The following is a 57,671-nucleotide window of genomic DNA, read 5'->3' on the forward strand; positions in this document are numbered from 1 at the left end:
CGAAGGTGACCAGATGGTCAGCCTGCGCATACTGCTCCGCGACGCGAATGGCGTCGTGGAAGACCTGCTGATTATTGATGATATGGTCCGCTGCCAGGACAAGCATCAGCGGGTCATCGCCATTCTGCGTGGCCTGCAGCGCCGCGAGGGCGATGGCCGGTGCCGTGTTGCGGCCCACCGGCTCGAGGATGATATTTTTCGACAGTTTACCGAGCTGTCTCAGCTGTTCAGCCACCAGGAAGCGGTGCTCTTCATTGCAGATAACCATAGGCTCATGGGTATCCAGACCGGAGAGGCGCGAGATGGTTTCCTGCAACATGGAGTTCTGCCCGTACAGTCGGAGAAACTGTTTTGGATAGAGTTCACGGGACATCGGCCACAGGCGGCTACCGGTGCCACCCGCCATAATCACAGGAAGTAACATGATAAAATCCTTAATAAAATGAAATATTAAATATGACGTTATGGAAGTAATGACTTCTTCTTTTGCAAATTTTGATAAAATTGCAAAAGAAGAAAGATTAAAAACATTTCGGATGGAATATAAATCTTATATTTTCTAATAAAAACTGAAATTAGATTCCGTGTTACCCCATTAAAAAACAACCTGGCTCTTGCCAGGCTGTTTTATCACGAATTAATCAAGCCATTCAGTATGGAATACGCCTTCTTTATCAGTACGCTTATATGTATGCGCGCCGAAATAATCACGCTGAGCCTGAATCAGGTTAGCAGGCAGAACAGCGGAACGATAGCTATCGTAGTAAGCAATAGCCGCAGAGAAGGTTGGAACCGGAATACCATTCTGCACTGCGTAAGCAACCACATCGCGCAGCGCTTGCTGATAATCATCGGCGATCTGCTTGAAGTAAGGCGCCAGCAGCAGGTTGGCAATGCCCGCATTCTGCTCATAGGCATCAGTGATCTTTTGCAGGAACTGAGCACGGATGATGCAGCCTGCACGGAAGATTTTAGCAATCTCGCCGTAGTTCAGATCCCAGTGATATTCATCAGACGCAGCACGGAGCTGGGAGAAACCTTGAGCGTAAGAGACGATTTTGCCCAGATAGAGAGCGCGACGAACTTTCTCAATGAACTCTGCTTTATCACCAGCAGTCTTCGCTTGCGGCCCGGTAAGAACTTTAGAAGCAGCAACACGCTGGTCTTTCAGGGAGGAGATATAGCGAGCAAAGACTGACTCAGTGATAAGCGATAGCGGTTCGCCCAGATCCAGAGAACTCTGGCTGGTCCATTTACCGGTACCTTTGTTTGCTGCTTCATCAAGGATCACGTCAACCAGGTATTTACCCTCTTCATCCTTTTTGGTGAAGATGTCTTTGGTGATGTCAATCAGATAGCTGCTCAGCTCACCTTCATTCCATTCAGTGAAAGTTTGCGCAAGCTCTTCATTAGAAAGCGCCAGGCCACCTTTCAGTAAAGCGTAGGCTTCAGCAATCAGCTGCATATCGCCGTATTCAATACCGTTGTGAACCATTTTGACATAATGACCAGCACCATCCGCACCGATATAGGTTACGCACGGCTCACCGTCTTCTGCAACTGCGGCAATCTGCTTGAGAATTGGCGCAACCAGCTCATAAGCTTCTTTCTGACCACCAGGCATGATAGAAGGACCTTTAAGCGCGCCCTCTTCACCGCCGGACACACCGGTGCCAATGAAGTTAAAGCCTTCTGCAGAAAGTTCGCGATTACGACGAATAGTATCCTGGAAGAAGGTGTTACCACCATCAATGATGATGTCACCCTTATCCAGGTAAGGCTTCAGAGAGTCGATGGCACTGTCAGTGCCTGCACCCGCCTTCACCATTAACAGGATACGGCGCGGAGTCTCGAGTGATTCAACAAACTCTTGCACAGTATAATGAGGGACCAGTTTCTTGCCTGGATTCTCGGCAATCACTTCTTCGGTCTTTTCACGGGAGCGGTTGAAAACGGAGACGGTATAACCACGGCTCTCGATGTTGAGCGCAAGGTTACGCCCCATCACTGCCATACCGACAACCCCGATCTGTTGCTTGGACATTACATACTCCTGTCAGGTGTGGTCACTGCGACTGTTCGCAGCTTAAATGTGATGAATATGTTAGCGCAAAATGATTGAAGAGCATAGGTTGAAATTGTGTTACTCATTAATAGGGATAACATAATGAACAATTGTAAGGTTTCAACAATTATATATCGTAACGTTTGACTTTATACAATGAATCCAATTCTTTTTAAGAAGTATTTAGCGACTTTATAAATAAAAACGTTATACTTAGCTATAAATACTAACGAATCAGTGTTTCCTTTAAGAACTTTGGCAAGTGACTCACTAGTGGATTGGCTTAAAGTGATATTAGATTGCTTTAATATTGAAAAAATATGTACAATATTCTGTCTAATTCTTACATTAAGATATTTTTCACATAACCCGGTTGAATTATTTTTTAGTTCCACCAAAGTATTTATACTCTCAAGATAACCTATGATATTTTTCTCTGAACGAGAAGTTTGCATTATAGAGCCTGCTCGCACTCGTCGCTTGAAATACTTCTTATTAGTTATAACTGTTAAGGAAGCCTTAAGAAATAAACGGGGAGTAAATTCCTCATCCTCGTGAATAATTCTTTTAAAGAATAAATTATTATCGCTTTGAAGGCTTTTTTTGAAAATGTAAAGCCAAGCATTAGGAAAAAAAGTTCCATTTTGAGATAGTTTTACAAAAGCATTACAACCAGTATCATATACGCCTTCGATTGTACGTTTATACACAGGCAGTTTATCTTTTTGAATGTTTGCATCTGATGTACTTTCATCAGAAAATGATTCAGCAGAAAATGCAAATACATCGATGCATGGATTTTCTTTATAGATTTTAATGAAATCGCTTATTAGATCCGGCATTAATAAATCATCTGAATCGAAATAATAGATAAACTCGCCGGATGCCAACATTGTGCCTTCATTACGTGCTTGTCCCAACCCCTGATTAATTGTATGAATAATTTTTACAAAAGGGATTTGGCCATAATTAGCGTCAATGATATCGCCAGAACCATCAGTAGAGCCGTCATCAACGATAATAACTTCAAAGGGTTTAACCTTTTGATTTATAACAGAGTCAATTGCTTGTAAAACATAATCCTTTACATTGTATACGGGGATGATGACCGAAACAGTGGGAATATTGATGCTGTTCATACTTTAACTAACTCGCAATTAGGAACGGTATGCGTCCAAGCATCGTAATATGTAGAGTTTTTCCCATAGGAATTATCGAGAAGTTTAGTTGGCATATCAAGAAGGCAACATAAAATATGGCCATGCATCCTTGAAGTAACGACAATCTTATGAGAAAGGAAGTATTCATTGACACGTTTTACAAGCTGATCAGTATAATTCCCCCAGAGCTGGGACGTAGGGATAATGTATCTTCCAGCGATATTATTTATGCGTTCAGCTTTGACAAGAGCTCTCATTATAAAACGATCCTTATTCGAGCAAATATCTTCCCAATCCTCATACATAGAAGATTCAGGAGCATCACTAAGGCCTGATAGATCGGTTTTCTCAATATCTTTGCGTAACATCCATAGCGTATCGCGAGCAACTTGAGTCTTATTTTGCCTAGGGAAAATTTGCCATAATGAGTGAGCCATGTCTGGACACATAATAACATTATCGCAAAACTTCTCTTTAAGCAATTTTTCGCTGTTAAGATCACGACAAAAGATAGTCAAATTTTTATGTTTACGTATTATTTTTGCTGAATCGTTCAAAGCTTGCTGATCTTTAAAATGTACCGTCTGAGGCAGGTAAACGATTTTATTATTTGGAAACGCCTTGACTACTTCTTCACGTAAAATTTGATGTTTTGGATATAAATCCCCAAAATTTCCACCTCCATGCAGAAGTATAATAACATCTTCTGGTAGGCTCCTTAAAGACTGGACGTATTTTAAACTACCTTTATCAGTACGTCTAGCCAATACTTGATATTTCTTTTCCCGAAAAAACTGTTCAGTACCTTTATAAATTAACAAATCTCCGACATTGAGATGTAATGGGATATCTAAATAAATAACACGACTCCCTGATGGAACAACTTTCTCTATAACGTCTAATTTCTTCTTCAAAGCAATCATAGGATGCATATTATTTACGCTCTAATAAATTTTCTAATTTTAGGGTTTTTAACAATATAACACTTCATTTCGGAAACAAATTGATTATTGCTGAAAATCAATGTCATACTAAATGTCACTATACCAACGATAATTTGTATAACTAATGTTATTAGCGGAGAACCGGATAAACTAAATAATCCTGCCAACCATGCAGTTAGCATAGTAGGCAACGTCATTTTTAAGGGAAGAAGTATACTCATGATGTATTCACGATAACTACTTCCTAAAACCGGCTTAATAAGTATAAAATAACTTAAGCAGGTGTTTATCACTTGCACCAATAAAAAACCTAACGCGGCACCAGTTCCCCCTCCAAATTTTGCGCCTAACCAAATCATAGGAATAAAAAGAAAGAATTTAAATACGTTAAATTTAAAACTAACATCAACTCGAGCTTTTGCCATCAGCAAAGCACCAATAGGATTTCCAATAGAGCGTAAAAGCCCAACGACACATAAAACTTGTAAAATGGGTGTAATGAATATCCATTTTTCACCGAATAGAGTAAGGACAAAATTATTGGAAACAACTAACAATCCCAACAATGCCGGAAAGTTAATCAAACCGACAAATGACAAAAGTTTATAAAAATTAGTTTTTAATTTTTCATTATCATTTTGTATTTTTGAAAATGCTGGGAAAAGAACTCTTGTCAGTATTGGATTAAGGCGAGACGGTGGAACTACAGCTACATTGCTAGCAAGATTATATCCCCCTGCAATTATAGCTCCCAGAGAACGCGATAGAACGATAGTAGCAATATTTGAATTAAGTTGATTAATCAACGCATCTGCTGTTAAAAAAGCACCAAATTTTAGATTAGATGATATCCCTTGTAATTTAAAGCTGAAGGATGGCTTGTATATTTTTCTACCAACAATAGAAAACATAAGAGTACGAGATAATGACATACAGAGGTATCCCCATATCGCCGTTATCGCGAATGGGTATACATAAGCTGAAGTTAAAGTCACAGTAAAACCAATGATCAAAGACAAAGTTTCTATGATCCCCACTTTCGTAAAATCAAGCTCCTTTTGCATAAGCGCTCTAAACTGCTGTCCATGCGGAATGATTAAAAATGCAAAAGCAAGTGTTTGAATCAATTCTTTGACATCAGGTTGATTAAATAGCAAAGAGATCTGTCTACTAAATAAGAAAACGACAGCAAATACAAAAATACCTAATGAGACGTTTATCCAATATAAGGTTGTTAACTCTGAATTCGATATTTCTTTTTTCTGTATTATTGAATTAGATATTCCGAAATCAGAAATTGTATCTGCAACCATAATAATCAGCAATGATATAGTGAGTATACCAAATTGGTGTGGCGCAAGAATATGGGCTAACAAAGTTATTTGGAGAAATGATATAGCGATACTTGCAATTGTCGTAATAGCAGACCATTTTGCGCCTCTAACAGTCTTCTCTTTTAAGCTCATAAATATTTAACTCAATGATAGGAATCGTTTTAAGAAGTGAAAGAAATTTACCCCAAGTACTGAAAGAAAAATGAGAAAATATGTAGTCTGAAGTAATATTAAAAAAAATATTTAGCAAGTTTATTATTTTTATAATCTTGAATTCATTCAATTTTAACCCAGCCTACTTGTGGACTTTTATAGATATATTGAGTTATCCCTTCATCAGTGGAAATTTCAGTGGTCATGCCCCGCTGATAAACATCATTTGAAGGCTGCGACCATGAAACCAATTTTTCAATGTAACAATTTCTTGTGGTAAATAAAGGTCTACCTATATAACTAAAACTGCCAATCGAAACGTTTTCAAAATAAACGCGTGAATTACTCTTTAAATTGACCTCTCTAATATTACCACCTCTGATACTTAAAGGAGTGATATCAACACCAGATACCAGACCTTTGAAAGTACAGTCTGAGAAAATGACTGGGTTAGATAGATTTAAATGATCATAGTTTGCAGTAGGCGAATCGCTGATCTCGGCTGATTTGGCAAATGTGCAATTTGCAAAAAAAATATTGGTCATCTTTTCCCCTAATAATACAGAGGAAATATTGCAACCATTCAATAAAATATTTTCAGCATCTTTCGCTAAAGATAAATTTTTAATGTTGCCACCAATAATTCTTATATTTGATTTAGCCAAAAAAGATTTTTTAACTTTAAAATTACTAAAACTAGAATCTCTAACTCCTTTACCAGAGAAAAATTGATATACAGCAAAATTTTCAAATGCTGAATTACGACCGAAATTAGATACAACATGACTGGTGTTAAATTGACCATCTCTCATCGAGGATTGATCAAGATTTATTACTACAGAACTAAAAACCTGACTCGTGGCAACTTTATCGGAAACATTGTCATATATCATCTGATTAATTGTTGAGTTTCCAATTTGAATAGAGACATTTACATACTTTAAACCTGAGATTAAGGGCTTCGTGCCATCATCGTCTGTCTGAATTAAGGTTCTCTCGGCGTGGATAGTATTAATAACTGAACGTATGCACTTAATTTCTAAACATTTATGGTAGGCCCTTTCGCTCTGTATCCTTCCAATAAATAAACAATTCGAAGTATCACCACCCGGCTCTATCCGTAGTTGAAAATTCTTAACATTTCCACAACGTTCAGCCGAAATACTTTGGATTGTTGAGTCCCAAGTCGCAGAAATATGAATTCCAGTACCGTTAAAATTAATTGCTCTAATGCTATCTATAGTCAAAAAGTTACCCTTAATGAATACACCATTAAGGGTAGCATCACGGTTTTCGGAGATAATTAATAATACTCCAACTATAGAAGTATATATCGCTCGGCCATTTTTGACATTACTGCCTGGTACACCAATATATACAACATAACCGTTTTCGTCTTTAAATGAATTAGGATTTACTATTAATCGTCCTGTCCAGTCAACAATAATCTGTTTAATATTTGTAAAATCTAGTGCACGAGTAATCCTCCATGGCCCACCTCTCAAATCAACAGCTTTATTATTTTGTTCCGCAAATTTAATTACCCTCAAAATAATTTCTGTGTGATCTATATCAGCATTATTTGACACTGCGCCAAAATCAATCGGCGATACAGAAACACGGTTAGCTAGATAAGTTTTACTATTTGTTAAATCTTTTTCATTTGAGAGAGTTGCGCCGTTATCTATTTTAGCCCTCGATGTGCCAGGCATCAAAAAAGATAAAGTACCTAGCGGGGCTATAAAGTTAAAAAGTTGTCGTCTTGATATGCCCATTTTCCCCTCTCGATATTAATCGATAAAATCATTTTCTTTACCAGCTTAACTACTCTTCTTAAAAGCATAATACAACCCTAAATACAACCAAGGATAAATCATATAAAGCTGAGCACCGAAAATAAAAGGCACACAAAAAAGCAGAAGGAAATATATTCCTATTTTGTCCAACTTAAAATATTTTTTTATTGCAAAAATAAATATCAATAAACCGATTACACCATTTTCTACTAATAAATTAAAAAAGCCTCCCAATCCAGTTAGATCCCATCCTGTCACGACAGGAAAAGAGCCACGATAATTCACATTATTACGAACTAAGGAATATGCACCTAATCCCACACCTAAAAATGGATTATCCTGTAAAATTCTTGGACCAATATCCGTGGCAGCAATCCTACCCATTACTAATGATGAATCATTTTCTCTGCCCTTAATTTCTTCATCAATGTTCTGTATATCTTGATAATAATTGTTAGCAATCTTATAAGTGGCACCAACCCCAATTAAAACTACTATTAAAATCGTCATAAAAAAACGAAATATATTCTTGGGATTCAAAAAGCCACTTAAAAATCTATTATTTTGGAAAAGTATAAAAAATAAAAAAACAAAGAAAGCAACAAAGCCAGCTTTAGACTGCGTTAATAATAGTGCAATAAGAAAGAAAGTTGTAATTATTTTTCTTTTATAAAATGTTAGTTCGAGAAAAATCAAAGTTGCTATGTAAAGCCCATATGGGCCACCTTCGACGTAAAACCCTCTCAATCTAAAAGTACTACCATACGATACCAGTGAAGTTTTCAAGACAATATCAATGGCATAAAGAAGGAGTATAATGATCGTGAGAAATACATTATAAGTGAGAAACTTTTTAACAATATAATCAAAGTCTAATCTTTTATTTTTTATCAAATTGAACGGTATTAACGCTACTATTAAGCATAATATAAGTTCTACGTAACGCACCAGAGAAATACTATACTTGCTTTTCAAGGTAGAGAAGTACTCATAATGAATTGAACTAATCATACCTTTGAATATTGATAGCAAAAGAAGAATAGTAAATGCAAGTAAAAACCATAGCATTTTTTTCTCAACACGCCTTATAAAGAATGGAAAAAAAATTATTGCCAGAAGCTCCCAAAACTTCACAGGGCCGATCGTAATGTCTGTTAATTGACAAGAAAGTGCGATAATGAATATAAGTAATTTTACGGATGTATAGTTTCTAGTGTTAATGGTTTCGTATTCAATAGCTTTTATTGCCTCATTCATAATACTATCTCTATATAAAGCATAAATTATTTATTTCTGGAATCTTCAAATAACTTGTATTTTTCAGAGATATAAGCTGAGATTTCGTTTTGGAATCTTGGCACAGAAAATTTTTCAGCATTCAATCTACATTCCATATATGAGATTCTATCTTGATTAAGTTCAAATTTGTTTACAGCATCAATAATAGATGAGATTTCTTGTCTCTCAAAAAGTATCCCTGTTACATTACTTTTGACCGTTTCAAGTGCCCCACCTTTACCAAAGGCAATAACTGGAGTTCCACAGGCTTGAGCCTCTACAGGGGTAATGCCAAAATCTTCTTCAGCAGCGAAAACAAAAGCTTTCGCTTGCCTCATATGTTCTTGCATTACTGAATTAGGCTGATATCCTAAAATTTCAATATTTTTTGTAGCTTTAGACTTGATTTTATCCATTTCAGAACCATCACCAATAACAACTAGCTTTTTATCAGGCATATGGCTAAAGGCTTCGACTATAAGATCCATTCGCTTATAGGGAACCATTCTGGAGGCTGTAAAATAATAATCATCTTTGCACTCACATAATGAAAAGCGCTCCACATCAACAGGTGGATATATTACATCAGCTTCCCGTCCATAAACTTTTTTTATTCTTCGCGCAATAAATTTGGAGTTTGCAATAAAATGATCAACTCCATTGGAAGTACGATGATCCCATATCCTAATTTTATGCAATAGCCATTTTGCTAATAATCCTTTAACTCCAGAATCCATTCCAGCCTCTTTCAAATACTGATGTTGTAAATCCCAAGCATATCGTATAGGAGAATGAACATAGCTAATATGGAGTTGATCAGGCCCCGTCAATACTCCTTTGGATACAGCATGACTGCTGGACAAAACTATGTCATGTTTGGAAACATCAAGTTGTTCAATTGCTAATGGCATTAACGGTAGATATTTTTGATATTTTTTCTTAGCAAAAGGCATATTCTGTATAAACGTTGTGGTTGCCCTTTTACCATTAAATAATTGTCGATCGCTTTCTGATAAATAATCAACTACTGAATATAAGCTAGCATTAGGATATAATTCTATAAACTCTTTTATTACTTTCTCTGAGCCCGCATAAGTCACAAGCCAATCCGCGACAATTCCAACATTTAAATCCTTGCTCATGAATAACCTCAATACATTGATAATGAAGGGTCGCTTCATATCATTTTAACCAGAAATATACATCATAAGTATTATAAAACATACATCAATTACGACATGTGAGTCTAATATTGCCATTATATGTTTTACAACTAGTAAAGAATACTATGATTAAGTATATGTTTTTTAAATCATTTAATACGTCGGAGATGATTATCAACTTTTCGTGCAACTTCTTCCCACGTAAACTTTCTTGCCTGCATTAATCCTTTATTTACAAGTTGCTGCCGACAATTATTATCTAAAATAATCTGATTTATAGCATCCGCAATTTCATTTATATTTTCTGGGTCAACCAATAACGCAGCATCACCTGCCACCTCACCCAAAGAAGTTGTCCTTGACGTTACGACTGGGATACCACTTGCCATGGCTTCTATCACTGGTAATCCAAACCCTTCATAAAAAGAAACAAATACTAAAGCTGCTGCTCCTCTGTATAAAAGCGGTAGTTCATCATCCTTTAAATACCCAGTGAAATGGACGGATTCCGTCAAGCCATGATGTTCTATAAAATCTGAAATAGTTTCATTTGGAGATCCAGTAAACACCAGTTTATATTCATTATATAACCCGGACTTCTTGAACGCTAAAATAGTATTATATTCATTTTTATGTGTTTTCCGATTACTCACGCACAGCAAGTATTTAAACCCGAAATTTTTCTTCTCACCTTCCGGTGTAAAGCATTCAGCAACACCGTTACCAACGTTGATTATTTTTGATGGATCTTGCCCTGACCACTGTACTATTCTTGATTTAGAGAATTCTGAAACAGTAAAAATGAATTTCGATTTTGAACAACCGCGCTTAATGATGAAATTATAAAAAGCTTTTTTAAAAAAACTTGAGTTATCTTGGCGATCTAAATGGTTTAAATCATGTATAGTAAATACGTATGGTTCTAATGAAAAAAGAGGTGGTAAAAATCCTGGGAAGAAAACAACACTGTTTTTTTTCTTTATTAACCTAAGCGCTGTTTTTATAGGATCAAAAGGTGAATAAGGCTTGCCAGAAAAACCAGGCGTCTCATAACGATTAATTCTATTGATTTCCTTTGCAAAAGTCCCTATTCCACCAGTCCCTTCCCATCTCATATCCATTAATATTCTACGCATTTATCCTCCATCTTTAAAAATATACTTATTGTTCTTTTAATACCTTACTATAAAGGCTTAAATATTCATCAGTTATTTTGCTTTTATCAAATGGATTTGACACTTCATGAATGGTACCTTTAAATAATAAATTAATACTTTCTGCATTAAAATCTCTGATATCTTTAACCCATGGGAATTTTTCGGATATCTCTTTAATTCCGCCTGTTAAATTGGCGAACACTGGAATCCCACTAACAGCGGCTTCTGCAACAACACGACCGAAAGGTTCGTTCCATTTTGTAGGAAGGAGAAGCACATCCACTTCAGAAAAAAGTTCATCAATAGGTATAAATCCTTTTAACACAATGCCACAATTAATTGCATCCTTCCTCAAAACATCAGAATTACTAGTGGATGCAAAATCGCCTGCTGCAATAAAGTTAAAATTATTTTTATACTTGACTGCATACTCAATAAAGACATCAAATCCTTTTTCGGTTGTTAATCTGCCCAAAAAGCCAATAGTTAGCTTATTGCAAGCTTTTTTTCTAATATTTACTTTTTCTATTGGATTATATATATGTGTATGCGTTGCTTTACCCGCAAAACCATTTTCCTTATGTAAATCACTAATGTATTTACTGATGCCAACCATTGCATCTATTTTTTGGCTCTTCTTCTTTTTATACCATGAGTATGACTTAACGAAGCTATTATTTATGTCCATATTCGCTCCATTTTTAAAAAGTGTAGAGTTAGGATGGAATAAGTAATAATCACGCGTTGTATGGATCAATGGAGATTTAATATCTTCAGCTAAATCCCAGATACCAACTGAAAAGCCAGCAAGGTTATTTGTATGTATAATATCTGGGTTGTCATTTGAGATTTCTTTTTGAACCATTTCAACGATAGGATTTTTTAAATAATCTCTTACATGCCAAATCGCTTTTTTTATCTTAGTATAATTTGTTTTATCAAACGGCCAATAAATGTTACGGAGAGGGAAGGATACCACCTCTACTCCGTTATGATTGAAACGTTCTATTTCCTTTTTATTATTTAAAGTTATTACCTTAACTGTAATGCCTCTGGCGACTAAACCTTCTGCAAGTAACTGCACAGAAACTTCCGCCCCACCAAACTTATAAGGATAATATAACGAGTTGACGATAATTATTTTCATGGTAGCACTCCTTAAAACATTAATATGCGCCATCTTTTTTTATAACCACACCAATTGTTTTAAAGAGAATTGCAATATCGTTCCACATTGACCAATTCTTTACATACCAAGCATCCAGATAGACCCTTGTTTCATAATCAACGTCACTTCTACCACTAACTTGCCACAATCCTGTCATACCCGGTTTGCTTAATAAATAATAATCGACCTCTTCATTATATCTTTCCAATTCAGCTGTAATTATAGGACGAGGCCCAACTAAACTCATTTCTCCTTTGAGAACATTAAATAATTGAGGTAATTCATCTAAACTTGTTTTTCGCAAAAAATGACCTATTTTTGTAATACGAGGATCATTCTTCAATTTAAATGTTTCATCCCATTCTGCTTTTGCATCAGGATTATTAGCCAACAATTCTTCTAAAACCTCCTTAGAGTTTGTGACCATAGAGCGAAACTTCAGACATTTAAATGGCTTACCATCTTTACCAATTCTTTCATGTCCATAAATTGCCGCCCCTCCGTCTTGCTTAACTTTTTTACTAATATACAGCAGAAGTGGTGATATTATTATTATAATTAGCGTTGCACCAATAACATCAAAAAGCCGTTTGATTATTCGTGAAGACCATTTAGCTAAGTTTTGCTGTACTCGGAAAATCATTACTTCGTGGCTAAAAATGAATGACATATCAGTGCTATCTAATGGCATTCCTCGTAAGGTTGGTATTACTGAAACATATCGATACCCTTTAATCATGAAGTTGCGTAACCACGCATTTCTGATATCACTTTGTGCTGATTCAACAGCAACTATAAACTGCGTTTTTTTATCAATTGTACTTAGCCAATTTTGATCATTAATAATAACTGGCACACCATCAATATTACTCTCCAGTGTGTCATGCGCTTCTGTAGAGATAAACCCTACAATTTCAAGCCCAAGATTACCTTCACTATTTATTGCTTTGTACGCTTCTTTTGCATTAGAACCACTACCTATAATCCATGTTGGCCTTCGCCATAATCCAAAGAAATTTAAAATATGCTTAGTAATCATACGTGAAACTGGTACTAGTATGATTATTAACAACCAAGTCAGTATCCACAAATAACGTGATATTGACCAAGTTGTAAATGCTACAACTGCAATTTCAATCACAGCAAATATTACTAAAGTTCTTAATATTTCCTTAAGCTCAAACCAAAATGTTTTTCGATAAAAATAATGTCGTAACCTAATTGAATACCAACCAACGCAACAGATAGCGAGTAGCCAATGTAAAACTGTCCACTCTTCAATTTGTGCAGAGCTATATAAATCAACGCTCTGATTTGTTGTTAAAATAGCTAATGCTATATAAAGCGATATTGTAAAACTTAACAAATCTGAAAAGGCAAGAGCGGCGCTGACGATAAAGTTTCTCGCAAGAAGTGTCATACCTTCCTCTCTGTTCGAAGAATCATACTTTAAACCTATAATGTTTAAGCCAATAAATATTTTATTGGCTTAATTTTCTATGATTTAGTCTTTTTTGTCAGAATATGAATAGCCATAATGGTTATATCCATATCCATAATAACTACTGGCTTTCTTCACAACACCATTCAAAATACATCCTTTGACATGTATTCCACTTTGCTCAAATCGTTTCATACTAACTTCTATTTCTTTTGCTGTATTTAATTCGAAACGAGCGACCAAAAGTGTTGTCCCGACATAACCTCCAATAATTGCAGCATCAGTAACCGCTAAAATTGGTGGTGTATCAACAATGACCAAATCATAATTTTTCGCGGCCCAACTCAGCAACTCCTGAAAACGATGATGCATTAATAATTCTGCGGGGTTTGGCGGCACCATTCCTCTAGATATATAGTCGAATCCAATGGCTGGTATTTTTTTGACTACCTGGGTGATTTGTGACATACCAGATAAATACTCAGACAAACCATTTTCATTATTCGTCGAAAATAATTTATGGGTATAACCTTTCCTCATATCTGCATCAATAAATAATACAGTTTTATCAGCCTGAGAAATAATCTTCGCAAGATTAGAACTTACGAAAGTTTTACCTGCGTTGGGACTTGCACCTGATATCATCAGAATATTATTCTGTGCTTCAAGCATTGCAAAATGCAAACTTGTTCTTAATCCTCTAATAGCCTCAATTGCTAAATCAGCAGGATTTTCAATAGCAAGAAGTCCCTGAATTTTTTCCTGCTTTTTCCCGCGCCAATCTTTTTTCTGGCTTATGTTTTTCGTGAATGTTTCAGAGACAGGTATACTAGCATATACATTTATGCCTAACTCCTCGAGCTGTTCTGGTGATTCAATCCCACGCCGTAAAAACACCCTAAACATCACAATAATCGCAGAAATAAATATCCCTACAATGATACCGATTAGGACCACCAAAGCTTTCTTCGGCTTAATTGGATCTGGTTGGCTTACTGCACTATCTATAATCCGTACATTACCTATTGCGCTCGATTTCGAGATACTTAGTTCTTGCTGTCGGTTGAGTAGTTGCATATATACAGCTCGACCTGAATCTACATCTCTACTTAAACGTAAAACCTCCTGCTGAGTTTCAGGCATTGAGGTAACTCTTTTATTAAGTTTTACCTTTTCATCCTGTAAAACTTTTCGTTTTTCCATCAATGCTTTATAAGTTGGATGCTCTTTAGTATATAACTGCGATACCTCAGATTCCCTGAATGTTAATTCGTTTAACTGGTTATCAACATTTACAATCTGATCAAGTACAGATTTTGCTTCTAAGGATAGATCAACTGAATCATTTTGTCTTCTATAAGCATTTAACTTATCCTCTGCTATGTCTAAATCATTACGTACTTGAGGTAGTTGCTGATTAAGAAAATCTAAACTCTTTGCATCTTGGGCTGCTTGCCTGGATATATTCTGCGCTAAGTAATTATTACTAATGCTATCAATGATAGCAGTAATTTTATCTGGATTCTCGCCAACAAATGATACTGTTAGCATGCCAGTATTTTTGCCCTCTTCAAGTACCTCCAATGATTCTTGTAGATCTGTGATCGCTTGCAAGCGACTTACATAAGATACAATAAACTTGGTACCCGGTTGGGCCTTGAAATCATCAATTTTAAGAGATAATCCTTTTCCTTCAACCAGTTCACCTTTTTTACCTTTTATTTCATAGCCATCACCAATAACCGTGTAATTATCTTTATCATTAATTACGACTTCTATCTTAGGTATTTTTTTGCTATCAGAAAACAAATATAATCTTGAAATTGAGAGGGAACCTTCACTTTCTCCGGTTAATCTTGCCCAGCCACGACCAAAAACAGGAAAGTAATCCTGTTTGATCCTGGCCTGCAAGTTTAAATCGTCTACGGTTTTTCCCAATATCATCCTTGACTGGAGAAGAGTGATTTCTGGTTGTGATTGTGGTTGAGTATTAGGCAGAACTTGACTAAGACTGTTTAGAATGGCATTGCCTTGCCTTTGCTCTACCTGTATTAATGCATCAGCTTGATAAACTGGAGTGGCAAATAGGGCATAGATAAGTGCAACAAGAGTAAATAAAGATGTAATTGCAATAATCAACTTTCGATGATCAATCAACTCACCTATAAGCCGACCAATATCAATTTCATCATTATCTTTTTCTGTTTTTTTATACGAAGTTAGTGACATGACTTATTCCTAATAATTATACAACTAGTTTCTTAGCCCATAATTGCCCAGCTTGTTCAATCAATTGATATACCAAAGCGAATGCTTCTTCGCTTTTACGGTATGGGTCTGGTATTTCCTTCTGATCAATCCAATGACCGAATAACATAGTCTTACCTCTTGCCTCTGGAGCAATCTTACCTATTTGTTCAATATGCGATTTTTCCATAACGAGGATAAGATCATATTTCCTTGCTAATGAAGATGTAAATTGCTGACCTTTATGGCCTTCAAGGGATAAATCATGCATTCTAGCTATTTCAATAGCACTCGCATCAGCCTCATGACCTACTAACGCGCCAGTGCCTGCTGAATCAATTTTTTTCGAAGGTAAATACTTCCTTAATAATCGTTCCCCTATCGGAGAACGACAAATATTCCCAGTGCAAACAACAAGAATTGAATTGAACATAATTTTATGGCCATGTCTTAATATAGCGGACGGTTTCTGTCATATCATGTACACCAGTGATCGTTGGGACCAACTGGGATATAACTCTGTTCCAACGAACCAGAGGTGCAGTTGTTACATAAACAATATCATAGGGTTCTAATTGAAACTCGGTACCTAAAACCATAGCTGAAGCATCTTGTGCATTTAGCTGATATATATTCGCGATTTTACCTTTCTTATCACCTTGTAATTGGCGAATCACAAAAATTCCAGTAGCATCACTCATTGATTGTGAAATACCTTCAGAGTTCCCTATGGCTTCTGCGAGTGTCATTCCGCTTCGGTCCATTTTAAGCGTGCTTTGTTTTCCTACCTCACCCATCACAAATACTTTGAGTTCGTCATTTCGTGGGATAAACAAAATATCGCCTGGGAATAATAAATGGTTTTGAGTTAAATCTCCTTTTTGCATTAATGCATAGAGTGAGATTTTTTTATCTTTCCCATTATGGGTAAGTACAACGTTACGCCAATCTGCATCAGGGGCAAGTCCACCAGCAGCATTGATAGCATCCATTACCGTTAATGGAATGTTTGTAATTGCTTGTTTCCCAGAATTTGTAACCTCACCTGTTACATATACTTTCTGAGACCGGAAGGCTGCTATACTTACATCAACTTGTGGGCTTTCGATATATGTTGTAAGTCTATTCGCTATATCCTGTCGCACTTGGCTCAATGTTTTTCCAGCTACTAATACTTTTCCAATATAAGGATAGAAAATCGTCCCATCAGAATTTACCCAGTTACCAGTATCACTTGCGCTACGATATTGGCCTGCAGGAGTAGTTAATTCAGGGTGATCCCAGACCGTTACCATCAAGACGTCGCCAACACCAATTCGGTACTCATAACTTTTCAATAAATTATCTAACTGCGGATTTGGTCGCGCCATTACAGTTTCGGGACGAAGTTGATCCACTAAACCCGGAGTTAATGGATAAACATTCACCAGTTTATCCAAATCGTAGTCGCTATCCGGTAACTCAACTACGTTCTTACGCAGACTATTTAACCCCTGTCCCGGCAAAATGGTACAGCCTGATAAAAAACCTATTGCTAATGCCAATGCCGAAAATCTAACAATTTTTTTCTTCATAATGTCACATCATCAGTAAACCAAAAGTTTCTAATCCCCAAACAACAGTCTATTTCCAGAAGCTGTGTTAAGGCTATAAATTAAAGGGAATTTCAATCCCGGCGCTTGCGCCTACATCATCGCTATCATTATGGTTCGCATCGGTATACCAGAGAGAAGTGTTCAGTCGTACCGATTTGTACACATCGCCACTCCAGCCCAGCTGCACACCTTTTAATGTATCCGAACGAGGAAACGCCTTGTTGATTGACTGATTTTCTGGGTTAACCTTCGCATACGCTAAACGCGCGCTCCAGCGCTGATTATCCTCTGTCACCAGTTCAACTTTACCCGCAAAAAGTTGGCCATCCCCTCCCATAGCATCACCGAGTGAGTAACCTTGCTGGTAGTAGCCATCTTTATAGATATGGTGCGTATAGCTATAGTTGGTTCGGCTCATGTTCGATCGAGTATCGTGAGCTTCCAGATACCAGTTGATGGCATCTTTACCCCAACCGTGGTGGCCTTCGACTCCACCAAGGAACATATTCGCTGAAGGTAAAAAGCCGGACTCATCTTCGCCAATCATTTGACCGTATAAGCTGATCGGCAGGCCCAGCGTAGGTTCCAGTTTCAACTTAAAGTCAAAACCAGCAAGCTGGTTGCCTGGTTCATTGGGATCGTTTGCTTCGGTATTATCTTTACCCGTCAGGCCATCCCAAAAATTACTAAACGACTCGGGTCTTCCCTCCCCTCCCCACTGCATAATGCGCGATGCGCCAAGCTCAAGGGACTGGAAGGGGGAAAAAGTCAGACGCCCACCGATAATCTTGGTATGCGGTACGGCGGTATATTGATTCATCTGGCTGGCGGAGATCTGATACTGCCATGGGCCGATCCAGCGCAGCCACCAGGTTTCTGGCGCAGCCTGTTCAGCACGCTGCATCAAAAAGCCGGTCATCGGACGGGCAGCATCACCGCGAATCAGGCTGCCTTCGTAACCTGGCCCCCACCACTGCGGCATCTGTCCAAAGGAAAGCCACTGGTTCCAGAACTTAACCGCCCCGTAGGCGCCGTTAGCATTAAAACGTGAACCATTGCTGATGCGTTCGTCGCCCTCAACGTTTCCCTGCAGGTGAACATCCCACCACTCGCCGCTGTTATTGAAGGCTAACGATAAAGAGCTGTCAGCAGGCTGATTCTGACCAAATCCCTGCGGGGTGCCGGGCTTATCCGTTGAGGTATAGCCGCTGACCCGAAAATCAGCTTTCAAAGAGTCGAGGCGCTGGTTGATTCGCGCCAGAACCACCTGTTCGGATGAATAAGAGGGTTTTGCTTTCTTTAGTGCCCGATTAATCTCTTCCTGACTTAACGGCCAGGTCGACAGGCTGAGATGAATAACGCCGCGGTCGGAGAGCCACGCCAGATCGTTGCGCAGTTCGTTGTCGTTCATTACCAACCCGGAGGCATAGGCAAGTGAGCTGGCAGAAGTAAGCAGCCCTAGTGCGAGTGCGATTCGCGCGATTTTTATCATTGTACAAGATCCATTTTAAGCCCCGTTTCCGCAAGCTGGCGCGACAAGGGGAACACTGATAGATGCAGCGCCCTCTGACGCCAACCTTTGGTATGTTCGGTCTGCAGATTTTGACCGGAGAAAACGAAAGCATGTGTTATGGATCACATTCCAACAGACGTTTTCATCATACGGCTCTATCTGCAGTACTCAATGTATGCGAAATTGTTATTGAAGGCCATTCCATCGCGCATCATACCCGCAGTTTCCTCTTGCCAGCCCTGCAGAACCTTCTCTGAGGTGGCGACAAACACGCAATTATATACAGGTTATGAAGATAATCACCTGGATGAAGGCCACTTTAGGAATTTCGGTCGCATGAAATGAGATGTGATATGCAGAAAATGCCAGCCCGCAGGTACGCTACCGCCCTTGGCTTAACAGCTACCAATGCACTGTACTTCTTTCCATATAATTTCAACCGCCGGATTCAGGTGAATCGGCGATTAATCCATCAAAGCAATCAATTTCGCGGCCATAAGTTTACGAGATTCTGCCCTCAATTGGGAGTCTAATCTCGAATTATTAGCGACGTCGCGAACGGCATGAACCATAACGACGATAACGTTATTGTTTGACACTAAACGTCTAAAACGGCGATCGGCACCAGACAGCAACTTAATCTCAACATTATGATTTCATTAACTTTTTACCACAAAAACAGTGTTGGTTTAGTTTCGAATTAATTATGGTTAGTCAACTACAAAATTTAATAGTAAAAAGAATTATGCCAGTGTGTTGTTATCATTAATAAATTCGATATTTAGCCAGAGAACTTATTTAGGAAACATCCTGGCTGATTATCATTGTGCTAATTATTGCGCAGAATGCCGTATCACCAATTTATTTCATGAATATGAAATAGTGCTTATGAAGGCTTTTTCACCCCATCATTTCACACTGACTATATTGTGAACACATCACGCGCCTGTCTGAATTCATGATCTTTGCCGATCGCCTCTGCGTCAGTAAAAGCGCTTGTGTAGATCGGCCCGGGTAAAAGGTTTCTCCAGCGGACCAAGCTTCACTGCGATCTCACCCAGAAGAGATTGCGTTGGCGCCTTAGCGCCGGTATTCAACAGCAGAGCCGGGATGATGACCACGCTTGCCAGCCCTCCCCATGATAACTGCGCTGTATGAGTGCCGCGGGTGCGCGACTGCAGCAGCAGAAACAATGCGCTGCCTGCGGTTCCCAGCAGTAAGCCGGCAATCACTTCAGACGTTGAATGAGCGTGGATCACCAGGCGGGAATAGCCGACCAAACCGGCTAATGCATAACCAAATACGACAGAAGCAATACGAAGAGCTGGTGTAGCACGCGCGCACAGCAGCCATAAGAAAATTGGCCAGAAAGCTGAAGATAATGCGGTATGCCCGCTAAAGCCGGTGAAGTCCAGCTCGCGAATCCCAATACCCCAACCCATAAATGCCAGTTTTGATGCGCAGACAATGGCGCCAGTGATGCCGAACAGCAGCGCCCAGTGCCAGGCGACCTGCTTTGAATCTTTGCGCAGAAAAAGAACGATAAACAACACGGCCGCACTGGGTAACAGTACGGTGCTATCGCCAAAAAAAGTGACAACCTGCCAGTTCATTTACCTTTCATCCTTTGACGATCTCTCCAGTCCGTAACGTCATTTCCGCGACATTTATGTGGGCATACACAATCAGTCACTTCACATTTATATGCATGCATGACCGTTGTTTAATGCGCAAACATGATCTCAGTCAAGTTTTATTTTTGTCTGACAACTTGACTCAGGGCTATTTACATAAGAAAAATCTTAGTAAGTAATTATCAGCAAAGATGAAATTTTGCTAGTCACACCATTTCACCATGCGACATGTTATTCGACTACCAGAAGTCTCCGAACCTTTACCGCACTTTTCAACGATACAATATAACAAAGCAAAATCTAACCCTTTGTTTTTCTACACAAGCCTTAAAGCGTGACGTATTGTATTAAAAAGAGTAAACGGTCCCGAATCCCTGAGTTCATCATCAGATCATGCGAACCGCTTACCTTCGTACGCTTAGGTTGCTAATGGCAAAATTACGCTAACAGCTTCTTAATGCTCTCGCGGAATTTTGCGCCTTCTTTATGGTTACGCAGACCATAATTAACAAAGGCCTTCATATAGCCCATTTTTTTCCCGCAGTCGTAGCTCTCGCCAGTCATCAACATCGCATCAACCGACTGCTTTTTCGCCAGTTCAGCAATGGCGTCGGTTAACTGAATACGGCCCCATGCGCCGGGTTCAGTACGCTCCAGCTCCGGCCAAATATCAGCAGAAAGCACATAGCGCCCTACTGCCATCAGGTCTGAATCCAGCGTTTGCGGTTCATCAGGTTTTTCGATGAACTCGACGATGCGCGCCACCTGACCCGCCGTTTCCAGCGCGTCTTTGGTCTGAATGACCGAGTACTCGGAAAGATCGCCTTCCATACGTTTTGCCAGAACCTGGCTACGACCTGTTTCATTGAAACGCGCGACCATAGCGGCAAGGTTATAGCGCAGCGGATCGGCGCTGGCATCATCAAGGATGATATCCGGCAGCACCACCACAAACGGGTTATCGCCAATCAGCGGGCGCGCGCAAAGAATGGAGTGACCTAAACCCAGCTGCTGACCCTGGCGCACGTTCATAATCGTTACGCCTGGCGGGCAAATAGCCTGTACCTCGGCCAGAAGCTGACGTTTGACGCGCTGCTCCAGCAGCGCTTCCAGTTCATAGGAGGTGTCGAAATGGTTTTCCACCGCATTCTTGGATGAATGGGTAACCAGCACAATTTCCTTGATGCCAGCAGCTACAATTTCATCAACAATGTACTGCACCATAGGCTTGTCGACGATCGGCAGCATCTCTTTCGGAATGGCCTTGGTGGCGGGCAACATGTGCATCCCTAGTCCTGCTACCGGTATAACTGCTTTCAAACTCACCATTTTCATATCCACCCGTATGGTTATTAATCTTTAGTTCCTGTCAGATTGTATGTATCACTGGCATTTATCCATGATGATACACGCTTGATACCTGCCATACTGTCCGTCAAATTCTGAAATTACACGCTGAATTTAAGAATACACGTAAAATCTACAGACCAATAGGTCGATTTAAGAAAATTCTTAAACGCACTTTAACAGACATTATTACTCATACTTACAAAGACTTATGTCAGCTATCTATCAGCTATTAACCATAAGACGGCGTAATGACATTCATCGCTGGTCCATCATTTCCCATTTGATACCTTGTTATCTTTCAACAAGAGTTGACACAGAACAAGTGACTGCAAAAAATCATAAATTTAGCCAAAATAATCGCTTATATTGAATATAAAATTATTTCGCACACAAAAACGGCTAAATTTCAGGGAAACAGGCGATATCCTTGACTTCAACCCCAGTGGCGGCCATTCCCATATAGACCCGGCATATGCTGCAGGCGATTAATAGTCTTCACTATGGCTTTTTTTGTTCTGCATCACATATAACCCTCACAATATCGTCCAGCAAAAATTGATCTGCCGCAAGCCACGACATTAAGTAGTATAAAAATCTAAATTCCAGGAAAGTGCTGTTATATACATCAAATCTATTGATAGAGTTTTCCATTGCCCGTGTGCTCAATCCAGGTTTTCTGCGCCGATATTCTGCGCGACCGCTTCGCTTACATCCATAAAACCTGCTTTTCATCCGGCAGATGCTGGCGGTTGTTATTGATGAAAATTCGCACCAGAGCAAATAAGTAGAACCCTATAAGCTTATGGTTAAATAAGGTTATATTCTGAACAACTGATTATATTAATAGCGGGACTCATCGGCGCGCGGATTTTGACCGCGAGCAAATCGCCGCAGAAAATATTGCATTTTAACTATAGCTTATCCATGATCTGTACATGGCACTCTTAGGTTGTAAAGGTTTTAACTAAATATGGAATGGATTGCCGACCCCTCGATCTGGGCCGGGCTCATAACGCTTGTCGTTATTGAGCTGGTACTTGGTATTGATAATCTGGTCTTTATCGCCATTCTCGCGGAAAAACTTCCCCCCGCTCAGCGAGACCGCGCGCGCGTCACCGGCCTGCTGCTGGCAATGGTCATGCGTCTGCTGCTGCTGGCGTCAATCTCCTGGCTGGTGACGCTCACCAAACCGCTGATTACCTGGCACGATCTGAGCTTTAGCGCTCGCGATCTGATCATGCTGTTTGGCGGTTTATTCCTGCTTTTCAAAGCCACCGTTGAGCTTAATGAACGGCTGGAGGGGAAGGACAGCAATAATCCCACTCAGCGCAAAGGCGCGAAATTCTGGGGAGTTGTCGCGCAAATCGTGGTGCTGGACGCTATCTTCTCCCTCGACTCGGTTATTACCGCGGTCGGCATGGTTGACCATCTGGCGGTGATGATGGCGGCGGTGATCATTGCCATCAGCCTGATGCTGATGGCCAGTAAAGCCCTGACCCGCTTCGTTAACAGTCATCCAACCATCGTCATTCTCTGTCTCAGCTTCCTGTTGATGATTGGTTTTAGCCTGATTGCCGAAGGCTTCGGCTTCCCTATTCCGAAAGGCTACCTGTACGCAGCGATTGGCTTCTCGGTCATGATCGAGTCCTTTAATCAGCTGGCGATTTTTAACCGCCATCGTTTTCTTTCGGCCAACCTGACGCTGCGTCAGAGAACCACTGAAGCGGTGATGAGCCTGTTGAGCGGCCGCAAGGACAATAGCGAGCTGGATAGCGATACCGCCTCGCTGGTTGCCGACCGTGACGATAACCCGCTGTTTAATCCTCAGGAACGGCGGATGATTGAGCGGGTTCTCAATCTCAATCAGCGCACCGTCAGCAGCATAATGACCTCGCGCCATGATATTGAACATATTGACCTCAGCGCTCCGGAAGAAGAGATTCGCGCCTTACTCGACAAAAATCAGCATACCCGCCTGGTGGTAACCGGCGGCAATGATGACGAAGATATGCTCGGCGTCGTGCACGTGATCGATCTTCTGCAACAATCGCTGCGTAATGAACCGCTCGATCTGCAGGCCCTGATCCGTCAGCCGCTGGTGTTCCCGGAAACGCTGCCGCTGCTTCCTGCGCTGGAGCAGTTCCGTAAAGCCCGAACCCATTTTGCCTTTGTGGTCGATGAGTTCGGTTCCGTAGAGGGGATAGTAACGCTCAGCGACGTGATGGAGACCATCGCCGGTAATCTGCCTAATGAAGTGGAAGAGATAGACGCTCGCCATGATATTCACAAAAACAGTGACGATAGCTGGACGGTTAATGGACATATGCCGCTGGAAGATTTGGTCCAGTACGTGCCCCTGCCGCTGGATGACAAGCGGGAATACCATACCGTCGCCGGTCTGCTGATGGAGTATCTGCAGCATGTTCCGCAGGAAGGTGAAGAGGTGAATATTGACGGTTACGTTCTGCGCACGCTGCAGGTAGAGAGCCATCGCGTGCAAAAAGTGTTGATTGTGCCGCCGGCGCAGGAAGAAGATGAACTGGACTATGAAGTGTAGCGCCTTCATATGTGAAGTTTAAAAAGCCGGGCGAAAAGTAACGTAACAAAACGGTGGCAGATAGTGCCCTGAAATTAATGCCGGGTGGCGGCTGACGCTTAACCCGGCCGACAAAGGGCCATCAGCTTTCGCAGGCTGGCGCACCGGAGCGTAGCCCGGCAATTTCATAATGCAGATGATGCTTTAATAAGGCGCCCCAGTTTATGCCGGGCGGCGGCTGGCGCCTTACCCGCCCGACAAAGAGTGATACCTTCCCCGAACGTGACGCGAATCCTCAATACCCCGTGACTGCTGCCAGACTCAGAGCTTGTCGAGCAGCTTTTTCACATCCTTACCATCCTGGGTATCTTTATTGCGTTCGACCCATTCATTAAGCCGCTTTTTAGCTTCATCCTGCAGCTGCTTACGCAGTATCTGATCCACCTGCAGGCTGTAGCTCAGCGTCTGCCAGTTGCCATAAATACGTAGAGGGATCGCGGTCTGTTTGAGACGGTCAATGAGCTTGCTCTCACCCTTCCAGCCGCCCAGAACCCGAACGTTGAAGCGCATATCGCACTCTTCTTTCAGCAGGTTAAGCTCGCCCTGACCGGTCAATGCCATGAGTTCAGACTGCCCTTGCAGACCCTTTAAGGTAACCAGTCCGTTATTCAGCTGCAGCTCGGTACTGACGTCGTCGAGTCGGGTCGCGTTATCGTAATTTTCCTGGGCCTGAACGTTAGTACTGCGCTCGACGGCCTGCTGCACCAGCTGCTGAAAGTTAAGTCCTTCCGTGCGCGTATCCTTCATCTGAATTTGCGCCTGCCCCTGCCAGCTGCGGCGGAATTCATCAGCATCAATCTTGTCGCCGGAAAATTCGCCGGTCAGCGAAAGCTTGCCGGTGAGGTTAATCGAGTAATCAAAAGCTTGCAGAATCGTGCCTATCTCAACGTTGTCGAGCTGAGGCTTAAACGAAGCATGCGGCGTCTCGCCGCGCGCGTCCAGCGAGCCGGGAAGCGAAAGCTGTCCGCCGTCCAGCTTCCCCTGCATTTGGCTGATGGTCAGCAGCCCCTGCTGGTTGCTGATATCGCTTTTAACCTGAGTAAAATTCATGCCCCGCCACTGCAGTTGGTCCGCCGCCAGGGTCATCCGCGCGTTAAAACCGCGCAGTGAGCTGTAGTCCCGCTGAAAATCGTTATCGGCAATCACCGGGCGGAGCTGCCGGGTCTGGCTTTGACCTTGCTGGTTGACGCCATTATTGCTGGCTGCAGCGCCACGGGAAAGCAGGCTATCGAGATTCAGCGTGCCCGCATGAAGGTTAAGCGTCCAGTCAGGCCGATCGCCCAGCACAACGCTGCCGCTGCCGGTAATCGTGCTGCCGTTTGCCGTTACGTTCAGGTTATCGAAGCTGAGCTTTTTGGCATCTTCCAGCCAGCTCGCCTGCAGGCTGGCCTGGCCGCTCATCCCTTCCGGCGGGAGTTCTGCCCCGCGAAGCTGCCAGTTGAGCTGTGAAAAATCAGCCTTCAAAGAGTGAGGATAGTCGCCGCCCTGCACCTGGGCGGAGAAGGAGAGCGCCAAATCCCGCTGGTCGCGGTTCACCCGACCAGAAAAATCGACCGTCGCGCGATGGCTGTCATCCTGCTCCATCTGCAGACGGATATCGCGCACCGTAACCTGTTCGCCATCTTCATGCTGGAAGAAGAGCACGCTGTCGGCAATCTGCAGTTTTTCGACATCATACGACCAGCCGCGATCCTCCGGCACCTGAGGCAGCGTGTTGTCGTGCGGGACAACCGGCGCGCTCTGGCTACGTACGGCTTCGGTTTTTGAGGTCAGTTGGATCACCGCGCCTTTCAGCATCACCTGCTTGACCTGCAGCTGATGAGAAAGCAGCGGCAGCAGCCCGACGTCGAGGCGCATGTTATCCGCGCGGATAACCGGCTCCTCCGCGCCCGGCGCGGTCAGCTTCATGCGGCCTGAAAGAATGCTGAGCTGCGGCCAGACGTGCCAGCGCAGCGGACCATCGAGTTCGAGCTGATAGCCGCTGCGATCCGCTACCTCTTTCACCATATAGGCGCGAAAATCGTTGGGGTTGACCAGCAATACCAGCGCGGTAAGACCGGCGACAACAACCGCCAGTAAGATCATCAGCGTGGTCAGAATTCGTCTCATGGCATCCTCAGCAAACCGCTAAAATTATCAATCCTTGTCGATTCGACTCGCTACCGCGCCCTGCTGATCGCGATATTTCGCGTCTTCGCGGCGGTTATAAGGACGTAGAGCCGGCCCGGATAAAGGCTCAAAGCTTAACGCCCCGATAAGCATCCCTGGACGCAGCGCCAGCGGCAGCTTACCTGAATTATAGAACTCAAGAACGATACAGCCGGACCAGCCCGGATCGATACGGTGTGCGGTCACGTGCACCATCAAGCCCAGACGCGCCAGCGAAGAGCGCCCGTCAAGCCAGCCGACCAGATCCGGCGGCAGAGTCACTGATTCATAGGTTACCGCCAGCGCCAGTTCGCCCGGATGCAAAAAGAACGCTTCGCCATCCGGCAGAACAATCTCTTCACTCATCACCCGGTCCAGCGCCGCGCTGACTTCCGCCTTGGGGCCGCTCAGGTCAATAAATCCCGCCGTGTGGCCGCGGAAAGTGCGAAACTTATTTCCCAGCCGAACATCGACCGTCGCGCCGTTAATACGCTCAATGGGCGGGCGCGGATTAATGGCCAGCCGGCCCTCATCCAACCAGGCTTCTATATCTCGATCGCACAGACGCATGAACGTTCTCCTTTAAGGCATTGCGCCCCTACGCCTTCCGGGGATAAGGGCAAATTGGCTTCTCTTTGCACGTTACACAATTCGTTGGTGTTATTCAAAGAACTGACTGATTTTGGCCTTCAGTATATCGATGGCGATACGGTTCTTACCGCCGCGAGGCACAATAATATCGGCATACTGTTTGGAAGGATCGATAAATTGCAGGAACATCGGGCGCACCGTTTTCTGGTACTGCGCCATCACCGAATCCATTGACCGCCCGCGCTCGTTAACGTCGCGCTTGATGCGGCGCATCAGGCAGATATCCAGCGGGGTATCGACGAATATGGAGAAACTGAGTTCGTTGCGCAGGCGGGCATCGGTCAGCAGCAGAATCCCTTCCAGAATGATGACTTTCTTCGGTTCAATGTGAATGGTTTCCGGCATACGGGTATGCTCAACGTAGCTATACACCGGCAGCTCTATCGGCTGGCCGTTTCTTAACATCTGTAAATGCTGAAACAGCAGACTATGATCCATGGAGCTCGGATGGTCATAGTTGGTTTTTACCCGCTCTTCCATCGACAGATGACCTTGATCCTTGTAATAGCTGTCTTCCGGAATAACGCCGATATGTTCATCGCCGACCTGTTCACGTAATTCACGATAAAGCGTACTGGCGATAAGGCTTTTGCCCGAAGCCGATGCGCCGGCGATGCCTATAATGACGCACTGATGAGACGTATCAGTCATAAATTTTTGCGACCTGATTAACCTGGGAATGTAGGAAGGGTGGCGGTTGACCGCCAAACGCCGCAATTATAGGGATTTCAGCGCGTCGATACCAGTGCTAAGCGCCGCTCGGGTCTATTCCGGCTCCGGCGACCAGCCTTCCGTATACCATATATGGAGTAAAGCGTAAGAGCGCCAGGGGTGCCAGCGGCTGGCATAGCGCGCAATACGGGTCGGGGTCATACCAGGGAAACGCTGTTTAATCAGATAATCATCCGGCATAAAGATATCCGGCGCCTGCCAGCCGCGCAGCGCGAAATAGTTGGCCGTCCAGCGGCCGATGCCGGGCAGCGTCTGCAACTGCTTCATGCCGGCGTCGATATTATCCGGCGCCACCAGCGGGAGATCGCCGCTGATGGCCGCCCGCGCCAGGTGTACCAGCGCCTCCGCGCGCCGCAGGGGCATGCCCAGCGCCTTTAGCGCCAGCGGGTCGGCCTGCGCCAGCCGCTGCGCGCCGGGAAACAGGTAAAAACCCGGCGCGTCGGCCAGCGGTTCTCCGAAGGCGGCCACCACTTTCCCGGTGAGCTTTGCCGCCATCGCCACGCTGACCAGTTGACCCAGCACCGCGCGTACCGCTTGCTCAAACGGGTCGAGAGAGCCCGGCAAACGCAGCCCCGGCCTCGGCCGCGCGAGCGCCCCCAGCGTCAGGGCAACCTGCTGCGGGTCACAGGATAAGTCCAACAATCTCCCCACCCGCATCAGGCACTCGTCCGCCACCGGCTGCAGTCCGGCGGAAAGCGTCACCCGCATGCCCTGCGCGGCCTCATCCGGCATCACCGTAATCAGCCCGGCGCAGCCATTAAGGGCAAAGCTGCGGCGATAGCCATCGTCGCCGAAGGTTTCAATCCCCTGCACCGCACGAGCGCCAAGAAAGCTGAACATCCAATGCCAGTCGTAGGGGGGATTCCAGGGTAGCAGCGTCATCATTTCTCCTTTTTAGCGTTTCAATCATAGCGGCTCCGCGCCGGACGCGCCTTGCTTTTAAATTCCAGTTGTCGCAGTGCCGTCGATCCGCTAAAGTCGCCCCCCTTCTTCACCGGCATGGGGATTTTGCAGGCTATGTATATTGGTTTTGACTACGGTACCGCTAACTGTTCGGTCGCGGTGATGCGCGAAAATACACCGCAGCTGCTGACGCTGGAAAACGGCAGTTCACTGCTGCCGTCCATGCTTTGCGCGCCGACCCGCGAAGCGGTCAGCGAGTGGCTCTACCGCCATCATGACGTCCCGCCCAACGGTGATGAAAACCAGGCGCTGCTGCGCCGCGCGATAAGCTTCAATCGTGAGGAAGATATCGATGTACTCAGCAACAGCGTACAGTTTGGCCTCGCTTCGCTGCATCAGTACGTTGACGATCCGGAAGAAGTTTACTTCGTGAAGTCGCCGAAATCGTTCCTCGGCGCCAGCGGGCTCAAGCCGCAGCAGGTTGCGCTGTTTGAAGATTTAGTCTGCGCCATGATGCTGCATATCAAACTCCAGGCGCAAACGCAGTTGCCGGACGCCATCGACCAGGCGGTTATCGGACGGCCGATTAACTTCCAGGGGCTGGGCGGCGATGACGCCAACGCCCAGGCGCAGGGAATTCTTGAGCGAGCGGCAAAGCGCGCGGGCTTTCGCGACGTCGTATTTCAGTTTGAGCCGGTCGCCGCCGGTCTGGATTTCGAAGCGACGCTGAGCGAAGAAAAACGCGTGCTGGTCGTCGATATCGGCGGCGGGACCACCGACTGTTCACTGCTGTTGATGGGGCCGCAGTGGCGGGAAAAAGCCGATCGCCAGCAAAGCCTGCTCGGCCATAGCGGCTGCCGCGTCGGCGGTAACGACCTGGATATCGCCCTGGCCTTTAAATGCCTGATGCCGCTGCTGGGGATGGGCGGCGATACGGAAAAAGGTATCGCGCTGCCGATTCTGCCGTGGTGGAATGCGGTGGCGATTAACGACGTTCCGGCGCAGACCGATTTTTACAGCGCCGCCAATGGTCGTCTGCTTAACGATTTGCTGCGCAGCGCCCGCGATAGCGAGAAGGTCGCGCTGCTGCTGAAGGTGTGGCGTCAGCGTCTTAGCTACCGTCTGGTGCGTAGCGCGGAAGAGAGTAAAATCGCCCTTTCCGCGCAGCCGACCGTGACAACCGATCTGCCGTTTATCAGCGATGAGCTGGCCACGGCTATCAGCCAGCAGGGGCTGGAAGCCGCGCTGGATCAGCCGTTAACCCGCATTATGGAGCAGGTTCAGCTGGCGCTGGATAACAGCAATGAGCAGCCGGATGTGATTTACCTGACCGGCGGCAGCGCTCGCTCGCCGTTGATTAAAAAAGCGCTGGCAGCCCATCTGCCGGGTATTCCGGTTGCCGGCGGCGATGATTTTGGCTCGGTCACCGCCGGTCTGGCCCGCTGGGCGCAGGTGGTATTTCGTTAACCATCCGTTCGCGGACTACGGGACGCAGTGAGTTTGTTGCCCGGCTTAGCGCAGCGCGAGCCGGGTTCACTCCCCCCGATTGCCGCCTCCTCTCAGCGCCCTTCGCGCCGCGAAACGTAATCCCGCCTCTTTTCACCGGTATAAATCTGCCGCGGGCGATAAATATTCAGCGGCGCTTCGTGCATTTCGTTCCAGTGCGCCACCCAGCCGAGCGTTCTGCCAACGGCGGTGATCACCACAAACATGGATGAAGGCAGCCCCATCGCTTTGAGGATCACCGCTGTATAGAAATCAACGCTCGGCGACAGGCCATTTTCCACGAAGTACGGGTCGGTCAGCGCCACCTCTTCGAGGGCCATCGCTACCTGCAATGGCATATCGCACATCCCCAGTTCCTCCAGCACCCGGTGACAGGTTTCGCGCAAAATGGCGGCTCGCGGGTCGAGGTTACGGTAGCGAGAGTTACCGAATCCGAGACGACGTAACGCCTGCGGGTCGCGTTTCGCTTTGCTCAGGAACGCAGGGATTTGATCAACGGTTTTAATCTCCTCCAGCATCCGCATACTGGCTTCATTAGCCCCGCCGTGGGTCGGCCCCCACAGCGAAGCGAGCCCTGCGGCGATACAGGCAAACAGGTTCGCCCCGGAAGAGCCCGCCGCCCGAACGGTGGTGGTTGATGCGCACTGGCCGTGATCGGCGTGCAGCACCAGGATCTGGTTCATCGCCTGTTCAATCACCGGATTCAGCTGGTACGGTTCCGCCGGGATGGCAAACAGCATATGCAGGAAATTGCCCGCATAAGAGAGATCGTTGCGTGGATACTGCGCCGGCTGCTCAATAGAGAACTTGTAGCTCATCGCCGCCAGCGTCGGCATTTTCGACAGCAAGCGGGTGGCGGCCAGAGCCCGGTGCTCCGGGTTTTCAACGTCCAGCACATCGTGATAAAACGCCGCCAGCGTGCCGACCAGGGCGCACATTAAGGCCATCGGATGCGAGTCGCGGCGGAAGCTGCCGCACATCCGGGCAATCTGCTCGTGCACCAGGCTATGGCGGGTAATCGTATTTTTGAACACCTGATAGCTGGCTTCATCAGGCGCATCGCCCTGCAGCAGAATCCAGGCCACTTCAAGAAAGTCACACTGGCGAGCCAGCTGATCGACCGGATAGCCGCGGTGCAGCAGAACGCTGTTCTCGGTATCGATCCAGGAGATAGCCGACGTGCAGCCGGCGGTATTAGCAAAGCCGGGGTCGAAACTGCACAGGCCTGAAGACGCCAGCGGACGGATATCCATGCCGAGGTGGCCCAGCGTTCCCGCCACCGTACCCAAAGGAATAGACTGCTGTTCATCCAAAGAAAGCGTTAGCGATTTCGTCGTCATCCTGTAAGGTCCCCTTCCACAACGAGTCAATGATTAACCTGGTCATTTCTCCAGGCGGAATAACCAACATAACCACAGTCGACCGCTGATTCTTTGATATAAATAACCAAAACATTGATAAACGACGGCTATTATTCATACTTAAGGAACGTCAGGGCGATTTTTCAACCGCATAAAATACGCATCTCTTGAAATTAGCTGCATCTAAATTCTGACATTCCGCCAGTGAATCATATTTTTACTTCATCAATGAGCAATATATAACCATATTTGTCTAATTTTTTGCGCCTGCAGGATTCGCGTCTCTAGACTTTGCAGCCCTGATTGCCGGAATGCGTTATTTATCACGGGTGCCCCGGCGGGCGTTGACGCCCCCCGTGCGATCGCTGCCCCCTCGGCCCTGGCGACAGGTAGGGTTTATTACCATCATTTCTCCCGACATTCATTAAAGCTTAATATAAGCACCTGCTTTTATATGCGCTGATTAAATAATCTATTGCTAATGGTATATAACTCCATGCACCTTCACGGCAGCACATCATAAATCCCTATGCGCTGTTTGAATTTTCCACTTGCTTATTATGACCCGCCCTCATACGTTAACATTGATTGCGAATCTTCTTACGGCAGGTCTGGCCAGTTACCCGGCTTGCAGATAACGCTGGAATAATATCTGCGGCACCAGCAGAATGCTGCGTTGTCCAGCCCTGTAATTTTATTTCCCGGATTCCGGAGAGTTGTCTGTGCCAGCCGCAGAGCCCCGGCGCGTTTATACCGTACGGATTGATTAGTCCATGCCGCAAGGGGGCGTAATTGAATCGTTTGTGCGCTTTTTTTGATGTTCTTCGCAGGCACCGTGGACCGCATTTCTGGGCATGGTGCAGCATCCTTATGGCCCTGCAGATGTGTACGCCGGCGCGCGCGGAAGTCCGTCAGCTGGGTATCGATATTCCCGTTGACTGGTACGCCGACGCCAGCGGCCAGATGTCCCTCGACGCCTTTCATGCGCTACCGCAAGAGGCGCTAAAAACAGCGTCGCTGATCCCGTCGTTTGGGTATTCAAAAAAAACTTTCTGGCTGCGCACGTCACTCCCGGCGGCTTATTTTTCCGGCGAGCAGCGCTGGCTGCAGCTTGGCCCACCGTTTATCGATCGTTTAACCGTTTATTATCGCCCCTACGGCAGCGATAGTCCGTGGAAACAAAAAGAGTTTGGCGACCATGCCCCAGCCCGCGATAGCGACCTCGACTACCGTGAAAGCGTGCTGATTTTAGCGCCCCCGCCCACGGCGGCAGGCTACGAGATGGTCTTCCGTCTGCAGAGCAGCAGCACCCTGATCCTGCTGGCGACGCTCTCATCGCCGCAGGAATTCGTCCGTTCGGCCACCCTCGATACCGCTTTCTGGAGTTTCTATTTCGGTCTGGCGGTCATTGCCAGCGGCATCGCCCTGTGGCTTGCCGTTGCGCTGCGCCGACGTCTGCTGTGGGGGATCTGCCTGTTTTCGCTGAACTATCCGCTCGTCGCGGCCCTGCATGGCTACCCGGAATGGTTATTCGGCGACGCCCTTCTGCCGGTTCAGGATTACATGATTAGCTGCCTGTCGCTGGTAAGCTATGCCACCGCGCTGTGGCTGCATAGCGAGGTCTTCGATCTGAAGAAGAACATGCCGCGGCTGCATCAACTGCTGCTGGCGGCGATCGGCTTAAACATTGCGCTGCAAATCAGCATCCCGCTGGGATTTTACGGCCGGGCAATGCAAATTGAAGCGGGGATATTTTTTATCGCCTCCCCGGTGCTATTGATCACCTCATGGATGCTGTGGCGGCGTAAAGCGGTTGATATGAATACGCTGCTGCTCGGGCTGCTGCCGCCGGTTTACGTGGTGTCAGCCGGGCTGGCCCTGCTCTCGGTACACGGCGTGATTCCGTTTCATAACAGGGTTTATTCCACCTGGCAGTATGCGCTGATCATCCATATCGTCACCGTCCTGATCATCGCCGTACTGCGGGTGCGGGCGGAAAACCGTACCCTGATGCGCAAGCAGCAGCTGGCGAGAGAGTTACAAATTGAACGCGAGGCCAGCTTCCACCAGCGCCAGTTTATGGGGATGGTGGCGCATGAGTTCAGAACGCCGCTGGCCATCCTCGAGGCGGCGCTGGAAAATCTGCGCCTGTGCCCCACTGTGTCCACGCAGAGCGCGCGCCTCGATCGTATGCAGCGAGCGACCACCCGCCTGGTGCAGCTCACCGATAATTGCCTCGCCGATGCCCGGCTTTCCTCCAGAGACCTGCACGCCGACAGGCAGAATGCGGAGCTGCTGCCGGTTATCTATATCGCCGCCACGGTAGTGGATCTGTCGCTGAATCATTATTTACATGTCATCTGCGAAGGGCAAACTGTCGGGCCGCAATCGCCTTCGCCGGTGCTGTTTATTGATAGCGGGCTGCTGTGTATTGCGATCGCTAATCTGCTCGATAATTCAGTCAAATATTCGGCATCAGGTGAAATAAGAATCGAGATTTATCGCCTGCAAAAAGGGTTTGAAATACGTATTGGCGATCGCGGCCCCGGCATTGCGCCTGAACAGGTTGAGCATATTTTTGAGCGCTATCGACGCGGCGAAACCCATACGACCACGCCAGCCGGCACCGGCCTGGGTCTGTACGTCGCCCGACAAATTATACAGGCCCACGGGGGGGAGCTGTGCCTGGCGAAAAATACCGCTGACGGGTGCGAATTTGCGCTCACACTGCCGCTGGATGGACAGCAGAAGGACAAATCATGACATTACGCGTCGCTATCGTTGAAGATAGCGCTGATTTACTCGACGAACTGCTGGCCTTTTTACGCCATCGCGGCTTCGATGCATGGGGCGTGCGCAGCGCTGAAGCCTTCTGGCGGCAGCTGCATCGCGATCCGGTTGATATCGTGCTCATCGACATCGGTTTACCGGGAGAAGACGGATTTAGCGTGCTGGATTATCTGCATGAAATTGGCCATTTCGGACTGGTCGTCATCACCGCCAGAGGCCATGAGCAGGATCGCCTGCAGGCGCTGAACGCCGGCGCCGACCTGTATCTCATCAAGCCGGTCAACTTTTCCGACCTCGCGGAGAGCATTCACGCGCTTGGCGCCCGTCTCCGCCAGCAATCCGCGCCCCAGCCCACCGCGCCGACGATATCAGCGGAACGGTCAGCCTCTTCCACCTGGATATTACAAAGCGAACAGTTGATTGCGCCATCGGGGCTGATCCTGCCGCTAACGCAGCAGGAGTACCGTCTGCTGGAACTGTTAATGCGCAACCGCAATGAAGTGTGCAGCAAAGTTGACCTGCACGCCTCTCTGTTCACCGATAAAGGCGAACCGGAACTGCACCGGATCGATGTCGTCGTCAGCCGCTTGCGCCACAAGGCCCGCCTTCAGGGCATGGCCCTGCCGATTCGCGCTATTTTTGGCAAAGGTCTGGCGTTTCTTTCCTGATATTTGCCGACCCGGCCTCACCAGGCATTGCATCTTTGCGGCGGCGTCATGGCGGATAGCTTTTCATTTCTCCGCCTCTTGATCACTTTTTTTCAGTTTTTGAGAGGAATGAGAGAAATGAGACTGACAGCATATTAAGAATTTTCTTACATTGACATGGCATCGGGAGCGTACCGATTCAAAGCGTCCTCAGGCTAACCGGCTGTGGCCAGATTCAGCACAGCCTGAACGCTGGCCGCCCGCTGTACGCTGTCCGTTCGCCTGTGCCGGCACGGTTTAAAGAAGAGAATAAAAATATTCTCGTGCCTGGGATGTACATTTTTAACACCTGAAAATTTAATTAAAGGATATCCATCATGGCCATGCAAACATGGTTAGCCTTATTACTGTGCATATTTTGCCTCTGCGTTTCGGTATATAGCCTTATTTCATATATCCGCGACAGGAGAAAACAGAAATTTCCGTTTTCAGCCAAGCACTCTTCGCGCAGAAAATAACTCAGGCGACACCAATAATAAATTATCTGCACAGTAACAATCACCGCATACGCCCGGAGGATTGATCGCTACATGGCGTTATGTTGATTTACAGGGAACTAGCGCCATGAAAAAAATAAACATCGCAATCAATACCAGCAACACTTTTCTGCGGCAATCGCTGGCTTCCATGGTCAATGAGCTCACCCGCCGCGACGGTCATCTGCACGTCAGCTTTTCGTATAAGAAAAATGATTTTTTTGATAAGGATATTATTATCGCCGAGGTTCTCCCCGGTGAAATCTACCTGTGTAATACCAGTCTAAAAAATCGCAAATCAGATAGCTCAGTTATTATACTGCACAGCTACGACCAGCTCCCGGAGCAGGAACTGATTGTTAACTGCCTGAAAGGGGTTATTTTCGTGTCGATAAAATTAGTTAATATTGACAGGATGTTGGCCATCCTTGCCCAGGAGCTAAGAAAGTGCGAAGGTCTGGTTCTGGCCCGGCGGGCCGACTCGGCGATAGTCTGCAGCAACTGCCCGCACAAAATGCTGTCAAAATCGCAGGTTGCCGTCGCCTCCGGAATTATTCATGGCTTTGATATCAGTAAAATCTCCGCCCTGCACAAAGTCACGCCCAAAACCATCACCTGGCACAAAAGTAAAATCATGGAAAAATATCGCCTCAATAACCATTATGACTTTTTCCAGTTTATTAATTTGTTAAAAGAGCGCTGGTAAACCCGCGAATATGCCGGAACTGAGTAACACTATGCGCGATAAAATTAGGAATTTGACGGCTTGTAAGGGTCGGGAATCCGAAAAAATATCAGTGAGATGAAAAATATCTACTCTGGTGTTACGCGCAGCAGTAACATGATCCGGTTCCTTGATATGAAAATACCGTAGCGTGTTTTTAGCCATAAGAAAAACGTCTTTATCGAGGAATCTGTTACTTCGTCACATTGCCCCTTGCGTGCCTGTTAGGGGCCTCTTTTTTATGACGAAGCGCGCCCCCGTCAGAGAGGGCGCACGACGATCAGGCCTCGACCTGCTGAGCCGCGGCTTCTTCTTCCGCGACCTCTTCCTGCAACAGACCTTCATTTTTTGACAGCATCGCCGTCGCGATCCCATTCCCCAGCACGTTAATCGCGGAACGCCCCATATCGAGAAAATGGTCAATACCCATCAGCAGCAAAATACCCGCCACCGGAATATTGAAGCTGGGGATGGTCGCGGCCAGCACCACCAGCGCCGAGCGCGGCACCCCGGCAATTCCCTTTGATGCCAGCATCAGGGTCAGCATCATCACGGTGATCTCGCTAAAGCTCAGATGAATATTGTAGGCCTGAGCGATAAACATCGCGGCAAACGAGCAGTACACCATCGAGCCGACGAGGTTAAAGGAGTAGCCGATGGGCAGCACGAACGACGCGATATTACGCGAGCAGCCGAACTCCACGAGGCGCTCAAGGGTCTTCGGATAGGCAGCTTCTGAGCTGCTGGTGGTAAACGCCACCAGTACCGGATCTTTCAGCATATTAAGCAGGCGAAAAACCTCTTTTTTCAGCACCATATATCCCACCGCCAGCAGCACCATGCTGGTCAGCAGCACTGCAACGTAGTAACCGCCGATGAACGAAGCATAGTTAAGCAGGATCCCCAGCCCCTGCGAGGCGATAACCGAAGAGATGGCGGCAAAAATCGCCAGCGGTGCCACGTACATCACGTACCCGGTGACCTTCAGCATAATATGGGAAACCACGTTCAGGGCCGCCACCAGCGGAGCGTTGAATTTCTCCCCCAGCGACGCTCCGGCAATGCCGAAGAACATCGAGAACACCACAATTTGCAGAATTTCGTTGTTGGCCATCGCTTCGGTAATGCTGGTCGGAATAGTATGCGTCAGAAAGCCTTTCAGGCTCATCCCGCTCACCGCCAGGCCGGTATCGACCGACTCTTTCGGAATTGCCAGATTCAACCCGGCGCCGGGGTGCTCAAGGGTAACAATCACCAGCCCAACCAGAATGGAGAGAATCGAAGAGGTAACAAACCACACCATGGCTTTACCGCCGACCCGCCCAATGGTAGCCGTTTCGCCAAGCCGCATAATGCCGACGGTGAGCGTACTGAAGACTAATGGCGCAATCACCATTTTAATCAGGCGCAGGAACACGTCGGTCAGCAGCGTAATATTTTCAGACCATGCGGTTATGGTCGTTTGCGCGGCGTATGCGTGAATGGCCGCGCCGGAGAGGATCCCCAACAGCATAAAGATAACGATGAACAGCGTGAGTTTGTTTGCACTTGCCACAAAAATTAACCCCTGATTTATTTAACGTGTTGTTATCAATGTGCATATATTTTATTTATTGGAGCACACCAAACATTCATCACATAAATTGAATAAAAGCAGACGGGGTTACAACTCTTTTTTTAGTTTTTATAGTAAAAGTTGATGTGCTCGTTGACGTGCATCAAGCAAGTTCATTCCGCCACGGCCGACGGCGGGCAAAAATACGCTCAGGGATGCTGTCCGCTTACATCGCCAGCCCGCCGCCGCCGCTGAATGGCTGCTCGCCGGCGATTTTCATTATTTCCGCCCCCAGCGTGACAAACGGCGCCCGCCGGCTGGCATAAATCAGCCCGCCCGATGTCGGCCGCACCGCTTTGACCATATCGGTCAGCGGGTCGATGATTTCCGCGACGACATCGTCGGCGCTGACCCATTCGCCCGGCTGTTTTAGCGGCACCAGGATGCCGGTCGCCGGCGCGGTGACAATCTCTCCGGCAGCAAACGGCAGCATCACCGTTTCCTGCTGCGGCACCGCAGGCTTGTCGCCCGCCAGCACGCCGCGGTACTGCAGATAACGGTAAATACGTTCGGCGTCGTCGCAGGCGGTAGCGTGATTCACCTCGTGCTGGCCGCGCAGCTCCACGGTCACCGCCATACAGCCGGGCTGCTGCGGGCCCCACGCCGGGTTTAGCGCGCTCAAACTCTGCCACGGCAGGCCGCAGGCCTCATCAAACGAGTTGCCCCCGCTCTCCTGGGACAGCAGCACGGCGCCAATACCGAGAAAAGCCGCCAGTACGTTCGCCTCGCGTTGCCAGGCCGGATCGGCGTAAAGGTGCAAAATCGCCTGGTCATCGCAATGGAGATCGAGCACCAGATCGGCATCGCAGGCGAGGCTCAGCAGATGTTGACGCAGGGCCTGAACCTCGCTTGCCACGGGAAGCGCCGCCAGCGCCTTCTGCATGGCATCGCGCACCTGCTGGAGATATTCGGCGCGCGTAGCGGGCGATTCCGCGGGTAGCCAGGGCTGCGCCAGCGCCGCCAGATCGGGAAAGTCGCGGTTGAAATTGCGCCCGCTCGCCAGATCGAAACGGCCAATGCCGCTGTTAAGCAGCAGCTGAGCCAGCCCCGGCGGATTGGCTACCGGCACCATAATAATTTCACCGCGCAGCTCGCCCCGTCGTTCCGCCTGGCTGAGTAATCTTTTAAGATAATGCAGAACCAGCATGCCCGGAATTTCATCGGCGTGCAGCCCCGCCTGCAGATAGACTTTCTCGCCGGCGCCGGGCGCGCCGAAATGAAAATGGCTTAATTGTCGCTGCCCACCGAGCGCATGTTGAGGTAATGTATCGTGTTTAATTTTCATTGGACGTCCCATCTGTGGAAAAGAAAACCCGGCTTGACCGTATCGATCATAAGATCCTTGAAATCCTGCGCCGGGATGGCCGCATTTCTTATCAGAAGCTCTCGGAGCAGGTAAATCTCACCGCGCGTCCATGTCTGGAACGCGTGCGCGGCCTCGAGCGTGACGGCATCATTCGCGGCTACAGCGCCATTATCGAACTGCCCGAGCCGGAGCATGCGTTTGTGGTGCAGGCGCAAATCGCCCTGGCCGACCACGGCCGCTCGCAGCCGGTGTTTGAACAGGAGATGCGCCAGACGCCCGAAGTGCTGGACTGCTGGCTGGTAAGCGGCAGCTTCGACTTTCTGGTACGCATCGGCTGTCGCAGCATGGCGCACTATTGCCAGCTGGCGGATAGCTGGCTGACCAGTAAAAAGTTTCACGTTGATAAAATCGTTACCCTGACCGAACTCCAGGCGATTAAGCGCTCCTGATTAGCCGCGGCGGATAAACGCCAGCCAGCGCCGTTCGGCGCGGGAAAAGGCGAAAATCAGCAGAAAGGTGCACAGGAGATAGAGCGCCGCGGCCATCAGAAACGGAATAAACGGCGACCAGGTCATGGCGTAGAACGCGCGGGCCACGCCGGTAATATCCAGCAGGGTTACCGTGCTGGCCAGCGAGGTGGCGTGGAGCAAAAAGACCATTTCATTATTCAGCGCCGGGATCCCGCGTCTGAGCGTCGCGGGCAGCACCAGACGACGAATAATCTGCCATTTCCCCATCCCATAGGCTTCTCCGGCAACCCACTCCTGACGGGGAAAGGTCAGCATCATCCCCGCCAGCAGCTCCGCAACGTAAGCGGAGGTGTTCAGCACCAGCGCCAGCGTGGCGCAGAAAGTCGCATCGCGAAACAGCAGCCAAAACGGCTGCTCGTTCATCCAACCCGTCTGCACGATATCGAACTGCGACAGGCCGTAGTAAATCAGCATCAGTTGCAGATAGAGCGGCGTGCTGCGGAAAAAATACGTAAAACCACGGATGGGCAGCGCCAGCGCGCGCGGGCCGTACACCTGCCCCACCGCCAACGCAATCGCCAGCGTCATCCCCGGAACGATGGAGAGCAAAAACAGCTCCGCCGTTATCGCCAGCCCGCTGGCGGCGCCGTTGCCGTCGCTCCAGATAAAGCTCGGGATCGCATCGAGAAAGGTTTGCAGATTCATAGCGCGGCCCCCGCCGTGGAAGAACGCAGCGCATAACGCTTCGCCAGGCGGCTAAACAACCAGCTGGAGAGCGCGGTAATGACCATATAAATCAGGGAAACCAGGAAATAGAAGAGGAACGGTTTTTGCGTAGCGCGCCCGGCCTGCTCGGCCAGCCATACCATGTCCTCCAGGCCCAGGATCGACACCAGCGCCGACGCTTTCATCAGCCCCAGCCAGTTATTATTGATCCCGGGAATCGCGAAGCTCAGCATCTGCGGCAGCATCACCCGGCGAAATACCGTCCACGGGCGCATTCCGTAGGCCTGCGCGGCTTCGGTTTGCCCGCGATCGACGGTCAGAAATGCGCCGCGAAAGGTCTCGGTGTAATAGGCGCCGAACACAAAGCCAATCGCCAGCACGCCGGAAAAAAAGGTATTGAAGCGCACCGGCCCCAGCCCCACCGCTGCCAGCAGCAGGTTAACCAGCATCTCGCCGCCGAAAAACAGCAGTAGCATAATCACCAGCTCGGGAATACCGCGTACCAGGGTGGTGTAGGCGGTGGAAAACAGGCGCAGCCACGGCGGGCCAAAGAGTTTAACCAGCGAGTTGATCAGGCCCAGCAGCAGCGCGACCAGCAATGAGCAGAGCATCACGCACAGCGAAAGCGCCGCGCCGCGTAACAGTAAGGGTAAATAGTCTGCGACCATGTTCAGCCTTCCACGGGTGCCGTAAAGGGGCGCAAGCCAGCGCCTGCGCCCTCGCCTTCACGGCTTATTTGCCATAAATATCAAAGCTAAAGTATTTTTTCTGGATAGCGTCGTAGGTGCCATCGGCGCGAATAGCCTTGATAGCGCTGTTCAGGGCATCCCGCAGCGCCGGATTATCTTTATTGACCGCAATCCCCACATCGGAAGAGATACCGCCGTCCTGAATGACCGGACCGGCAAAAGCGAATTTCTGCCCGCGCGGGGTATCAATAAAGCCGGTCGCCGCCTGGATATTATCCTGCAAAGCGGCGTCAATGCGTCCGGAGAGCAGGTCGAGGTAGACGTTATCCTGATTCGCGTAGCTGACGATCTTCACGCCGTGGTTGGCCCAGTTAGCCTTCGCAAACGCTTCATGGGTGGAACCGGTCTGGACGCCGACGGTCTTGCCTTTCAGGCTGGCGACCTCAGGCAGCAGCGGGCTACCTTTGCGCGCCACCAGCTGCGCTGCGCTGCGGTAGTAGCGGTCGGTGAAGTCCACTTCCTTTTTACGCGCATCGGTCATATTGAGCGAAGCGATAATGGCATCGAATTTATGCGCGTTGAGAGCGGCAATCATGCTTTCGAACGGCTGCTTAACGAAAACGCATTTGGCTTTTAGCTGGGTGCACAGCGCGTTGGCGATATCAATATCAAAACCGGTAATTTCACCGCTGGGGGCCAGTACGTCAAACGGCGGATAGCCGCCATCGACGCCAAAGCTAATGGTATCAAACTGCTGGGCGGCCAGCGGCGCGCTGAGCGCCATGCAGGCCAGTAGTGCGGCAAGGCGTAGTTTCATTTCGATCTCCCCGGTGTCGGCGCAAAAATTAAAAACGCAGTGAGAGGCAGGTCAGGCCGCCATCCATTTTCTTAAATTCGCTGGTGTCGAGCTGCACGACAGGCATTCCCAGCTTGCTGATTTCGCCCAGGGTACAGGGGTAGCCCTGCGGCGTAATTAAGGTATCGTTGATCCACAGCGTATTTCCGGCGTAGGCCTCTTCCTCCGGGATCACGATACGGTTGAAGCCGCTAAACGCCGGATGGTTAACGTAGCCTTCCGTCAGCAGCAGCGTATTGCGGCCCACATAGTTGACGATCGATTTCAGATGCAGACCGGCGCTCACTTCAATCGCCGTCACCGTGTAGCCGTGCGGCTCAACGGCGGCGGCAAATTCGCGGATCCCCTGCTCATCGGTACGCGCCGTCAGGCCGATAAAAAATCGTTTGCCCACCAGCAGCACGTCGCCGCCGTCCATATGTCCGCTTTCGCTCATCTGCACCAGTGGACGAAACCCCGCCAGCACCGGCGCAATGGTATCGACTTCGCCCTGACGGCTCGGCGCGCCCGGATGAGTAATCACCGCCAGTTCCGGCATGACCACCGCGGTATCTTCAACAAAGTGCGCATCGGGATATTCCGCCGCGGCAGGAAGCACGGTGACCTTCAGGCCGAGCTGCAGAAGGGTCTCTACATAGGCGAGAAACTGGCGCGTGGTGGCGGCGATATCCGGCGCGCCCAGTTGGGCGGTAGTTTGTCCTGCGCCGCAGGTGGCGGCCGGTAGACGGGCGATAGCTTGGGTAAAATGCATAAAGAACCCTCTGATAGTGGTCGCATTGCTTAAAGCAAAATCTTGAGTGAATTTGATTATTAAACAGATGCGCCTGCCAATCAGGCTGAATCACGCCCCGGGGCCGCTTATTCACGCTGTATATCAGCCTGGCTGCGACGCATTCCGCTGTGACCCTTAAGAAACAGCGAATGACCGGCGATAATTCACCGGGTTCCTCGCCCGGCTAAGCAAAATCGTTAAGCGAATTTTTCGCCTAACTATTCATCGTAATCGGCTCAAGGAAAAGCGTTTTTTCCAGACGTTTCTGGACAGTCTTTTCATAATTCCTCCATTTTTAAGCGGCGTTCGCTGACTAAACTAGTATCATTCCGTGAAACGTTTCAGGATGAGATAGCAAATTAATGAAAGGTAGCAATAAAAGCCGTTGGGCAGCCGTGCTGGTGGTAGCGATCGTCGCGGGCGCCGCGTACTGGTTCTGGCAGGGTCGCGAAGCGGCAAATAGCGGCGCGCCGACGGCGACAGGCGCGCGTCAGCAGGGCCCCGGAGGCGGACGGCCCGGTCGTTTTGGCGCCGCCCTCGCGCCGGTACAGGCGGCAACCGCAACCAGCGAAGCGGTGCCGCGCTACCTTTCCGGCCTCGGCACCGTGACGGCGGCGAATACCGTCACCGTGCGCAGCCGCGTCGACGGCCAGCTTCTGGCGATCCACTTTACCGAAGGCCAGCAGGTCAAAGCGGGCGATCTGCTCGCGGAAATCGATCCCAGCCAGTTTAAAGTCGCCCTCGCCCAGGCCGAGGGGCAACTGGCCAAAGATCGGGCGACCCTCGCCAACGCCCGCCGCGATCTGGCACGCTACCAGCAGCTGGTGAAAACCAACCTGGTGTCGCGCCAGGAGCTGGATACCCAGCAGTCGCTGGTCAGCGAAACCCAGGGCACGATTAAGGCGGACGAAGCCGCTGTCGCCAGCGCCCAGCTCCAGCTGAACTGGAGCCGCATCACCGCGCCGATTGACGGCCGGGTCGGCTTAAAACAGGTGGATATCGGCAACCAGATCTCCAGCGGCGACACCACCGGCATTGTGGTGCTGACGCAAACCCACCCTATTGATGTGGTCTTTACGCTGCCGGAAAACCAAATCGCCACCGTCATACAGGCGCAAAAGGCGGGGAAAAAGCTGGCGGTCGAAGCCTGGGACCGCACCAATAAACAGAAAATCAGCGAAGGCTCGCTGCTGAGCCTCGATAACCAGATTGACGCCACCACCGGCACCATCAAGCTGAAAGCGCGCTTTACAAACCTTGATGACGCCCTGTTCCCCAATCAATTCGTCAACGCCCGTATGCTGGTCGATACCGAGCAAAACGCGGTAGTGATCCCAACCGCCGCGCTGCAAATGGGTAACGAAGGTCATTTCGTCTGGGTACTGAACGACGAGAATAAGGTCAGCAAGCACACCGTCACGCCGGGTATTCAGGACAGTCTTAAAGTGGTGATCAACGCCGGTCTCTCCGCCGGCGATCGCGTGGTCACTGACGGGATCGATCGTCTGACGGAAGGCGCAAAAGTTGAGGTCGTCGAAGCCCACGATGCGGCAACCGCCGCCGAGCCGGAAAAAGCCACCAGCCGCGAATACGGTAAAAAAGGAGCGCGCTCCTGATGCAAGTGTTACCGCCGAGCAGTACGGGCGGCCCTTCCCGTCTGTTTATCATGCGCCCGGTCGCCACGACGCTGTTAATGGTGGCCATCATGCTGGCCGGGATTATCGGCTATCGATTCTTACCGGTTTCGGCGCTGCCGGAAGTGGACTACCCGACGATTCAGGTGGTAACCCTCTATCCCGGCGCCAGCCCGGACGTGATGACCTCATCCGTGACGGCCCCGCTGGAGCGCCAGTTTGGCCAGATGTCCGGCCTCAAGCAGATGTCCTCCCAGAGCTCCGGCGGCGCGTCAGTGGTCACGCTCCAGTTCCAGCTCACGCTGCCGCTGGACGTCGCGGAACAGGAAGTACAGGCGGCCATCAACGCTGCCACCAACCTGCTGCCTTCTGACCTGCCTAACCCGCCGGTCTACAGCAAAGTTAACCCCGCCGATCCGCCGATTATGACCCTCGCGGTCACCTCTTCCGCCGTGCCGATGACCCAGGTCGAGGATATGGTCGAGACCCGCGTGGCGCAGAAGATCTCCCAGGTTTCCGGCGTCGGGCTGGTCACCCTCGCGGGCGGCCAGCGCCCGGCGGTACGCGTCAAGCTCAACGCCCAGGCCATCGCCGCGCTCGGGCTGACCAGCGAAACGGTGCGCACCGCGATAACCAGCGCCAACGTCAACTCGGCGAAAGGGAGCCTTGACGGCCCGGCGCGGGCGGTGACCCTCTCCGCCAACGATCAGATGCAGTCGGCAGAAGATTATCGCCGCCTGATTATCGCCTGGCAGAACGGCGCACCGATTCGCCTCGGCGACGTCGCCACCGTGGAACAGGGCGCGGAAAACAGCTGGCTTGGGGCATGGGCGAACAATCAGCGGGCGATCGTCATGAACGTCCAGCGCCAGCCGGGGGCCAATATTATCTCTACCGCCGACAGCATCCGCCAGATGCTGCCGCAGCTGACCGAAAGCCTGCCGAAATCAGTCAAAGTACAGGTGCTTTCCGACCGCACTACCAACATCCGGGCGTCGGTTAGCGACACCCAGTTCGAGCTGATGCTGGCTATCGCCCTGGTGGTGATGATTATTTACGTCTTTCTGCGCAACGTCCCGGCGACGATTATTCCCGGCATCGCCGTGCCGCTATCGCTGGTCGGCACCTTTGCGGTAATGGTGTTTCTCGATTTCTCGATTAACAACCTGACGCTGATGGCCCTGACCATCGCCACCGGCTTTGTGGTCGATGACGCCATCGTGGTGATCGAAAACATCTCGCGCTATATCGAGAAAGGCGAAAAGCCGCTGGCCGCCGCCCTGAAAGGGGCCGGAGAGATTGGCTTTACCATTATCTCGTTGACCTTCTCGCTGATTGCGGTGCTGATCCCGCTGCTGTTTATGGGCGATATCGTGGGCCGCCTGTTCCGCGAGTTTGCCATTACCCTGGCGGTGGCGATCCTGATCTCCGCGGTGGTGTCGCTGACCCTGACGCCGATGATGTGCGCCCGCATGCTGAGCCACGAGTCGCTGCGCAAGCAGAACCGCTTCTCGCGCGCCAGCGAGCGTTTCTTTGAGCGGGTGATCGCCGTCTATGGCCGCTGGCTGAGCCGGGTATTGAATCATCCCTGGCTGACACTGAGCGTGGCCCTCGGTACCCTGGTACTGTCGATTATGCTATGGGTGTTTATTCCGAAGGGCTTTTTCCCGATTCAGGACAACGGCATTATTCAGGGTACGCTGCAAGCGCCGCAGTCGGCGTCGTTCGCCAACATGGCCGAGCGCCAGCAGCAGGTGTCGGCGGCGATACTCAAAGATCCGGCGGTGGAAAGCCTGACCTCCTACGTCGGGGTTGACGGCACTAACCCGGCGCTCAACAGCGCCCGCCTGCAAATCAACCTTAAGCCGCTGGACGAGCGCGACGATCGCGTGCAGACGGTGATCGGCCGCCTGCAGAACGCGGTGAGCGGGATTCCCGGCATTGAGCTTTACCTTCAGCCCACGCAGGATCTGACCATTGACACCACCGTCAGCCGCACTCAGTACCAGTTCACCCTGCAGGCGAACTCGCTGGATGCGCTCAGCAACTGGGTGCCACAGCTGCTGACCCGGCTGCAGGCGCTGCCGCAGCTCTCCGACGTCAGCAGCGACTGGCAGGACAAGGGCCTGGCGGCGTATATCAACGTTGACCGCGATAGCGCCAGCCGCCTCGGCATCAGCATGGCGGACGTCGATAATGCGCTGTATAACGCCTTCGGCCAGCGTTTAATCTCCACCATCTATACCCAGGCGAATCAGTACCGCGTGGTGCTGGAGCATGATACCCAGGCCACGCCGGGGCTGGCGGCGCTGGATAATATTCGCCTGACCAGCAGCGACGGTGGGATTGTGCCGCTGAAATCCATCGCCAGCGTCGAGGAGCGTTTTGCCCCGCTATCCATAAACCATCTCGATCAGTTCCCGGTCACCACCATCTCGTTTAACGTGCCGGATAACTATTCGCTGGGCGATGCGGTCGATGCCATCCTTGGCGCCGAACAGGCGCTGGAATTCCCGAGCGATATCCGCACCCAGTTCCAGGGCAGCTCTCTGGCTTTCCAGTCGGCGCTGGGCAGCACCGTCTGGCTGGTGGTCGCTGCGGTAGTGGCGATGTATATCGTCCTCGGGGTACTGTATGAAAGCTTTATTCACCCGATAACGATTCTCTCCACCCTGCCGACGGCGGGCGTGGGCGCGCTGCTGGCGCTGTGGCTGGCGGGGAGCGAACTGGACGTTATCGCGATTATCGGCATCATACTGCTGATCGGCATCGTCAAGAAAAACGCCATCATGATGATCGACTTCGCGCTGGCCGCCGAACGCGAACAGGGCATGCCGCCGCGCGAGGCTATCTACCAGGCCTGTCTGCTGCGCTTTCGTCCCATCCTGATGACCACCCTCGCCGCCCTGCTCGGCGCGCTGCCGCTGATGCTCAGCACCGGCGTCGGCGCGGAGCTGCGCCGTCCGCTGGGGATTGGCATGGTCGGCGGTCTGATGCTCAGCCAGGTGCTGACCCTGTTCACTACCCCGGTGATCTATCTGCTGTTCGACCGACTGTCGCTGTATATGAAGAGCCGATTTCCGCGGCGTGAAGAGGAGGCGTAGGTGAAGTTTTTCGCGCTCTTCATTTACCGTCCGGTGGCGACGATTCTGATTTCGCTCGCCATTACTCTCTGCGGCATCCTCGGTTTTCGCCTGCTGCCGGTAGCGCCGCTGCCGCAGGTGGACTTCCCGGTTATCATGGTCAGCGCCTCGCTGCCCGGCGCGTCGCCGGAGACCATGGCCTCTTCGGTGGCGACGCCGCTGGAGCGCTCTTTGGGGCGGATTGCCGGGGTCAATGAGATGACCTCCTCCAGCTCGCTCGGCAGTACGCGCATCATTCTTGAGTTCAACTTTGACCGCGATATCAACGGCGCGGCCCGCGATGTGCAGGCGGCGATTAACGCCGCGCAAAGCCTGCTGCCGAGCGGTATGCCGAGCCGTCCGACCTATCGCAAAGCCAACCCGTCAGACGCGCCGATCATGATCCTCACCCTCACCTCGGATACCTGGTCCCAGGGTGAGCTGTACGACTTCGCCTCAACCCAACTGGCGCAGACCATTGCCCAGATTGACGGCGTCGGCGACGTCGACGTCGGCGGCAGCTCGCTGCCCGCGGTGCGCGTCGACCTCAACCCACAGGCGCTGTTTAACCAGGGCGTGTCGCTCGACGCGGTGCGCACCGCCATCAGCAACGCCAACGTGCGTAAACCGCAGGGGGCGCTGGAAGATGCCACCCACCGCTGGCAGGTGGCGACCAACGACGAGCTGAAAACCGCTGCCGAATACCAGCCGCTGATCGTGCACTACAACAACGGCGCGGCGGTGCGCCTCGGCGACGTCGCCAACGTCACCGATTCGGTGCAGGACGTGCGCAACGCCGGGATGACTAACGCCAAACCGGCGATTTTGCTGATGATCCGTAAGCTGCCGGAGGCTAATATCATTGAAACGGTGGACAGCATTCGCGCCCGTCTACCGGAGCTACAGCGCACCATCCCGGCCTCTGTCGATCTGCAAATCGCCCAGGACCGTTCGCCGACCATCCGCGCCTCGCTGGAGGAAGTCGAGCAAACGCTGGTGATCTCGGTGGCGCTGGTGATCCTCGTGGTCTTCCTCTTCCTCCGCTCGGGGCGCGCAACGCTGATCCCGGCGGTGGCGGTTCCGGTTTCGCTGATCGGCACCTTCGCCGCCATGTACCTGTGCGGCTTCAGCCTTAACAACCTGTCGCTGATGGCGCTGACCATCGCTACCGGCTTCGTGGTTGATGACGCCATCGTGGTGCTGGAAAACATTTCCCGCCATCTCGAAGCGGGCATGAAGCCGCTGCAGGCGGCGCTGCAGGGGAGCCGGGAAGTCGGCTTTACCGTTCTGTCGATGAGCCTGTCGCTGGTGGCGGTATTCCTGCCGCTGCTGCTGATGGGCGGCCTGCCGGGAAGGCTACTGCGCGAATTCGCCGTTACTCTGTCGGTGGCGATCGGCATCTCGCTGGCGGTCTCCCTGACCCTGACGCCGATGATGTGCGGCTGGCTGCTGAAAAGCGGCAAGCCGCACGAGCCGACGCGCAAGCGCGGTGTTGGCCGCCTGCTGGTGGCGATTCAGGGCGGATACGGTAAGTCGCTGAAGTGGGTACTGAAGCATAGCCGCTTAACCGGCCTGGTGCTGTCTGGCACCATCGCGCTGAGCGTTTGGCTCTATATTTCGATTCCCAAAACCTTCTTCCCGGAGCAGGACACCGGGGTGCTGATGGGCGGGATCCAGGCCGATCAGAGCATCTCGTTCCAGGCGATGCGCGGCAAGCTGGAGGACTTTATGAAGATCATTCGTGAAGATCCGGCGGTGGACAACGTCACCGGTTTTACCGGCGGCTCGCGGGTCAACAGCGGGATGATGTTTATCACCCTGAAGTCGCGCGATGAGCGCCATGAAACGGCGCAGCAGATTATCGATCGGCTGCGGAAGAAGCTGGCCAAAGAGCCGGGGGCCAACCTGTTCCTGATGGCGGTACAGGATATCCGCGTCGGCGGCCGTCAGGCCAACGCCAGCTACCAGTACACGCTGCTGTCGGACGACCTTGCGGCGCTGCGGGAGTGGGAACCCAAAATCCGCAAAACGCTGGCGGCGCTGCCGGAGCTGGCGGACGTCAACTCCGACAGCCAGAATAACGGCGCCGAGATGGACCTGATCTACGACCGCGATACCATGTCGCGACTCGGCATCAGCGTGCAGGATGCCAATAATCTGCTGAATAACGCCTTCGGTCAGCGGCAGATCTCAACCATCTACCAGCCGCTGAACCAGTATAAAGTGGTGATGCAGGTCGACCCGGTCTACACCCAGGACGTCAGCGCCCTCGATAAAATGTTTGTGATCAACAGCGAAGACAAGCCGATCCCGCTATCCTATTTCGCCAAATGGCAGCCGGCCAACGCCCCGCTGTCGGTGAACCATCAGGGGCTGTCGGCGGCATCGACCGTGTCGTTTAACCTGCCTACCGGCAAATCGCTGTCAGAAGCCAGCGACGCCATTAACCGGGCGATGACCCAGCTTGGCGTGCCGTCCAGCGTCCGCGGGTCGTTCGCCGGGACCGCGCAGGTGTTCCAGGAGACCATGAACTCGCAGGTGATCCTGATTCTGGCGGCTATCGCCACGGTCTATATCGTGCTGGGGATCCTCTATGAGAGCTACGTTCATCCGCTAACCATTCTGTCGACTATTCCGTCCGCGGGCGTCGGCGCGCTGCTGGCGCTGGAGCTTTTCGATGCCCCGTTCAGCCTAATCGCGCTTATCGGGATTATGCTATTAATTGGCATTGTGAAGAAAAACGCCATCATGATGGTCGACTTTGCCCTGGAAGCGCAGCGCAACGGCAACCTGCCGCCGGAAGAGGCAATCTTCCAGGCCTGTCTGCTGCGCTTCCGGCCGATAATGATGACCACCCTGGCGGCGCTGTTCGGCGCGCTGCCGCTGGTTATCTCTGGCGGCGATGGCGCCGAGCTGCGCCAGCCCTTGGGGATCACCATTGTCGGCGGTCTGGTAATGAGTCAGCTGTTGACCCTGTATACCACGCCGGTGGTCTATCTGTTCTTCGACCGTCTGCGGCTGCGTTTTTCGCGAAAAGTCCATCAACCGGTAAGCGAATAACATGACAGATCTTCCTTCCAGCGTACGCTGGCAGCTGTGGATAGTGGCCTTTGGCTTTTTTATGCAGGCGCTGGATACTACCATCGTTAACACCGCCCTCCCCTCCATGGCGCAAAGTCTTGGGGAGAGCCCGCTGCATATGCATATGGTTATCGTCTCCTACGTGCTGACGGTGGCGGTGATGCTGCCCGCCAGCGGCTGGCTGGCGGATCGTGTCGGGGTAAGAAATATCTTTTTTAGCGCCATCGTGCTGTTCACCGCCGGCTCCCTGTTCTGCGCGCAGGCCGCCACGCTCGATCAGCTGATTCTGGCCCGGGTGCTGCAGGGCGTCGGCGGCGCAATGATGGTTCCCGTAGGCCGCCTGACGGTAATGAAAATTGTCCCGCGCAGTCAATATATGGCGGCGATGACCTTCGTCACCCTGCCCGGCCAGGTGGGGCCGCTGCTCGGCCCGGCGCTCGGCGGGATGCTGGTGGAGTACGCCTCCTGGCACTGGATCTTTCTGATCAATATTCCGGTTGGCATCATCGGTGCCATCGCCACGCTGTGGCTGATGCCCAACTACACTCTGCAAACCCGGCGCTTTGATATCCTCGGCTTTATTTTGCTGGCCGCCGGCATGGCGACGCTCACCCTGGCGCTCGACGGCAAAAAGGGGCTCGGAATCTCCCCCCTGTGGCTGACGGCGCTGGTGGCCATCGGCGCGGCGTCAATTCTGTGCTATCTGTGGCACGCGCGCGGCAACCGCAACGCGCTGTTCAGCCTGAAGCTGTTCAACAACCGCACCTTTTCTCTCGGCCTTAGCGGCAGCTTCGCCGGGCGCATCGGCAGCGGCATGCTGCCGTTCATGACCCCGGTGTTTTTACAGATTGGCCTCGGCTTTTCGCCGTTCCACGCCGGGCTGATGATGATCCCGATGGTGCTTGGCAGCATGGGAATGAAGCGTATTGTGGTTCAGGTGGTCAACCGCTTCGGCTATCGCCGGGTGCTGGTGGCTTCAACGATCGGCCTCGCGCTGGTCAGCCTGCTATTTATGGCCGTCGCGCTCGCGGGCTGGTACTGGCTGCTGCCGGTGGTCCTGTTTCTGCAGGGAATGATTAACTCCAGCCGCTTCTCCTCAATGAATACCCTGACCCTGAAGGACCTGCCCGACGATCTGGCCAGCAGCGGCAACAGCATGCTATCGATGGTCATGCAGCTGTCGATGAGTATCGGCGTCACTATCGCCGGGATGCTACTCGGTCTCTACGGCCAGCAGCATATCGGCGTCGATGCGGCGACCGCTCATCAGGTGTTTCTTTATACCTACTTAAGCATGGCGGTGGTTATTGCGCTGCCGGCACTCATTTTTTCCCGCGTACCGGACGACACCACGATCAATACCGTGATTCGTCGCCGTAAAAGGAGTGAGTCTTGAAGTTCTGGCGTCCCGGCATTACCGGCAAGCTGTTTATCGCGATTCTTGCCACCTGCATCGTGCTGCTAATCAGCATGCACTGGGCGGTGCGTATCAGTTTTGAACGCGGCTTTATCGACTATATCAAGCGCGGCAACGAACAGCGCCTGACCATGCTCGGCGATGCCCTGAGCGAACAGTATGCCCAGCACGGCAGCTGGAAGTTCCTGCGCAACAACGACCGCTTTATTTTCCAGCTGCTGAAAACCTTTGAGCGCGACAATGACGATCGCTCGCCGCCGGGTCGCGGTATGGGTCCGATGGACGAACCGCGTCCGGGCCCCGGCCCCGGAGAGATGCCGCCGGATGCCGCGCCGGACCGCCCCCTTGAGGGCCCGCGCGGCGATCGTGGCGATCGCGGTCCCGGTCCTGATATGCCTCCGCACGGCTGGCGCACGATGTTCTGGGTGGTCGATCAGAAAGGGCGCGTACTGGTGGGCCCGCGCGAGCGCGTCCCGACAGACGGCACCCGGCGCAGCATTATGGTTAACGGCGTCGAGGTTGGCGCGGTCATTGCCTCGCCGGTTGAGCGCCTGACGCGCAACACCGATATCAACTTCGACCGTCAGCAGAAACGCACCAGCTGGCTGATTGTCGCCCTCGCTACGCTGCTGGCGGCGCTGGCCACCTTCCCGCTGGCGCGCGGTCTGCTCGCCCCGGTTAAACGGCTGGTTGAGGGGACTCATCGTCTGGCGGCCGGCGATTTCTCCACCCGGGTCACCGCCACCAGCAGCGATGAACTGGGGCGCCTGGCGAAAGATTTTAACCAGCTAGCCAGTACCCTTGAACGCAATCAGCAAATGCGCCGCGACCTGATGGCCGATATTTCTCATGAACTTCGCACGCCGCTGGCGGTGCTGCGCGGCGAGCTGGAGGCGATTCAGGATGGCATCAGGAAATTTACCCCGGATTCCATCGCCTCCCTACAGGCGGAGGTCGCCACCCTCACCAAACTGGTCGAGGATTTGCACCAGCTTTCCATGTCCGATGAAGGCGCCCTCACCTACCAGAAAAGCTCGGTGGATATTATTAATCTGCTGGAGGTCGCCGCCGGCGCGTTTCGCGAGCGCTTCGCCAGCCGTGGACTGTCGATTGGCGTTTCGCTGCCGGAAAGCGCGACGATTTTCGGCGACCGGGATCGCCTGATGCAGCTGTTCAACAACCTGCTGGAAAACAGCCTGCGCTATACCGATAGCGGCGGCGGCCTGCAGATTAGCGCCCGCCAGAGCGGCCAGATGCTGATTCTCGACTTTGCCGATAGCGCGCCCGGCGTCACCGACGAACAGCTGGAGCGGCTGGTTGAGCGCTTTTATCGTACCGAAGGGTCGCGTAATCGTGCCAGCGGCGGCTCTGGTCTGGGGCTGGCGATTTGCCTTAACATCGTGGCTGCCCACGGCGGCACTTTACGTGCCGGCCATTCGCCTTTGGGCGGGGTTAGCATTAAAGTAGAGTTACCTCTGGAACGTAATTTATCGAGAGACGTATGACTGAATTACCTGTTGATGAAAACACGCCGCGCATTCTTATCGTGGAAGATGAGCCCAAACTGGGCCAATTGCTGATCGATTATCTTCAGGCGGCGGGTTATGCGCCGACGCTGATCAATCACGGCGATCGGGTTCTACCGTACGTTCGCCAGACGCCGCCGCATCTGATTCTGCTGGATCTGATGCTGCCCGGTACCGACGGACTCACTCTGTGCCGGGAAATCCGCCGTTTCTCTGAGGTTCCGGTGGTGATGGTAACCGCCAAAATCGAGGAGATCGACCGCCTGCTGGGGTTAGAAATCGGCGCCGATGACTATATCTGTAAGCCCTATAGCCCGCGTGAAGTGGTGGCCCGCGTGAAGACCATTCTTCGCCGCTGCAAGCCGCAGCGCGATCTGCAGGCGCTGGATGCCGAAAGCCCGCTGATTGTCGACGAGGGCCGCTTCCAGGCTTCCTGGCGCAACAAGCTGCTGGACCTCACGCCCGCCGAGTTCCGGCTGCTGAAGACCCTCTCTCAGGAACCGGGTAAAGTCTTCTCCCGCGAACAGCTGCTCAATCATCTGTACGACGATTACCGCGTGGTCACCGACCGCACTATTGACAGCCATATCAAGAACCTGCGCCGCAAGCTGGAATCGCTGGACGCCGAGCAGTCGTTTATCCGCGCCGTTTACGGCGTTGGATATCGCTGGGAAGCCGACGCCTGCCGCCTGGCGTAACCGCACAGCCCCGGCTCAGTGCCGGGGCTGGCATTTTCTGTTATCCGCTCCCCCAAATAAGCCCCTCAGCGGCGCTTCAGGAAAAAACTGCGCCCTTCGGGTCATAATCTGAGAATACCGGCAATAATAAGAAATACGCCACCGGCATGATATATTGCAGGCGGATATTCTCTAATATTCAACTGCGCAAGGAATGCCATGAGTAATATTCATAGAAAATATAGTCCACGAAATATAATTAACGCTCCTGATGTAAAATCGGCCATTATTTCTCGCAGCGAACAGCGCGACGACGGTAATAGTATTCAACGCTGGCTAAGCAACCATTTTTTTCGCTGGGCTATCGGTAATTTCCCCCACGTTTATCCTGTACGCTCCGCCGCCGATTATGCGGTTTACTTTGGCGCGGAGAAGGCGATCCCCGCTTGGTTGATATCCGGGCTGGGCGGCGGCGGCGCCTTTTACTATCTTAATCCACAGCATCCGCAGCTGCTGGCGACGGAAAGGGAGTTACTGGAGTTCCTGTCGCGGCTGGAAGGCACGCGGCTGGAAAGCAAACTTCAGCGCATTAACTGTTTCACCGTCCTGGACATGCGCGAGGCCGAGCACCAGAAAATGCAGCGCCTGCGCGAACGAGGCTGGTACCCCTCCAGCGACGACGCCGTTAAGCCGCTGATGAAGGTCACTGCTGGGCAGTGGGTCGCCTTCGATGCCGCCAGCCCGGCCTTGCGTAGTGAAATGGCCTATGAATCCTGGCATATGCAGCACTGCGTCGGCCAGTTCGAGGATAAAGGGTCACTCTCCGGCGGCTACGGCGAGTACTACGCCCGGCAAATTGAACAAGGCGCATTTCGCCTTCTGAGCCTGCGCGACGAAAATAATATTCCCCACGTCACCCTGAGCCTGAGGATAAATAATGACAGCATGAGTATCGATCAAATTAAAGGTAAGCAGAACCAGCATCCTGTTAAAAAATATGCCGCCGACGTTTTGGCTTTATTACATTATCTGCAACCACGTCCCGAGCGCCACGCCGATTGTGAAGGTATGGGGATCGTCTATGAAGCGACGCCGCAATTTGCTGGCTGGAAATTTATCACCGATGTGGTTGATTTTGATTTTTTACTCAACGTTCTGCATAACAATTTTCATTTAATGGCGCACTTCCCTCACCCACCGGTGGCGCTACAGTGGCTGCTTCTGCACAGCGCTCCGGAGGCGTTGCGCTATCTTCAGACGATCGATCCCAACGTGGCGACCGCGGCGGAAATGCTGTTCCCACAGCATGAATGGCACCCTACGCTTGCCGGGAAAAACACCTGCAGCCAGCCTTTTGAAATTGAGAGCCTGACGCTACAAACCACGCGCTACCGACCACACACCGGAGAGAGTCCTTGATGCTGCTGATAGCCTTGTTTACCACCGCTTATTACCTGCGCTTACGCGCCAAAAAAAAGAATAAACAGCTGATTGCCGCCCGCATCGCCAAGGAAAAAGAAAAGGACCATCTTAACGATCTGCGCCGCGATAGCCGAAGACGCCAGTGGGCGCTGGCCTTAGCCGATCTCCTCTCGCACCGCAATGGCCTGCCGACAAAAGGCGTACAGCTGGCGTTGAAACTTGATGATGACCAGCGCCGCCACCTGACGCAGCAGGTAAAAAAAGAACTGGGCTTGCATCAGCACCTCGACGGCGCGGCGTTACGCCAGCAGATCGCCGAGATCCTTCGCTGCTGGCCGGCGGGCATGGGCAGCTCGCCGCGCACGTTTTACCACCACCTGGCGGCCCAGGGCCGGGTTCGCGACGCGCTGGCGTTCGACTGCATGCGCACCGCCTTTCTGACGCGCTGTATCGCCGGGCTCGGCTGGTGCGACGAAAATCAGGCCTGGCTGGTTCTCCTGTTAAACGCCCAGCGGGCGCAGGATTGTTTTGCTTCGTGGGAAGATTACGCCACCGCCTACGTCCGCGCCCGCCGGGTACGGCTGGCGTTAATGGATACGCCAACGGCGGTTGCCGGACGCGATGTGCAGGAGGTGGCCTGTTATCTGAAAGCCTCCTTCAGCCGCTGGAAAACGCTGCCGTGGAATGACTTCAAAATTTTCGACCCGGTTTAAAAGGAGTGTTTATGGAAAAGGATGACCCACTGCTCACCGCCATGTTTGAGATGTGCAACCGTAAAAATCCCCTCAATGACGGACAGCGCGAGTGGTCTATCGCGGATCTTCCCGGCCTGTTGCGCGAAGGATGTTATGACGAGCTCGAGGCGCGCTATAGCCGGGCGCTGGCGGAAAGCCTGACCAGCCGCGAGGCGGAAAAACGTTACTTCCTCGCCTGGACGCAGATGTGCAACCATTTTTACGATATGGATGCGCTGGTCGAGGCCGGGCCTGCTGGGTTAGCGCTGATCAAAAACTGGCAGCGCGCCCGCCCGCGCTCCAGCTATGCCTGGCTTGCTGAGGCCCAGTACTGGAACCACCGCGCGTGGCTCTATCGCAGCTACGGCTGGGCGCAGGATACCACCCGCGCCATGTGGATCTGCGCCAGCGCCTGCAATGAGCGGATGGTCATTGCCGCTCTCTACGCCATCGACCTCGAACCACGCCAGTGGATGGCGGCGTCCCTGACCAGCACTAACTCTAAGGTCTTCGGCCAGCCCGAGTGGCTGGCTGAGTTCCTTGCCGGCGCTGAGGTTGCGGGACGACCGCTGATGCAGGAACTGGCTGAGTATCACCGCCGCTCACCGCAGGAAGTGGAGGCGCTGATGGCCTATTCCGGCCTGTCGTTTGCCGACGCGGTATGCCCGAATCTTCCGCGTCCGCAGGTACTGCCTGCGTGCGATGGCGACGCCGGGCAACGCTACTGGCTCGCCGTTTGTCTGGCGATTTTCCCGACGGCATTTTACGCGCTGGATGAGTATATTCCGTTTCGTATGCCGCGCTGGGGAGGATCGCATCAGGAGATCCGCGAATTTCTGGCATCAACGGTATGCGATCATCTTACCGCCGCCGAGCGGGAGCATCTGGAACTTTTAATCTGGTGGGATGACCATCGCGATCTGCGTATCAATGAAGTGGATTCACCGACCGAGCGGGAGCATATTATCGCCAAAGCCGAAGAGATTGCCCGGCGGGCGCACATGGCGCAGTCTCGCCACCATGCGCTGGAGT

At 50.4% G+C, this 57,671-nt stretch carries 44 protein-coding genes (1 of these 44 running past the window's edge); 16 read left to right on the plus strand and 28 right to left on the minus strand.

The window, feature by feature from the left end; genetic code table 11:
• From ABLV11_RS15000 to galF, 17 genes are all read right to left on the minus strand, one after another.
• Nucleotides 1-424 (minus strand): sugar phosphate nucleotidyltransferase (locus ABLV11_RS15000; protein ID WP_348855390.1); only part of this gene is annotated, 424 nt, incomplete at its 3' end.
• A 213-nt stretch (nucleotides 425-637) separates the two neighbouring features.
• Nucleotides 638-2,044 (minus strand): NADP-dependent phosphogluconate dehydrogenase, encoded by a 1,407-nt coding sequence (gene gndA / locus ABLV11_RS15005; protein ID WP_023321280.1) that lies wholly within the window; start codon nucleotides 2,042-2,044, stop codon nucleotides 638-640.
• A 170-nt stretch (nucleotides 2,045-2,214) separates the two neighbouring features.
• On the minus strand, nucleotides 2,215-3,204 hold the full coding sequence (locus tag ABLV11_RS15010; protein WP_148407559.1) for a glycosyltransferase family 2 protein: 990 nt from the start codon (nucleotides 3,202-3,204) through the stop codon (nucleotides 2,215-2,217).
• A complete protein-coding gene (locus ABLV11_RS15015) occupies nucleotides 3,201-4,148 on the minus strand; it encodes a polysaccharide pyruvyl transferase family protein (protein WP_049594096.1) in 948 nt (315 codons plus the stop codon). Before ABLV11_RS15015 ends, ABLV11_RS15010 begins: the two co-directional genes overlap by 4 nt.
• A 14-nt stretch (nucleotides 4,149-4,162) precedes the next feature.
• Complete coding sequence (locus tag ABLV11_RS15020; protein WP_023321283.1) at nucleotides 4,163-5,635, minus strand: MOP flippase family protein; 1,473 nt, start codon at nucleotides 5,633-5,635, stop codon at nucleotides 4,163-4,165.
• A 143-nt stretch (nucleotides 5,636-5,778) separates the two neighbouring features.
• Nucleotides 5,779-7,431 (minus strand): hypothetical protein, encoded by a 1,653-nt coding sequence (locus ABLV11_RS15025; RefSeq protein WP_125286525.1) that lies wholly within the window; start codon nucleotides 7,429-7,431, stop codon nucleotides 5,779-5,781.
• Nucleotides 7,432-7,476: 45 nt separating this feature from the next.
• Nucleotides 7,477-8,709: an O-antigen ligase family protein gene (locus tag ABLV11_RS15030; protein ID WP_023321285.1), complete on the minus strand. Its 1,233-nt coding sequence runs from the start codon at nucleotides 8,707-8,709 to the stop codon at nucleotides 7,477-7,479.
• A gap of 26 nt (nucleotides 8,710-8,735) precedes the next feature.
• Complete coding sequence (locus tag ABLV11_RS15035; protein ID WP_023321286.1) at nucleotides 8,736-9,872, minus strand: glycosyltransferase family 4 protein; 1,137 nt, start codon at nucleotides 9,870-9,872, stop codon at nucleotides 8,736-8,738.
• A 170-nt stretch (nucleotides 9,873-10,042) separates the two neighbouring features.
• On the minus strand, nucleotides 10,043-11,029 hold the full coding sequence (locus ABLV11_RS15040) for a glycosyltransferase family 1 protein (protein WP_023321287.1): 987 nt from the start codon (nucleotides 11,027-11,029) through the stop codon (nucleotides 10,043-10,045).
• 25 nt (nucleotides 11,030-11,054) lie between these two features.
• Nucleotides 11,055-12,197, minus strand: a complete 1,143-nt coding sequence (locus ABLV11_RS15045) for a glycosyltransferase family 4 protein (protein WP_126489321.1) — start codon at nucleotides 12,195-12,197, stop codon at nucleotides 11,055-11,057.
• Nucleotides 12,198-12,216: 19 nt separating this feature from the next.
• A complete protein-coding gene (wbaP, locus tag ABLV11_RS15050; protein WP_023321289.1) occupies nucleotides 12,217-13,638 on the minus strand; it encodes an undecaprenyl-phosphate galactose phosphotransferase WbaP in 1,422 nt (473 codons plus the stop codon).
• An 84-nt stretch (nucleotides 13,639-13,722) separates the two neighbouring features.
• Nucleotides 13,723-15,888 carry a polysaccharide biosynthesis tyrosine autokinase gene (locus ABLV11_RS15055; RefSeq protein WP_023321290.1) on the minus strand — a complete coding sequence of 722 codons (2,166 nt, stop codon included), beginning with the start codon at nucleotides 15,886-15,888 and terminating at the stop codon, nucleotides 13,723-13,725.
• A 16-nt stretch (nucleotides 15,889-15,904) separates the two neighbouring features.
• Nucleotides 15,905-16,339: a protein-tyrosine-phosphatase gene (locus ABLV11_RS15060; protein WP_004200407.1), complete on the minus strand. Its 435-nt coding sequence runs from the start codon at nucleotides 16,337-16,339 to the stop codon at nucleotides 15,905-15,907.
• 4 nt (nucleotides 16,340-16,343) lie between these two features.
• Nucleotides 16,344-17,480, minus strand: a complete 1,137-nt coding sequence (locus ABLV11_RS15065; protein WP_049087579.1) for a polysaccharide export protein — start codon at nucleotides 17,478-17,480, stop codon at nucleotides 16,344-16,346.
• A gap of 73 nt (nucleotides 17,481-17,553) precedes the next feature.
• The gene (locus ABLV11_RS15070) at nucleotides 17,554-18,993 is read right to left on the minus strand and encodes a capsule assembly Wzi family protein (protein WP_126489323.1); all 1,440 of its coding nucleotides are present in this window, start codon (nucleotides 18,991-18,993) and stop codon (nucleotides 17,554-17,556) included.
• A gap of 1,004 nt (nucleotides 18,994-19,997) precedes the next feature.
• A complete protein-coding gene (locus ABLV11_RS15075) occupies nucleotides 19,998-20,627 on the minus strand; it encodes a phosphatase PAP2 family protein (protein ID WP_004113982.1) in 630 nt (209 codons plus the stop codon).
• Nucleotides 20,628-21,086: 459 nt separating this feature from the next.
• Nucleotides 21,087-21,983: a UTP--glucose-1-phosphate uridylyltransferase GalF gene (galF, locus tag ABLV11_RS15080; protein ID WP_049592957.1), complete on the minus strand. Its 897-nt coding sequence runs from the start codon at nucleotides 21,981-21,983 to the stop codon at nucleotides 21,087-21,089.
• A gap of 985 nt (nucleotides 21,984-22,968) precedes the next feature.
• Here galF and ABLV11_RS15085 point away from each other — a divergent pair.
• Nucleotides 22,969-24,555 carry a TerC family protein gene (locus ABLV11_RS15085; protein ID WP_004103710.1) on the plus strand — a complete coding sequence of 529 codons (1,587 nt, stop codon included), beginning with the start codon at nucleotides 22,969-22,971 and terminating at the stop codon, nucleotides 24,553-24,555.
• A gap of 300 nt (nucleotides 24,556-24,855) precedes the next feature.
• On the opposite strand, the gene asmA is transcribed toward ABLV11_RS15085, so the two are convergent.
• From asmA to alkA, 4 genes are all read right to left on the minus strand, one after another.
• Entirely contained in the window at nucleotides 24,856-26,703 is a 1,848-nt protein-coding gene (asmA, locus tag ABLV11_RS15090; protein WP_126489324.1) for an outer membrane assembly protein AsmA, read from the minus strand.
• Nucleotides 26,704-26,730: 27 nt separating this feature from the next.
• Complete coding sequence (gene dcd, locus ABLV11_RS15095; RefSeq protein WP_004103714.1) at nucleotides 26,731-27,312, minus strand: dCTP deaminase; 582 nt, start codon at nucleotides 27,310-27,312, stop codon at nucleotides 26,731-26,733.
• Between the two features lie 90 nt (nucleotides 27,313-27,402).
• Nucleotides 27,403-28,044 (minus strand): uridine kinase, encoded by a 642-nt coding sequence (udk, locus tag ABLV11_RS15100; RefSeq protein WP_004103715.1) that lies wholly within the window; start codon nucleotides 28,042-28,044, stop codon nucleotides 27,403-27,405.
• A gap of 114 nt (nucleotides 28,045-28,158) precedes the next feature.
• Nucleotides 28,159-29,007 (minus strand): DNA-3-methyladenine glycosylase 2, encoded by an 849-nt coding sequence (alkA, locus tag ABLV11_RS15105; RefSeq protein WP_126489730.1) that lies wholly within the window; start codon nucleotides 29,005-29,007, stop codon nucleotides 28,159-28,161.
• 135 nt (nucleotides 29,008-29,142) lie between these two features.
• Between alkA and yegD the strand changes: the two genes are divergently transcribed.
• Nucleotides 29,143-30,495 (plus strand): molecular chaperone, encoded by a 1,353-nt coding sequence (gene yegD / locus ABLV11_RS15110; protein ID WP_024274463.1) that lies wholly within the window; start codon nucleotides 29,143-29,145, stop codon nucleotides 30,493-30,495.
• Nucleotides 30,496-30,587: 92 nt separating this feature from the next.
• Here the strand turns inward: yegD and ABLV11_RS15115 are convergent, their stop codons facing one another.
• Complete coding sequence (locus ABLV11_RS15115; protein ID WP_004113987.1) at nucleotides 30,588-31,874, minus strand: citrate synthase; 1,287 nt, start codon at nucleotides 31,872-31,874, stop codon at nucleotides 30,588-30,590.
• Between the two features lie 891 nt (nucleotides 31,875-32,765).
• On the opposite strand from ABLV11_RS15115, the gene ABLV11_RS15120 reads away from it, so the two are divergent.
• The 4 genes from ABLV11_RS15120 to ABLV11_RS15135 all read left to right on the plus strand — a co-directional run bounded on the left by ABLV11_RS15120 (nucleotide 32,766) and on the right by ABLV11_RS15135 (nucleotide 36,574).
• Nucleotides 32,766-34,658, plus strand: coding sequence for a sensor histidine kinase (locus ABLV11_RS15120; RefSeq protein ID WP_126489325.1), 1,893 nt, complete (start codon nucleotides 32,766-32,768; stop codon nucleotides 34,656-34,658).
• Nucleotides 34,655-35,353, plus strand: a complete 699-nt coding sequence (locus ABLV11_RS15125) for a response regulator transcription factor (protein ID WP_032745146.1) — start codon at nucleotides 34,655-34,657, stop codon at nucleotides 35,351-35,353. Before ABLV11_RS15120 ends, ABLV11_RS15125 begins: the two co-directional genes overlap by 4 nt.
• A 356-nt stretch (nucleotides 35,354-35,709) precedes the next feature.
• Complete coding sequence (locus tag ABLV11_RS15130) at nucleotides 35,710-35,850, plus strand: small membrane protein (RefSeq protein WP_004200439.1); 141 nt, start codon at nucleotides 35,710-35,712, stop codon at nucleotides 35,848-35,850.
• A gap of 106 nt (nucleotides 35,851-35,956) precedes the next feature.
• On the plus strand, nucleotides 35,957-36,574 hold the full coding sequence (locus ABLV11_RS15135) for a positive transcription regulator (protein WP_004103721.1): 618 nt from the start codon (nucleotides 35,957-35,959) through the stop codon (nucleotides 36,572-36,574).
• A gap of 298 nt (nucleotides 36,575-36,872) precedes the next feature.
• On the opposite strand, the gene ABLV11_RS15140 is transcribed toward ABLV11_RS15135, so the two are convergent.
• Entirely contained in the window at nucleotides 36,873-38,147 is a 1,275-nt protein-coding gene (locus ABLV11_RS15140) for a dicarboxylate/amino acid:cation symporter (protein ID WP_004113990.1), read from the minus strand.
• A gap of 226 nt (nucleotides 38,148-38,373) precedes the next feature.
• Nucleotides 38,374-39,492 (minus strand): succinylglutamate desuccinylase/aspartoacylase family protein, encoded by a 1,119-nt coding sequence (locus ABLV11_RS15145; RefSeq protein ID WP_126489326.1) that lies wholly within the window; start codon nucleotides 39,490-39,492, stop codon nucleotides 38,374-38,376.
• A gap of 14 nt (nucleotides 39,493-39,506) precedes the next feature.
• Here ABLV11_RS15145 and ABLV11_RS15150 point away from each other — a divergent pair, with 14 nt between their 5' ends.
• Nucleotides 39,507-39,962, plus strand: a complete 456-nt coding sequence (locus ABLV11_RS15150) for an Lrp/AsnC family transcriptional regulator (protein ID WP_004103726.1) — start codon at nucleotides 39,507-39,509, stop codon at nucleotides 39,960-39,962.
• Here the strand turns inward: ABLV11_RS15150 and ABLV11_RS15155 are convergent, their stop codons facing one another.
• The 4 genes from ABLV11_RS15155 to ABLV11_RS15170 all read right to left on the minus strand — a co-directional run bounded on the left by ABLV11_RS15155 (nucleotide 39,963) and on the right by ABLV11_RS15170 (nucleotide 43,005).
• The gene (locus ABLV11_RS15155; RefSeq protein ID WP_049592953.1) at nucleotides 39,963-40,688 is read right to left on the minus strand and encodes an ABC transporter permease subunit; all 726 of its coding nucleotides are present in this window, start codon (nucleotides 40,686-40,688) and stop codon (nucleotides 39,963-39,965) included.
• Entirely contained in the window at nucleotides 40,685-41,377 is a 693-nt protein-coding gene (locus ABLV11_RS15160; RefSeq protein ID WP_004103729.1) for an ABC transporter permease subunit, read from the minus strand. Before ABLV11_RS15160 ends, ABLV11_RS15155 begins: the two co-directional genes overlap by 4 nt.
• Nucleotides 41,378-41,441: 64 nt before the next feature.
• Nucleotides 41,442-42,215 carry an ABC transporter substrate-binding protein gene (locus tag ABLV11_RS15165; protein ID WP_064372572.1) on the minus strand — a complete coding sequence of 258 codons (774 nt, stop codon included), beginning with the start codon at nucleotides 42,213-42,215 and terminating at the stop codon, nucleotides 41,442-41,444.
• A 28-nt stretch (nucleotides 42,216-42,243) separates the two neighbouring features.
• On the minus strand, nucleotides 42,244-43,005 hold the full coding sequence (locus ABLV11_RS15170; protein ID WP_053065039.1) for an amidinotransferase: 762 nt from the start codon (nucleotides 43,003-43,005) through the stop codon (nucleotides 42,244-42,246).
• A 383-nt stretch (nucleotides 43,006-43,388) separates the two neighbouring features.
• Here ABLV11_RS15170 and ABLV11_RS15175 point away from each other — a divergent pair, with 383 nt between their 5' ends.
• From ABLV11_RS15175 to ABLV11_RS15215, 9 genes are all read left to right on the plus strand, one after another.
• Nucleotides 43,389-44,642: an MdtA/MuxA family multidrug efflux RND transporter periplasmic adaptor subunit gene (locus ABLV11_RS15175; protein ID WP_032745151.1), complete on the plus strand. Its 1,254-nt coding sequence runs from the start codon at nucleotides 43,389-43,391 to the stop codon at nucleotides 44,640-44,642.
• Nucleotides 44,642-47,764: an MdtB/MuxB family multidrug efflux RND transporter permease subunit gene (locus tag ABLV11_RS15180; protein ID WP_004103737.1), complete on the plus strand. Its 3,123-nt coding sequence runs from the start codon at nucleotides 44,642-44,644 to the stop codon at nucleotides 47,762-47,764. The genes ABLV11_RS15175 and ABLV11_RS15180 overlap by 1 nt, the downstream gene beginning before the upstream one ends.
• Nucleotides 47,765-50,842, plus strand: a complete 3,078-nt coding sequence (mdtC, locus tag ABLV11_RS15185; protein ID WP_049592949.1) for a multidrug efflux RND transporter permease subunit MdtC — start codon at nucleotides 47,765-47,767, stop codon at nucleotides 50,840-50,842. It begins immediately after the preceding gene.
• A gap of 1 nt (nucleotide 50,843) precedes the next feature.
• A complete protein-coding gene (locus tag ABLV11_RS15190) occupies nucleotides 50,844-52,259 on the plus strand; it encodes an MFS transporter (RefSeq protein WP_126489327.1) in 1,416 nt (471 codons plus the stop codon).
• Nucleotides 52,256-53,785, plus strand: a complete 1,530-nt coding sequence (gene baeS, locus ABLV11_RS15195; protein ID WP_023321301.1) for a two-component system sensor histidine kinase BaeS — start codon at nucleotides 52,256-52,258, stop codon at nucleotides 53,783-53,785. Before ABLV11_RS15190 ends, baeS begins: the two co-directional genes overlap by 4 nt.
• Nucleotides 53,782-54,504 (plus strand): two-component system response regulator BaeR, encoded by a 723-nt coding sequence (baeR, locus tag ABLV11_RS15200; RefSeq protein ID WP_004103744.1) that lies wholly within the window; start codon nucleotides 53,782-53,784, stop codon nucleotides 54,502-54,504. The genes baeS and baeR overlap by 4 nt, the downstream gene beginning before the upstream one ends.
• Nucleotides 54,505-54,702: 198 nt before the next feature.
• Nucleotides 54,703-55,902: a PcfJ domain-containing protein gene (locus ABLV11_RS15205; RefSeq protein WP_105890521.1), complete on the plus strand. Its 1,200-nt coding sequence runs from the start codon at nucleotides 54,703-54,705 to the stop codon at nucleotides 55,900-55,902.
• Complete coding sequence (locus ABLV11_RS15210; protein WP_126489731.1) at nucleotides 55,902-56,618, plus strand: DUF1266 domain-containing protein; 717 nt, start codon at nucleotides 55,902-55,904, stop codon at nucleotides 56,616-56,618. Before ABLV11_RS15205 ends, ABLV11_RS15210 begins: the two co-directional genes overlap by 1 nt.
• Before the next feature lie 11 nt (nucleotides 56,619-56,629).
• Nucleotides 56,630-57,671, plus strand: partial view of a DUF4034 domain-containing protein gene (locus tag ABLV11_RS15215; protein WP_126489328.1) — the beginning only. The gene runs 1,070 nt beyond the window's last position; the window shows 1,042 of its 2,112 coding nt (coding positions 1-1,042); its start codon is at nucleotides 56,630-56,632; its stop codon lies off the right edge, out of view.

Origin of the sequence: Klebsiella sp. GW_Kp181, from assembly GCF_040062315.1 — a bacterium.
GTDB lineage: Bacteria > Pseudomonadota > Gammaproteobacteria > Enterobacterales > Enterobacteriaceae > Klebsiella > Klebsiella oxytoca.

Excerpts from the sequence above, each read along its gene's own strand:
- gndA (WP_023321280.1), bottom strand. The coding sequence starts at position 2,044 with ATGTCCAAGCAACAGATCGGGGTTGTCGGTATGGCAGTGATGGGGCGT.
- ABLV11_RS15010 (WP_148407559.1), bottom strand. The coding sequence starts at position 3,204 with ATGAACAGCATCAATATTCCCACTGTTTCGGTCATCATCCCCGTATAC.
- ABLV11_RS15015 (WP_049594096.1), bottom strand. The coding sequence starts at position 4,148 with ATGATTGCTTTGAAGAAGAAATTAGACGTTATAGAGAAAGTTGTTCCA.
- ABLV11_RS15020 (WP_023321283.1), bottom strand. The coding sequence starts at position 5,635 with ATGAGCTTAAAAGAGAAGACTGTTAGAGGCGCAAAATGGTCTGCTATT.
- ABLV11_RS15025 (WP_125286525.1), bottom strand. The coding sequence starts at position 7,431 with ATGGGCATATCAAGACGACAACTTTTTAACTTTATAGCCCCGCTAGGT.
- ABLV11_RS15030 (WP_023321285.1), bottom strand. The coding sequence starts at position 8,709 with ATGAATGAGGCAATAAAAGCTATTGAATACGAAACCATTAACACTAGA.
- ABLV11_RS15035 (WP_023321286.1), bottom strand. The coding sequence starts at position 9,872 with ATGAGCAAGGATTTAAATGTTGGAATTGTCGCGGATTGGCTTGTGACT.
- ABLV11_RS15040 (WP_023321287.1), bottom strand. The coding sequence starts at position 11,029 with ATGCGTAGAATATTAATGGATATGAGATGGGAAGGGACTGGTGGAATA.
- ABLV11_RS15045 (WP_126489321.1), bottom strand. The coding sequence starts at position 12,197 with ATGAAAATAATTATCGTCAACTCGTTATATTATCCTTATAAGTTTGGT.
- wbaP (WP_023321289.1), bottom strand. The coding sequence starts at position 13,638 with ATGACACTTCTTGCGAGAAACTTTATCGTCAGCGCCGCTCTTGCCTTT.
- ABLV11_RS15055 (WP_023321290.1), bottom strand. The coding sequence starts at position 15,888 with ATGTCACTAACTTCGTATAAAAAAACAGAAAAAGATAATGATGAAATT.
- ABLV11_RS15060 (WP_004200407.1), bottom strand. The coding sequence starts at position 16,339 with ATGTTCAATTCAATTCTTGTTGTTTGCACTGGGAATATTTGTCGTTCT.
- ABLV11_RS15065 (WP_049087579.1), bottom strand. The coding sequence starts at position 17,480 with ATGAAGAAAAAAATTGTTAGATTTTCGGCATTGGCATTAGCAATAGGT.
- ABLV11_RS15070 (WP_126489323.1), bottom strand. The coding sequence starts at position 18,993 with ATGATAAAAATCGCGCGAATCGCACTCGCACTAGGGCTGCTTACTTCT.
- ABLV11_RS15075 (WP_004113982.1), bottom strand. The coding sequence starts at position 20,627 with ATGAACTGGCAGGTTGTCACTTTTTTTGGCGATAGCACCGTACTGTTA.
- galF (WP_049592957.1), bottom strand. The coding sequence starts at position 21,983 with ATGAAAATGGTGAGTTTGAAAGCAGTTATACCGGTAGCAGGACTAGGG.
- ABLV11_RS15085 (WP_004103710.1), top strand. The coding sequence starts at position 22,969 with ATGGAATGGATTGCCGACCCCTCGATCTGGGCCGGGCTCATAACGCTT.
- asmA (WP_126489324.1), bottom strand. The coding sequence starts at position 26,703 with ATGAGACGAATTCTGACCACGCTGATGATCTTACTGGCGGTTGTTGTC.
- dcd (WP_004103714.1), bottom strand. The coding sequence starts at position 27,312 with ATGCGTCTGTGCGATCGAGATATAGAAGCCTGGTTGGATGAGGGCCGG.
- udk (WP_004103715.1), bottom strand. The coding sequence starts at position 28,044 with ATGACTGATACGTCTCATCAGTGCGTCATTATAGGCATCGCCGGCGCA.
- alkA (WP_126489730.1), bottom strand. The coding sequence starts at position 29,007 with ATGACGCTGCTACCCTGGAATCCCCCCTACGACTGGCATTGGATGTTC.
- yegD (WP_024274463.1), top strand. The coding sequence starts at position 29,143 with ATGTATATTGGTTTTGACTACGGTACCGCTAACTGTTCGGTCGCGGTG.
- ABLV11_RS15115 (WP_004113987.1), bottom strand. The coding sequence starts at position 31,874 with ATGACGACGAAATCGCTAACGCTTTCTTTGGATGAACAGCAGTCTATT.
- ABLV11_RS15120 (WP_126489325.1), top strand. The coding sequence starts at position 32,766 with ATGGCCCTGCAGATGTGTACGCCGGCGCGCGCGGAAGTCCGTCAGCTG.
- ABLV11_RS15125 (WP_032745146.1), top strand. The coding sequence starts at position 34,655 with ATGACATTACGCGTCGCTATCGTTGAAGATAGCGCTGATTTACTCGAC.
- ABLV11_RS15130 (WP_004200439.1), top strand. The coding sequence starts at position 35,710 with ATGGCCATGCAAACATGGTTAGCCTTATTACTGTGCATATTTTGCCTC.
- ABLV11_RS15135 (WP_004103721.1), top strand. The coding sequence starts at position 35,957 with ATGAAAAAAATAAACATCGCAATCAATACCAGCAACACTTTTCTGCGG.
- ABLV11_RS15145 (WP_126489326.1), bottom strand. The coding sequence starts at position 39,492 with ATGAAAATTAAACACGATACATTACCTCAACATGCGCTCGGTGGGCAG.
- ABLV11_RS15155 (WP_049592953.1), bottom strand. The coding sequence starts at position 40,688 with ATGAATCTGCAAACCTTTCTCGATGCGATCCCGAGCTTTATCTGGAGC.
- ABLV11_RS15160 (WP_004103729.1), bottom strand. The coding sequence starts at position 41,377 with ATGGTCGCAGACTATTTACCCTTACTGTTACGCGGCGCGGCGCTTTCG.
- ABLV11_RS15165 (WP_064372572.1), bottom strand. The coding sequence starts at position 42,215 with ATGAAACTACGCCTTGCCGCACTACTGGCCTGCATGGCGCTCAGCGCG.
- ABLV11_RS15170 (WP_053065039.1), bottom strand. The coding sequence starts at position 43,005 with ATGCATTTTACCCAAGCTATCGCCCGTCTACCGGCCGCCACCTGCGGC.
- ABLV11_RS15175 (WP_032745151.1), top strand. The coding sequence starts at position 43,389 with ATGAAAGGTAGCAATAAAAGCCGTTGGGCAGCCGTGCTGGTGGTAGCG.
- ABLV11_RS15180 (WP_004103737.1), top strand. The coding sequence starts at position 44,642 with ATGCAAGTGTTACCGCCGAGCAGTACGGGCGGCCCTTCCCGTCTGTTT.
- ABLV11_RS15190 (WP_126489327.1), top strand. The coding sequence starts at position 50,844 with ATGACAGATCTTCCTTCCAGCGTACGCTGGCAGCTGTGGATAGTGGCC.
- baeR (WP_004103744.1), top strand. The coding sequence starts at position 53,782 with ATGACTGAATTACCTGTTGATGAAAACACGCCGCGCATTCTTATCGTG.
- ABLV11_RS15205 (WP_105890521.1), top strand. The coding sequence starts at position 54,703 with ATGAGTAATATTCATAGAAAATATAGTCCACGAAATATAATTAACGCT.
- ABLV11_RS15210 (WP_126489731.1), top strand. The coding sequence starts at position 55,902 with ATGCTGCTGATAGCCTTGTTTACCACCGCTTATTACCTGCGCTTACGC.